This window comes from Pseudomonas sp. TSRC2-2, assembly GCF_049897785.1.
GTDB lineage: Bacteria > Pseudomonadota > Gammaproteobacteria > Pseudomonadales > Pseudomonadaceae > Aquipseudomonas.
In genome coordinates this window covers 115,344-173,014 of sequence record NZ_JAFCWZ010000014.1, presented here as the reverse complement: position 1 = coordinate 173,014, position 57,671 = coordinate 115,344, and the positions used below count along the sequence as shown (strand labels likewise).

29 protein-coding genes and 1 tRNA gene (2 of these 30 cut by a window edge) are annotated in these 57,671 nt (G+C 62.2%); 12 read left to right on the top strand and 18 right to left on the bottom strand.

Annotated features, from left to right (window positions below):
• On the bottom strand, nt 1–1,442 hold the 5' portion of the coding sequence (gene uvrB, locus ACP7D9_RS25705; protein ID WP_101160040.1) for an excinuclease ABC subunit UvrB. It extends 574 nt beyond the left edge of the window; the window shows 1,442 of its 2,016 coding nt (coding positions 1–1,442); its start codon is at nt 1,440–1,442; its stop codon lies off the left edge, out of view.
• 337 nt (nt 1,443–1,779) lie between these two features.
• Here uvrB and ACP7D9_RS25700 point away from each other — a divergent pair, with 337 nt between their 5' ends.
• Nucleotides 1,780–2,976: an amino acid aminotransferase gene (locus tag ACP7D9_RS25700; protein ID WP_101160043.1), complete on the top strand. Its 1,197-nt coding sequence runs from the start codon at nt 1,780–1,782 to the stop codon at nt 2,974–2,976.
• A gap of 228 nt (nt 2,977–3,204) precedes the next feature.
• On the top strand, nt 3,205–3,405 hold the full coding sequence (locus ACP7D9_RS25695; protein ID WP_016773917.1) for a hypothetical protein: 201 nt from the start codon (nt 3,205–3,207) through the stop codon (nt 3,403–3,405).
• Here ACP7D9_RS25695 and ACP7D9_RS25690 read toward each other — a convergent pair.
• Nucleotides 3,402–3,632, bottom strand: a complete 231-nt coding sequence (locus ACP7D9_RS25690) for a hypothetical protein (protein WP_101160047.1) — start codon at nt 3,630–3,632, stop codon at nt 3,402–3,404. The genes ACP7D9_RS25695 and ACP7D9_RS25690 overlap by 4 nt on opposite strands.
• Nucleotides 3,633–3,851: 219 nt before the next feature.
• Between ACP7D9_RS25690 and ACP7D9_RS25685 the strand changes: the two genes are divergently transcribed.
• Nucleotides 3,852–3,927: transfer RNA gene (locus tag ACP7D9_RS25685), tRNA-Asn, on the top strand.
• 114 nt (nt 3,928–4,041) lie between these two features.
• On the opposite strand, the gene ACP7D9_RS25680 is transcribed toward ACP7D9_RS25685, so the two are convergent.
• The 9 genes from ACP7D9_RS25680 to mgtA form a co-directional block, all read right to left on the bottom strand.
• Nucleotides 4,042–5,565: a nucleobase:cation symporter-2 family protein gene (locus tag ACP7D9_RS25680; RefSeq protein WP_101160050.1), complete on the bottom strand. Its 1,524-nt coding sequence runs from the start codon at nt 5,563–5,565 to the stop codon at nt 4,042–4,044.
• A 274-nt stretch (nt 5,566–5,839) separates the two neighbouring features.
• Entirely contained in the window at nt 5,840–6,673 is an 834-nt protein-coding gene (locus tag ACP7D9_RS25675) for an arylamine N-acetyltransferase family protein (RefSeq protein WP_426159991.1), read from the bottom strand.
• Nucleotides 6,674–6,774: 101 nt separating this feature from the next.
• Complete coding sequence (gene xth, locus ACP7D9_RS25670; RefSeq protein ID WP_101160055.1) at nt 6,775–7,569, bottom strand: exodeoxyribonuclease III; 795 nt, start codon at nt 7,567–7,569, stop codon at nt 6,775–6,777.
• Nucleotides 7,570–7,652: 83 nt separating this feature from the next.
• Nucleotides 7,653–9,095 (bottom strand): mechanosensitive ion channel domain-containing protein, encoded by a 1,443-nt coding sequence (locus ACP7D9_RS25665; RefSeq protein WP_426159990.1) that lies wholly within the window; start codon nt 9,093–9,095, stop codon nt 7,653–7,655.
• A 242-nt stretch (nt 9,096–9,337) separates the two neighbouring features.
• On the bottom strand, nt 9,338–10,204 hold the full coding sequence (locus tag ACP7D9_RS25660; RefSeq protein WP_426159989.1) for a pirin family protein: 867 nt from the start codon (nt 10,202–10,204) through the stop codon (nt 9,338–9,340).
• Between the two features lie 143 nt (nt 10,205–10,347).
• Entirely contained in the window at nt 10,348–13,545 is a 3,198-nt protein-coding gene (locus tag ACP7D9_RS25655) for a transporter substrate-binding domain-containing protein (protein ID WP_426159988.1), read from the bottom strand.
• An 11-nt stretch (nt 13,546–13,556) separates the two neighbouring features.
• The gene (locus ACP7D9_RS25650) at nt 13,557–14,189 is read right to left on the bottom strand and encodes a response regulator transcription factor (protein ID WP_101160067.1); all 633 of its coding nucleotides are present in this window, start codon (nt 14,187–14,189) and stop codon (nt 13,557–13,559) included.
• A gap of 128 nt (nt 14,190–14,317) precedes the next feature.
• On the bottom strand, nt 14,318–14,752 hold the full coding sequence (locus ACP7D9_RS25645) for a chemotaxis protein CheY (protein ID WP_426159987.1): 435 nt from the start codon (nt 14,750–14,752) through the stop codon (nt 14,318–14,320).
• A 186-nt stretch (nt 14,753–14,938) separates the two neighbouring features.
• The gene (gene mgtA / locus ACP7D9_RS25640; protein ID WP_426159986.1) at nt 14,939–17,638 is read right to left on the bottom strand and encodes a magnesium-translocating P-type ATPase; all 2,700 of its coding nucleotides are present in this window, start codon (nt 17,636–17,638) and stop codon (nt 14,939–14,941) included.
• Here mgtA and ACP7D9_RS25635 point away from each other — a divergent pair.
• Nucleotides 17,637–17,765: a hypothetical protein gene (locus ACP7D9_RS25635; RefSeq protein ID WP_426159985.1), complete on the top strand. Its 129-nt coding sequence runs from the start codon at nt 17,637–17,639 to the stop codon at nt 17,763–17,765. The genes mgtA and ACP7D9_RS25635 overlap by 2 nt on opposite strands.
• A 510-nt stretch (nt 17,766–18,275) precedes the next feature.
• Here the strand turns inward: ACP7D9_RS25635 and ACP7D9_RS25630 are convergent.
• Entirely contained in the window at nt 18,276–19,613 is a 1,338-nt protein-coding gene (locus tag ACP7D9_RS25630; RefSeq protein WP_426159984.1) for a lysine N(6)-hydroxylase/L-ornithine N(5)-oxygenase family protein, read from the bottom strand.
• A 129-nt stretch (nt 19,614–19,742) separates the two neighbouring features.
• A complete protein-coding gene (locus ACP7D9_RS25625) occupies nt 19,743–20,225 on the bottom strand; it encodes a sigma-70 family RNA polymerase sigma factor (RefSeq protein WP_426159983.1) in 483 nt (160 codons plus the stop codon).
• A gap of 280 nt (nt 20,226–20,505) precedes the next feature.
• Between ACP7D9_RS25625 and ACP7D9_RS25620 the strand changes: the two genes are divergently transcribed.
• The 3 genes from ACP7D9_RS25620 to ACP7D9_RS25610 are packed head-to-tail and all read left to right on the top strand — an operon-like array spanning nt 20,506 to nt 25,042.
• A complete protein-coding gene (locus ACP7D9_RS25620) occupies nt 20,506–21,669 on the top strand; it encodes an efflux RND transporter periplasmic adaptor subunit (RefSeq protein ID WP_426159982.1) in 1,164 nt (387 codons plus the stop codon).
• Nucleotides 21,670–23,640, top strand: a complete 1,971-nt coding sequence (locus tag ACP7D9_RS25615) for a MacB family efflux pump subunit (RefSeq protein WP_101160084.1) — start codon at nt 21,670–21,672, stop codon at nt 23,638–23,640.
• A 7-nt stretch (nt 23,641–23,647) separates the two neighbouring features.
• Nucleotides 23,648–25,042, top strand: coding sequence for an efflux transporter outer membrane subunit (locus tag ACP7D9_RS25610; protein ID WP_426159981.1), 1,395 nt, complete (start codon nt 23,648–23,650; stop codon nt 25,040–25,042).
• Nucleotides 25,043–25,239: 197 nt separating this feature from the next.
• On the opposite strand, the gene ACP7D9_RS25605 is transcribed toward ACP7D9_RS25610, so the two are convergent.
• Nucleotides 25,240–26,865 (bottom strand): PvdJ/PvdD/PvdP-like protein, encoded by a 1,626-nt coding sequence (locus ACP7D9_RS25605; RefSeq protein ID WP_426159980.1) that lies wholly within the window; start codon nt 26,863–26,865, stop codon nt 25,240–25,242.
• A gap of 207 nt (nt 26,866–27,072) precedes the next feature.
• Here ACP7D9_RS25605 and pvdM point away from each other — a divergent pair, with 207 nt between their 5' ends.
• The 5 genes from pvdM to ACP7D9_RS25580 all read left to right on the top strand — a co-directional run bounded on the left by pvdM (nt 27,073) and on the right by ACP7D9_RS25580 (nt 35,002).
• The gene (gene pvdM, locus ACP7D9_RS25600; RefSeq protein WP_426159979.1) at nt 27,073–28,437 is read left to right on the top strand and encodes a pyoverdine-tailoring dipeptidase-like protein PvdM; all 1,365 of its coding nucleotides are present in this window, start codon (nt 27,073–27,075) and stop codon (nt 28,435–28,437) included.
• Nucleotides 28,434–29,720 (top strand): aminotransferase class V-fold PLP-dependent enzyme, encoded by a 1,287-nt coding sequence (locus tag ACP7D9_RS25595; RefSeq protein ID WP_426159978.1) that lies wholly within the window; start codon nt 28,434–28,436, stop codon nt 29,718–29,720. The genes pvdM and ACP7D9_RS25595 overlap by 4 nt, the downstream gene beginning before the upstream one ends.
• A gap of 36 nt (nt 29,721–29,756) precedes the next feature.
• Nucleotides 29,757–30,644: a formylglycine-generating enzyme family protein gene (locus ACP7D9_RS25590; RefSeq protein ID WP_426159977.1), complete on the top strand. Its 888-nt coding sequence runs from the start codon at nt 29,757–29,759 to the stop codon at nt 30,642–30,644.
• 109 nt (nt 30,645–30,753) lie between these two features.
• The gene (locus ACP7D9_RS25585) at nt 30,754–32,403 is read left to right on the top strand and encodes a cyclic peptide export ABC transporter (RefSeq protein ID WP_426159976.1); all 1,650 of its coding nucleotides are present in this window, start codon (nt 30,754–30,756) and stop codon (nt 32,401–32,403) included.
• Between the two features lie 115 nt (nt 32,404–32,518).
• Nucleotides 32,519–35,002, top strand: coding sequence for a TonB-dependent siderophore receptor (locus ACP7D9_RS25580; RefSeq protein WP_426159975.1), 2,484 nt, complete (start codon nt 32,519–32,521; stop codon nt 35,000–35,002).
• A 776-nt stretch (nt 35,003–35,778) separates the two neighbouring features.
• Here the strand turns inward: ACP7D9_RS25580 and ACP7D9_RS25575 are convergent.
• From ACP7D9_RS25575 to ACP7D9_RS25560, 4 genes are all read right to left on the bottom strand, one after another.
• Entirely contained in the window at nt 35,779–36,741 is a 963-nt protein-coding gene (locus ACP7D9_RS25575) for an alpha/beta hydrolase (RefSeq protein ID WP_426159974.1), read from the bottom strand.
• A gap of 69 nt (nt 36,742–36,810) precedes the next feature.
• Complete coding sequence (locus ACP7D9_RS25570) at nt 36,811–49,125, bottom strand: non-ribosomal peptide synthase/polyketide synthase (RefSeq protein WP_426159973.1); 12,315 nt, start codon at nt 49,123–49,125, stop codon at nt 36,811–36,813.
• Nucleotides 49,126–49,138: 13 nt separating this feature from the next.
• Entirely contained in the window at nt 49,139–56,962 is a 7,824-nt protein-coding gene (locus ACP7D9_RS25565) for an amino acid adenylation domain-containing protein (RefSeq protein ID WP_426159972.1), read from the bottom strand.
• Nucleotides 56,959–57,671, bottom strand: partial view of an amino acid adenylation domain-containing protein gene (locus ACP7D9_RS25560; RefSeq protein WP_426159971.1) — the final stretch only. It continues 2,689 nt past the right edge of the window; the window shows 713 of its 3,402 coding nt (coding positions 2,690–3,402); its start codon lies off the right edge, out of view; the stop codon is at nt 56,959–56,961. Before ACP7D9_RS25560 ends, ACP7D9_RS25565 begins: the two co-directional genes overlap by 4 nt.

Sequence of the window (57,671 nt, the reverse complement as noted above, 5' to 3'; positions counted from 1 at the left end):
ACGGTGTCGATGTCCGAGTGCAGGTAACGCACGCGCACGCCGTGGTCGGCGAGGTAGTCGGTCAAGTCTTCGGCCATGCGCTTGGTCAGCGTGGTGACCAGCACGCGCTCCTCGATCGCCACACGCTTGGTGATTTCCGAGAGCAAGTCGTCGACCTGGGTCAGCGCCGGCCGCACTTCAACCTGCGGGTCTACCAGGCCGGTCGGCCGCACGACTTGCTCGACCACGCGGCCGGCGTGTTCGGCCTCGTAATTGCCCGGCGTCGCCGAGACGAAAATGGTCTGCGGGCTGACCCCTTCCCACTCGTCGAAACGCATCGGCCTGTTATCCAGCGCCGAAGGCAGACGGAAGCCGTATTCGACCAGCGTCTCTTTACGCGAGCGGTCGCCTTTATACATCGCGCCGACCTGCGGCACGCTGACGTGGGATTCGTCGATGACCAGCAAGGCGTCGGCCGGCAAGTAATCATAAAGCGTTGGCGGCGCCGCGCCGGCCGGGCGCCCGGACAGGTAGCGCGAATAGTTTTCGATGCCGTTGCAGTACCCCAGTTCGAGAATCATCTCCAGATCGAAACGGGTGCGCTGCTCCAAACGCTGGGCTTCTACCAGTTTGTTGTTGCTGCGCAGGTATTCGAGACGCTCCTGCAGTTCGACCTTGATGCCTTCGATGGCGTCGAGCAGGGTTTCGCGCGGTGTCACGTAGTGACTCTTCGGGTAGAAAGTGAAGCGTGGCATCTTGCGGATGACTTCGCCGGTCAGCGGATCGAAAGCGGAAATGCTCTCGACCTCGTCATCGAACAGCTCAATGCGGATCGCTTCCAGATCCGATTCCGCCGGAAAGATGTCGATCACGTCGCCCCGTACGCGAAACGTCGCCCGGGCGAAATCCATGTCGTTGCGGGTGTATTGCAAGTCCGCCAGGCGCCGCAGCAGCGCGCGCTGATCAAGCTTGTCGCCGCGATCAACGTGCAAGACCATTTTCAGATAGGTTTCCGGACTGCCCAGGCCATAGATGCACGACACCGTGGTGACGATAATGGCGTCCTTGCGCTCCAGCAACGCCTTGGTCGCGGACAGGCGCATCTGCTCGATGTGGTCGTTGATCGACGCGTCCTTTTCGATAAAGGTGTCGGACGACGGCACATACGCTTCGGGCTGGTAATAGTCGTAGTAGGAAACGAAGTATTCCACCGCGTTGTTCGGGAAGAACGCCTTGAACTCCCCGTAAAGCTGCGCGGCCAGGGTCTTGTTCGGCGCCAGGACCAGCGTTGGCCGCTGTACCTGGGAGATGACGTTGGCGATGCTGAAGGTCTTGCCCGAGCCGGTCACACCGAGCAGCGTCTGGTGCGCCAGCCCGGCTTCAATGCCTTCAACCAACTGGCGAATGGCTGTCGGCTGATCGCCGGCGGGCTCGAAGCGGGTGACTAGCTGGAATTCCGACATACACACCTCTGGAATCGCGGCGTTCCGAGACAGACGGAGCACCACGAGGACGACCGCAAACGACCGATGTCGCGCAAGAAAAAATCTGGATTGTGCTTAATGTGGTGGCGATTGCCTGGGCTTTCAAGGCAAACGTCCTACATCCGGTAAAGACTCTGACAAACTCAATCGACTAACGGTCAAGAAATAATCGGAAAAACTTACCGCAAAAGCCGATTCGCCTGTCGCCATTGCGCGGTGATGGCCTCTATACTAGCTCCCCGTTTGTGCACCGCTCTAGTGCATTCGGCTGGAGCGCTACACGTCCCTCCACTCTCCATTCAGAGCCGCCGTAATAATGAGCCTGTTCTCCGCTGTCGAAATGGCACCCCGCGATCCAATCCTGGGCCTCAACGAAGCATTCAACGCCGATACCCGGACCACCAAGGTCAACCTGGGCGTGGGCGTGTATTGCAACGAAGAGGGGCGAATTCCACTGCTGCGCGCGGTGATCGAAGCCGAGACGATTCGGGTCGCTCAACACGCTTCGCGCGGTTACCTGCCGATCGACGGCATCGCTGCCTACGACCAGGCCGTGCAAAAACTGCTGTTCGGCCACGACTCGCCGCTGATCAGCGCCGGTCGCGTCATCACCACTCAAGCCGTCGGCGGGACCGGCGCACTGAAAATCGGTGCCGACTTCCTCAAGCAACTGCTGCCGAACGCCGTCGTGGCGATCAGCGACCCGAGCTGGGAAAACCACCGCGCGCTGTTCGAAACCGCCGGTTTCCCGGTGCAGAACTACCGTTACTACGACGCCGCCACGCACGACGTGAACCGTGCCGGCATGCTCGACGACCTCAACGCCCTGCCGAACGGCTCGATCGTTGTCCTGCACGCTTGCTGCCACAACCCGACCGGCGTCGACCTGACCCCGGCGGACTGGAACAAGGTGCTGGAAGTGGTCAAGGCCAAAGGGCACGTGCCGTTCCTCGACATGGCTTACCAGGGTTTCGGCGACGGCATCGATGAAGACGCCGCTGCCGTGCGTCTGTTCGCCGAGTCCGGCCTGACCTTCTTCGTTTCCAGCTCGTTCTCCAAGTCGTTCTCGCTGTACGGCGAGCGCGTTGGCGCATTGTCGATCATCAGCGAATCGAAAGAAGAAAGCGCGCGTGTGCTGTCGCAGGTCAAACGCGTCATTCGCACCAACTACTCCAACCCACCGACCCACGGCGCCAGCATCGTTGCTGCGGTGCTGAACAGCCCGGAACTGCGTGCACAGTGGGAAGCCGAGTTGGCGGAGATGCGTCTGCGTATTCGCGGCATGCGCGAGCAGATGGTTGCCCTCCTGGCAGAAAAAGCCCCGGGCCGCGATTTCAGCTTCGTCGGTCGTCAGCGCGGCATGTTCTCCTACTCTGGCCTGACCACCGAACAGGTGCATCGCTTGCGTAACGAGTTCGGCATCTACGCTTTGGACACCGGCCGCATCTGCGTGGCTGCGCTGAACCAGAGCAACATCAAGGCGGTGACGGACGCGATCGTTCAGGTCATCTGATTTCGCCGCCTGATGAAAAAACGGGAAGCCTTTGGGCTTCCCGTTTTTATTTGTCCCGGAAAACGCCTTGCAACCTCTAGACTGCACACAATCCAGAGTGTAGGAGCTGACGAGTGCAACGAGGCTGCGATTTTTTGATCTTGTTTCTAAGATCAAGATCAAAAGATCGCAGCGTTCCGCAGCTCCTACCGGTTTTGTGTACACCCCAAATTTTTGAAGAGAACCCACATGAAAAACGACAACCTGCGCGCCGACCGTGACGACCTGGATGATTTCATCCCGCGCGCTCCGGCCAAGCGTGAAAAGAGCCTGGTGTTGCAAGTCGCCACCGGGGTATTCCTCGGTGGCCTGGCCCTGTGGCTGGTGCAACTGGCAGCGACGGCAGCCTATGCCAAGCTGATGCTCGGCACGATCACCTTCGGCAGTTAAGCCAATTCGGCCGAGCGCTGAGTGGCGGCATCGTCGTAAATCACATACAGCGATTCGGCGACCTGGCTCTTGATCGCTTTGCTGCTTTCCAGACCGAGGACGAATCCTTCAGCCTTGCCGCCCGCCCGGTTCAACGCTTCGGCGGTACTGGCGCCGGCGATTGCATCGAAGAGTTTTTCGGCGTGCGGGCCGATCCCTTTGGGCAGGCTGATTTGTGTGGTGCTCATGCGAGCACCTGGGTGTTGCGAGTGATTTGAGTCATGGCGCGTACCTTTGCGGCGAATGGCCGGCAGCGCGTGTGACCACTTCCGGGCTGCCATGGTAGACCTCTGGGGTCATTCTGGTAACCGCCAATCGCTGACAAAATGCCGTCCGTCCCGACGATTCGCAAAAGTTGCCAAGTGGCGCTTGACTTCTCTTTTTGAATCAGTAACATACGCACCAATTCCGCAATAGCTCAGTTGGTAGAGCAAGTGACTGTTAATCACTGGGTCCCTGGTTCGAGTCCAGGTTGTGGAGCCAAATAGCAAAGCCCCTGAATCGAAAGGTTCAGGGGCTTTTTTGTGGGCGCTCGAAAAATACAGAAAAGGCCGATCTGCACGGGCAGGTCGGCCTTTTCTGTTTCAGACGCAGCGGTCAGACATGTTCGCTGCTCTTCACCTGCACCTTCGGCGCGCCCTGCCCGAGGTCGTGGTCATCCGGCTCGATCACCGGTACCTCCTTGCCATCGCAGTCATGCAGCTTGCCGTCGCTGAAGTAATCGCCCTCACGCAGCGCGGCCAGATCGCGATAACGCAGAGTGCGCTCTTCCGCTGCGGCGAACACTGACTGCTGATCCGAGTTGCCGGCCGTGAAGTGGTTGAAAGCCAGGTTGAGCAGGATCGCCATGATTGCCGATGAACTGATACCCGAATGGAAAATCGTTGCGAACCAGCTCGGGAATTGATCGTAGAAGTTCGGCGCGGCGATCGGGATCATGCCGAAACCGATCGAGGTGGCAACGATGATCAGGTTGACGTTGTTGCGGTAATCCACCTTCGACAACGTGCGAATGCCGCTCGCCGCCACCGTGCCGAACAGCACAATACCGGCGCCGCCCAGAACCGAAGTCGGCACAGCGGCGATCACACGCCCCATGAACGGCAGCAGCCCCAGAACCACCAGGAACAGGCCGCCGGTGGCAACCACGAAACGGCTCTTGATGCCGGTCACCGCCACCAGTCCGACGTTCTGCGCGAAAGCACTTTGCGTGAACGAACCGAAGATCGGCGCAAACATGCTCGACAGCATGTCGGCACGCAGGCCATTGCCCAGGCGCTTGGAGTCGACCTTGGTGTCGATGATCTCGCCAACCGCCAGAATATCCGCCGAGGTTTCCACCAGCGTCACCATGACCACGATGCACATCGACAGGATTGCAGCGAAGTGGAAGGTTGGCATGCCGAAGTGAAACGGTGTGGGGAAGCCGAACATCGGACCGGTGGTGACGCTGGAGAAATCAGCCATGCCGAGGAATACCGCCAGCACGGTGCCGATCACCATGGCCAACAGGATCGACAGGCGCGAAATGGTCGCACTGCCAACCTTGCTCAGCAGCAACACCAGCACCAGCGTGACCGCCGCCAGACCGATGTTTTGCATGCTGCCGAAATCCGGCGCGTGGCTGTTGCCGCCCATTGCCCAGCGTGCGGCAACAGGCATCAGCGTCAGGCCGATGGTGGTGATCACAATACCGGTGACCAGCGGCGGGAAGAACTTGGTGATGCGTGAGAACACCGGCGTGATCAGCAAACCGATCAACGAGGCGGCAATCACCGCACCCAGCACCGATTGGAAACCGCCCTCCCCGCCGCTGCTGACGATCGCGACCATGGTCGCCACGCCGGAGAACGATACGCCCTGGACCAGCGGCAACTGACAGCCAAAAAACGGCAGACCCAGGGTTTGCAGCAGTGTCGCCAGCCCCCCCGCAAACAATGAAGCAGCAATCAACAGACCAATGTCCGCCGGCGACAAACCGGCCGCCTGGCCAATGATCAGTGGCACCGCAACGATACCGCCGTACATGGTCAGAACATGTTGCAGGCCGTAAGCCATATTCGCGCCGACCCCGAGGTTTTCGTCCTCGGGCCGTTGGTGTGAAACATGGGGCGTTTTCATGGTGGGGGGTTCCCTGGTTTTTGTTATGCGCACACTGTATTCAATACTCAGGACAAATGTCCATAGAGTTGTATACAACTTGTCAGTCACATAATGGTTAGGTAGCCATCCAACCTTCTAGCCGGCACTTCTTGCCCCAACAGATCCGGCAACACATTCCCGCTGCGTGCGCGCCAGTGCCCACCAGGCTGAAGCGTTTACGGCGACCGACGGTGCAGTCGCGTTCTTTTTGCCAGCGGGAGATCCGTCGCGTGCTGGAGCCTGACGTAAAGCCTTAGACCGATAATGGCGCTATTACCGGGGCCAGCGCTTGTCGTACACGCGGTAAATCAGGCACCTCAAGGTCAAACTCACGCCGCAGCAATTCAACCAGCTCGTCGACGTCCGCCACCTCGCGCCGCTCACTGTCGGCGCCCATGTGATGAATGGCAAAACTGCCGTTGTTCAGGGTCTTGCGCCAACCATTGCCGGTGCGTGCAACCATCAAACGATGCGCAAAAGGTGACTCGGGATGGGTCGAGACGTACCAGTTGCCGACGGTGTAATCGATGTCTTCCTGGCGCTGCAAATCGAACAGGTACATCGGCCGCCACTCGCCCGCGACTTTCGCGCGCAGCAGGTAGCCACCCATTTGTTTGTCGATGCGGTAGGGTTCGTGCGGGGTTGGTTGCTCATCTTCACTGTCGAGCAACAGCGGCGCGGTGGGCACCATGCCGCCGAAGCCGACGTCGGTGATGTAACGCGCTTGGTCGATGGTCACCAGACTCAAACGATGGGTTCGCGCCGTCCAGCTGCCTTCGGGTTGATTCATCACCACGCGCCCGCTGATCGCCCGCGCGTCGAACCCCAATTCCAGCAACAGCGCGAAGAACAAGTAATTGAGTTCGTAGCAATAGCCGCCGCGACCACTGCGCAGGAGTTTTTCTTCGATGGACGCAAGGTCGATCAACACCGGCTCAGCACTGACCGTCGCGAGATTCTCGAACACAAACTCGGCGGTATGGCGCAGTTGCAACTGACGCAAGGTTTCCAGCGTCGGTGGCGGCGGCGCATCGAAACCCAGCCGTTGCAGGTACAGATTGGTATTGGTCAGCTGTGGCGCGCTCATTGCTCGATCCTTATGCATAGGGCCGCAGAACACTGCGAGGATGTTGCCCTGTATACGGGATCGGGCACGGCGTTCGACAATTGATTTCGCCAATCGCCCGCTCAGCGTTTTTTCCGCGAGCCGATACGAATCCACGTTGGCGCATGGTCACTGGCGTGCGGCTCGTTGCGCACCCAGGCGTCGACCCCGGCGTCGTGCAGGTACGGACTCAGTGCCGGGTTGAGCAGCAGATGGTCGATGCGCAGGCCGGAGTTGGTTTGCCAATGATTGCGGAAGTAATCCCAGAAGGTATAGATGCGCTCTTCGGGATACACGTGGCGCAGGGAATCAGTCCAGCCCTGATCCAGCAAACGCTGGTAGCACTCGCGGCTTTCGGGTTGCAACAAGGCATCCTTGAGCCAGGAACGGGTGTTGTAGATGTCCATGTCGGTAGGCACGACATTGAAGTCACCGGCCAGCACCACCGGGTGATCGCTGCTCTGCAGATCTTTGGCATAGCTGATCAGGCGTTCGAACCAGGCCAGTTTGTAATCGAATTTGGGGCCCGGTTGCGGGTTACCGTTGGGCAGATACAGGCAACCGACCAGCACGCCGTGCACCGCCGCTTCGATATAGCGGCTGTGCGTGTCATCGGCATCACCCGGCAAACCGCGTCGACTCTCCAGCGGCTGCGCATCGCGCGCCAGAATCGCCACGCCATTCCATGATGCCTGGCCCTGCCAGATCGCGCCGTAACCGGCGGCTTCCAGTTCAGCGGCGGGAAATGCGCTGTCCACTGATTTGAGCTCTTGCAGGCACGCGATGTCCGGTTGTTCGCGCTTGAGCCATTCCAGCAGATTCGGCAATCGCGCGCGCATGCCGTTGACGTTGAAGGTGGCGATTCGCAGGTTTTTCATCGTCCGCAACTCCTGCCCGGTGGGATTAGAAATTGTGACCCTGGGAGCGCCGCGCAGGTTGCATCGAATGCCGATGGCGTGGCTCAGACGCGATGACGCAGCCACTGCAGGAAGCCTTTTTTCGGCGCAACGACTGGCGTGTCCTCAGTCAACGACTGCGCCTTGTGCAAGCGGAAATCGAGCAACGCCTGCATCGCATCGTGAATGTCATGACGCGCATCCAGGCAGGGTTTCAGGTACGACTTCTCAATGCGATACAGGGCGCAGAACGTCTTCGCCGAAAAATCCGCCGGCAGCGCAGTATCGGAAAGTATTCCGGCCTCGCCGATCACCTCTCCCGGCCCCATTCGCCCGGACTCCAGTGGTGTACCGTGGCGTTTGAGCGTCACCGAGACCACACCGGATTCAATGATGAACAAATGATCGCTGACTTCACCGCCCGCCAGAATCGTGTCCCCGGCACGGAAGGTTTGCAGGGTCATGTTCTGGCTGAAGGTGTCTTTTTCTTCCTCGCGTAGCGTCGAGAAAATCGGTGAGCTTTCCAGCAGTGCCCGTGGCCGCGATAACTGCGGCGCGGCGATGGTTTCGTTGCTCGACAGCAGATTGACCCCGCAGGCCTGCAAATGTCGGTAGGCCAGATCAAACAACTGATTGCGCACCACGCGCTTCTCGCCCATCGAGGCGACGAACCCGCTGATCTCGTATTCCGCACCGCCGCTGGCAGAACTCTTCAACGACACGCTCGGCGCGGGTGTGTCGAGCAATTGCCGACACCCTTGCATCGCCCGCTCCAGTGCTTCGATCACCGAGCTGGGCCGGGCATGGGGGCTGACGGGCACGCTGATCGACACGCCAAACATGTTGCTTGGCCGACTGAAGTTGATGATTTTGGCCTTGGCCGCCAGCGAGTTGGGAATCACCGCCATGCTGCCCTGACTGGTCTGCAGACGCGTGGCGCGCCAGTCGATGTCGGTGACGCGACCCTCGGTGCCGTCGATCGAAATCCAGTCATCGAGCTGATAGGGCTTGGTGGTGTTGAGGACGATGCCGGAAAACACATCGCTTAAGGTGCTCTGCAGGGCCAGGCCGACAATGATCGCCAACGCGCCGGAAGTCGCCAGCACGCCTTTGACCGGCAAATCCAGAACGTAGGCCAGCGCCGCAATGATCGCGATGAGGAAAATCACCGCGCCGAGCAAGTCCTGCAACAGGCGACCGGTGTGGCCGACCCGTTGCATCATCACCGCGCCGATCAACACCGTCAGCGTGCGCGCGCCGAACAGCCACCAACCGATCTGCAACCCGGTCGCCGCCAGATGCAGCGGCACATTGTCGGCCCAGGGCGCCGGCTCCAGCGGGTTGAGGCCTTCGTTGAACAGAACGATGCTGAACAGGGCGAAGATCAGCACCCGCACCAGCAACTTCCATTCACTGCCGCGGGAGCTGATCAGCCGCCACAGGCCCAGATCGAGCAGAATCAGGATCAATGCGCAAAACAACGGGTGTTCGGTCAGCAGAGACAGCATCAAACAACTCCGACAAAGGCCAATCGCGAGAAGATCGCACAGATTGGCACAGTGTAGGAGCAATTGATTTGAGCGGATGAACCGCTGCTTGAAAACACTGCGAAACCCTGTAGGGGCTGCCGAAGGCTGCGATCTTGAGGCTATGGGACGCGGAGCGTCCCCGGCTGCATTCCCACGCAGAGCGTGGGAACGATCAGATCAAAAGATCGCAGCCTTCGGCAGCTCCTACAGGGTGTTTTGCGTTAAAGGTGCATCCGGCCAAAGCGGCCGGACTGGAAGTCGGCGAAGGCCTGGTGGATTTCCTCCTCGGTGTTCATCACAAACGGGCCATGGCCGACGATCGGTTCGTCGATCGGCTCGCCGCTGAGCAGTAACACCACCGCGTCTTCGCTCGCTTGCAGTGTGAGGCGATCACCGTCGCGTTCGAACAGCGCCAACTGCCCTACTCCCACCGACTCCGCGCCGTTAACCTGTACCGAACCTTTCAACACTACTAATGCGGTGTTGCGTCCTTCGTGCAGATCAAGCGTCAGCAGCTTGTCGGCGTTGAGGCGCAGATCCCAGACGTCGATGGGCGTGAACGTCCGCGACGGTCCGGTGTGCCCATCGAATTCACCGGCGATCAGACGCAGGCTGCCGGCGCCATCCTTGAGCGCGACGTTCGGAATGTCACGGTCGAGAATCGTCTGGTACCCCGGCGCGGCCATTTTGTCCTTGGCCGGCAAGTTGACCCACAGCTGGACCATTTCCAGCTTGCCGCCGGTTTTTGCGAAGTTTTCCGAGTGAAATTCCTCATGGAGGATGCCGGACGCTGCCGTCATCCATTGCACGTCGCCCGGGCCGATGGTGCCGCCGCTGCCGGTGGAGTCACGGTGTTGCACTTCGCCGTCGTAGACGATGGTGACGGTTTCGAAACCACGGTGCGGGTGCTGGCCGACGCCACGCTGTTCAGTGGTCGGAATGAATTCGGCGGGACCTGCGTGATCGAGCAGCAGGAACGGGCTGATGTGCTTGCCCAGGTTGTCGTAGGAAAACAGGGTGCGCACCGGGAAACCATCGCCGACCCAATGGCCGCGCGGGCTGGTGTAGATGCCGATGATGTTTTTCATGGGGTCTCTCCAATGGGTGATTGCATTGGATTAAGCCTAAAGGCATATCGAATATTCGACTAGATGGTCAAAATCGGCTTGAGTGTTCCATGTACAGAACAGTGCTGGCAATGCGTGCTTCACGAGCAGGTGACGGCATTTGTTCAGAGACTTCGGGCGAGGCCGTGCATGACTTTGCGCAACTCGTCGATGGCACCGTCGACCACCGCGTTTTCACTGTCCCGGCACGCCGTTTCCAGAGCTGCACACGCGGCCACAATTCGCGCCGCGCCGACCATTTGCGCACCGCCCCTGATGCGATGGGTCAACTCGCGCAAGCCTTCGCGGTCGCCCGCCTGCAAATGATCCAGAGTGTGCAGATCGTCGCGCAGGCTGTTGCCGACTTGCTTGCGCAAGCGTTCGATCAACGAGTGATCGGCCCCGACCATCTGTTCCAGAGCACTCAGATCAAGTTCAACGCCCGGCGATTCATCTTCGTAAGGCTCGCAGCCGCGAGCGCCATTCAAGGCTTCAGCCAGATCATGCAAGCGAATCGGTTTGAACAGACAGCCGTCCATGCCGGCATCCAGACAGCGCAAGCGCTCCTCGACCTGCGCATTGGCAGTAAAACCCAGGATCAGACAGGGTCTGCGGCCGCTGGCGGCTTCTTCGTTGCGAATCGCCTGCGCCAATTCATAGCCGTTGCGTCGCGGCATGTTGCAGTCGGTGATCACCACATCGAAGGCCTGCGTGCGCCAGCGTTTAAGCCCCTGCTCACCATCGCCAGCGTCTACCGTGCGATGTCCCAGCTCGCTCAGTTGCCAGCCCATCAGCAAGCGGTTGACCGGATAATCGTCCACCACCAACACGTCCAATACACGGGCGGCGGGCGTCACGTCGGGCGATACCGGTGTGGCCGTCATCGCGCTCAGCAGGGGCAACCGCAGGTTGATTTCCACTCGCGTGCCTTGTCCCAGGTCACTGTCGAGGCGCAGCGTGCCGCCCATCATTGCGCAGAGGTTGCGGCTGATCACCAGGCCAAGGCCGGACCCGCTGCGCGCTGCTTGTGAACTATTGCTCGCTTGAACGAACGGATTGAACAGCCGCTCTTGATCCTCTGCGCTGATGCCAATGCCGCTGTCTTCGATCAACACCTGCACATTCACTTGCTCGTGCGATATCGCAACCATCCGCAGCCGTAAGCTCACCTCTCCCGCTTCCGTGAATTTGATCGCATTGCTCAACAGGTTTGACAGCACCTGCTTGAAACGCGTCGGATCGATGAGCACATCCGCATTGGCGCGCGGATCAAGTGCGATGCGCCACAACAAACGCTTCTGCTGCGCCAGCCCTTCAAATACTCGGCATACCGATGACACCGTGTCGCGTAGATTGGCTCGTTCGGGTGCGAGGGACAAATGCCCGGACTCGATGCGCGCGATATCCAGGATGTCGCCAATCAACGCCAACAATTGCTGGCCGGCATTCGATGCCAATTGAATTGCCAGTCGGTCGGTGACGCCTTCTTCTGCGCGCTCGAGGGCCAGCTCGAGCGCGCCGATCAAAGCGTTCATCGGCGTGCGGATCTCATGGCTCATGGTTGCCAGAAAAGTGCTCTTGGCCCGATTGGCTTCGTCCGCCGCGTCCTTGGCCTGCTGCAGTTGCAACAGCCATTGCTGACGCTGATGAATCTGCCGGCGCTGCCAACCGATCCAGAGCATTGCCAGCACGAGCAAGGCAACTGCGCCGGCGAAACCAAGCATTATCTCCTGACGGTGGCGCAGCCAGTAGCTGTCTTCGACCACCAGATCGTGGCTCCAGCGCTCGGCAAGTTCATCCGTTTGCTGCGGCGCAATGCTCAGCAACGCCTTGTTCAGGATCGAGTGCAGCAATGCCGATTGCGGCGCCGTGGCCAAAGCGATGCGCGCCGGCTGATCGCCAACGGTGCCGGTGATTCGCAGACGGTCGCGATACTGCCGGGCTATGAGAAAACGCGCCACCAGCAACGAGCTCACCGTCACGTCGACCTGTCCTTTGGCAATCAGCGCCATGCCTTCGGCGGGGCTTTTGACCTCGACCAGATGCAGACCGGGCACGCGATGCAGCAGGTAATCACGCAATGGGTGGCCGCGGTAGATGGCCAGGCGTTTGCCCGCCAGTTCGTCGAGCGACAGCGGAGCTTGCCCGTTCGCCGCGCTGACCAGCACGAACGGATTGCTCAGATAGGCGCGGGTGAATCGCAGTTGCGCTTCACGCTCGGTACTCGGCGTCACCGCTGGCAGAACATCAAGCTCACCGGCCTGCAGTTGCTCGAATTGATCGTTCAGCGAGGTGCCGCGCACGATCTCGAAATTGAGGCCGCTGCGCTGCGCAATCAGGCTCAGCAATTGCGCTGACAGCCCATTGAAGCGTCCGTCGGCATCGAAAAAAGTTAACGGTGCGAAATCTTCAACGGCGCCCACCCGCACCACTGGATGCTGGTCCAGCCATCGCTGCTCCGCGGCGCTGAGTTGCACTCGAGACTGTTCGGCCATCTCGGCGCGGCCGACACTCCAGCGCTGTTCGATCAGATGACGACGCTCCATGGGCAGGGCCGACAATGCCTTGTCGACGATGCGTTTGAGCATCACGTCGCTGCGCAACAACGCAAAAGCGAAGGCGTTGGCGTCAAGCCCCGACGGCCCGGCCAGTTGCAGGTCGTTGCGATAGTTGGTGTTGATCAGATAACAGGCGCTGATGAAGTCGCCCAGGTACACATCGTCGGCACCGAAGGCGACCGCGCCGAGTGCATCCATTGCCGACGCATAAACTTGAACGTGGGCGGCGGGGTAAAACGCCTGAATATGGGCCAGCGGCAGGTAATCTGCGACCACAGCGATGCGTTTGGCCGCCAGGTTGGCGGGCAGTTTCTCATGGTGGCGCGTGACGAGCATCGGCTGATCTTCAGCGTATGGCCGCGACAGAATGAACGCCGGATCCGCCGCTTCGAAACTGTTCGATGTACCCAGCAGATCGACATCGGCGCGCTTGAGCGCCGCCATCAATGCGGGCCTATCGGCGAAACGCCGCACTTCAATCCGGATGCCGAGCAGTTGCGCGAGCAGATCGGCGTAATCGGCCGTCAGCCCCTCCAGCTCATGCTGATTGCGGGTGATCTCGAAGGGTGGGTAATCAGGGCCGGAGATGCCCATGCGCAAGACAGAGTGCTCTCGCAGCCACTGGCGTTCCCGATCATCGAGGCGGACCTGAATACTCCCCGGTTCGAGGCGCGCCAGCACCTCAAGCGTCTGCGGCTGATCATTCGCCCAGACCGAGGCAACAAGCCCCAGCCACAGCGATAAAATCCGCAGGCCGTGCGTCATGTCTTGGGCACTCAAATCAAGTGATTGCGCTTGGCGAATTCACGCAGAAGCACCAGTGAACCCAGGCAAAGTTTCGCCATCATGCGGGTCTTGTAGGTGCTGACGGTCTTGTGACTCAGGTGCATCTCCTGGGCGATGGCCTTGTTCGGCTTGCCCAGCGCCAACTGCACGAAAATGCATAATTCACGATCGGAAAGCTGAGCAATCAGCTCCTTTTCAGTGCGTTGCATGGCGTTGTACAGACCGCTGTTATTGGGCAACGCGGAGAAATAAGTGTGGCCGGACATCAGCGCCTTGATGGCTTCGTGCAGCAGCGTCAGTTGATTGCTCTTGGTTACGTAGCCCCTCGCGCCGGCACGCAGGCAACGCTCCTGGTAATGCGTAGGCTCATGCATGCTGAACACCAGAACCCGGCAGCGCGCCGTCGGCGCCTTGATCTGGATTCGTGTCAGTACTTCCAACCCGTCCATGGACCCCAGCCCCAGATCGAGCACGACCAGGTGCGGATCATGCGCGCAGATCAACGGCACGACTTCGTTGCCATTGGACGCTTCATGAATCTGGCTGAAGCCTTGAGCCTGCAGGACGATTCGAATAGCCGCGCGCACTACTGGATGATCATCGACGATCAGCGCTGACTTCATTTTCGCTCCCGCACAATCGTGAAAGACACCGCAACAGCCGGTGCCGAAATCGGTGGCTGCGCTGGCGCTGCCACCTGGATGAGCAAGAGAATCACTTGTCAGCTCTGACAGTTGGGCGCACCGGTCTTTTATGCATTGGCATGGCGCAACGACCAATGCGAGTCAGGCATTGCCTGGCAGTCGCCAGAGGCCTCGACCCTGGCCATCACTTGCCCGATGAGTTGTGAATTGGGCAATGGCACCGGGCTGATCTGCACGTTTTCCTGGGCAAACCCCGCATTTGCCTGCCACGGCGCGGACGGTTCGTTGTAGATCAGAGCGTGGCGAACCTGTGGGTTATCGAGCAGAAAACCCAGCAGATCCAGGGAGCCCGCCGCCAGTTCGGCATTGATCACCAGCATATCGAACGGCTCGCAGCCGTAGTCGACCAGTGTCAACAATTCGTCGAGATTCTGCACCGGGGCCACGCGGTAATAGGCGAGCGCGTTGAACAGGCGCTCGATTTTCATGCGATGAAAATGCTGCGGGTCGGCGATCAGGATGCGCAACGCTTTGTTGCTCATGGTCATTCTCCCGGTAAGGTTTTGGGGGAGGCAAGACTACGCAAGCGCCGTGGATAGCTCTGTAGGACTTTTCCTAAATATCAGGTGATTTATCCGGGCATCCCCACATCCCACCGCGCTGACGCACCCCTATCCCCTGCGGGAGCGAGCAGTCTCGCTACCACAGGTGAATGCGCTCCAGGGCCGTTATTGCCAGCCAAACCGGCGAATGTAGAAGCCTTTCACCGCCTGGGTCAGGGCCATGTACGCCAACAGAATCAGCGGCAAAAACACAAAATACAGCGACGGCAGCGCCTGCAGTTTGAAGTAATGCGCCAGCGGCCCCATCGGCAGGAAGATGCCGACCGCCATGATGATCGCGGTCATCACCATCAGCGGCATGGCTGCGCGGCTTTGCAGGAACGGAATCTTCGGCGTGCGGATCATGTGCACGATCAGGGTCTGGGTCAGCAACCCGACGACAAACCAGCCGGACTGGAACAGCGTCTGGTGATCCGGGGTGTTGGCGTCGAACACGTACCACATCAAGGCGAACGTCGTGATGTCGAAAATCGAACTGATCGGGCCAAAGAACAACATGAAGCGCCCGACGTCACCCGGCTGCCAGCGCTGCGGTTGTTTCAACATCTCCTCGTCGACGTTATCGAACGGAATGGCAATCTGCGAAATGTCGTAGAGCAGGTTCTGCATCAGCAGGTGCATCGGCAACATCGGCAGGAACGGGATGAACGCACTGGCCACCAGCACCGAGAACACGTTGCCGAAGTTGGAGCTGGCGGTCATCTTGATGTACTTGAGCATGTTGGCGAACGTGCGGCGCCCCTCGAGCACGCCCTCCTCCAGCACCATCAGGCTTTTTTCGAGGAGGATGATGTCGGCCGCCTCCTTGGCAATGTCCACCGCGCTGTCGACGGAAATCCCGATATCGGCGGTGCGCAGCGCGGGCGCGTCGTTGATGCCATCGCCCATGAACCCGACCACATGGCCGTTGCCCTTGAGAATGCGCACGATGCGTTCCTTGTGCGACGGCGTCAGTCTGGCGAAGACGTTGGTCATCTCGACCGCAACGGCCAGTTCGGCATCGCTCATGCGCTCAATGTCCTTGCCCATCAGCAAGCCTTGCTGGGCGAGGCCGACTTCGCGGCAGATCTTCGCCGTGACCCGCTCGTTGTCACCGGTCAGTACCTTTACTGCCACGCCATGCTCGGCCAAGGCCTTGAGCGCTGGCGCGGTGCTTTCCTTCGGTGGATCGAGGAAAGCCACGTAACCGATCAGCGTCAGCTCCTGCTCATCCGCCAGGCTATAAACATCGCGTCCTTCGGGCATTGCGCGCGCGGCGACCGCCACCACACGCAGACCTTCGGCATTGAAAGCACCGGTTACCCGGCGAATCCGCGCCAGCAGTTCGTCGCTCAGCGCTTCATCGACATCGCCATGGCGCACACGGCTGCACACCGCCAGCACCTCTTCCACCGCGCCTTTGCAAATCAGCCGATGTGGCTGACCGCGGCCCTCCACCACCACCGACATGCGCCGGCGATTGAAGTCGAACGGGATCTCATCGACCTTGCGGAACGCACTGCCAACCTTCAGTTCGCGATGGATTTCAACGTGCTCGAGCACGGCAACATCCAGCAGGTTTTTCAGGCCGGTCTGGTAATAGCTGTTGAGGTAGGCGAGTTCCAGCACATCATCACAATCCTCACCCCAGACATCGACATTACGCGCCAGAAAGATTTTGTCCTGAGTCAGGGTGCCGGTCTTGTCGGTGCACAACACGTCCATGGCGCCGAAGTTCTGAATCGCGTCGAGGCGTTTGACGATGACCTTTTTACGCGACAGAAACACTGCGCCTTTGGCCAGAGTCGAGGTGACGATCATCGGCAGCATTTCCGGGGTCAGGCCGACGGCAATCGACAGTGCGAACAGCAGCGCTTCGGTCCAGTCGCCCTTGGTGAAACCGTTGATGAACAGCACCAGCGGCGCCATGACGAACATGAACCGGATCAGCAGCCAGCTGACCTTGTTGACGCCCTGCTGGAACGAGGTCACCGCACGGTCAGTCGCACCGACCCGTTTCGCCAGCGCACCGAAATAGGTGCTGTTGCCGGTTGTGAGAATCACCGCCACCGCTGTACCGGACACTACGTTGGTACCCATGAACAGAATGTTGTCCATTTCCAGCGGGTTACGTGTGCCGCGATCAGCCTGATGGATGAATTTCTCCACGGGCATCGATTCACCGGTCATTGCTGCCTGACTGACGAACAGATCCTTGGCGCTGAGCACGCGGCAATCGGCGGGAATCATGTCGCCAGCCGAAAGCACGATCAGATCGCCCGGTGCCAGCTGTTTGATCGGCAGTTCCCGGCGCGGCGCATTCCGGCGCAGCACGGTGGCGGTGTTGCTGACCATGGCCTTGAGCGCATCGGCGGCCTGAGTGGATTTGCTCTCCTGCCAGAAGCGCAGCAGCGTCGACAGCACCACCATGGAGAAAATCACCACGGCAGCCTTGAGGTCCTCGGTCAGCCAGGAGATCACCGCAAGCAAGGTCAGCAGCAGGTTGAACGGGTTTTTGTAGCAGTGCCACAGATGGTTCCACCACGGCAACGGCTGCTCGTGTTCCACTTCGTTGAGGCCGTGTTGCGCGCGCAGTGCATCAGCCTCAACCTCGGTCAGCCCCTCGCCGTGGGTGCCCAGTGACAACAGCAACGCAGCGCTGTCTTCATGGGCGGCAGCGACCAGCGTACTGGCCAGCGTCGGCGGCACTTCACGGCTGACTGTGGTGTCGTTGATCGAGTCCAGCAGCGCCAGACGACGCAAGTGCCGGCCGATATGGCGGCTGCGCAGAAAGCCTGCGAAAAATTCCTTGAGCGTGAGTTTCATGGCTGTGTCCCCTGTGGTCCGCCAGGAAACCGTCGAGCAGGTACCGCCGCGCCTTGGCACCGGAAAAACCGGCGCGGCAAGGCGTGGCGCGCCGGTCGGGCACGACAGGCGTGTCGATAAGCTCTGATGACGACTGAGGTCGCCAGCACGCTTGGTTCAGTGTCGTTGAGAAGGACGTCGAGGCACGACCCGGAACTGGCCATGCACGGGATGCCGCTGCTCGCTGTTACGGCGAGACAACGGCAGAGAGAAAGGCTGCGCGTTATCTTGCCGAGAATCTGCCGGACATCGAGACCGGCCGACAACTGTCACTCGAACAAGTACCCACTGTGGGTCTCCGCAATTGATGAAAACGCGCGCAGCTTACGCCCGCAGCGAAATGGCTGGAAGCGCTGCTTGAGGGGATGTGAGGGATGTTCAGGCAGGGTTCAGGATTCCCTCTGCGATCGTTCCCGCGCTCTGCGTGGGAATGCAGCCCGGGATGCTCCGCGTCCCTTCCAAATGCCGAACGCGGAGCGTCCGTTGAGGCATTCCCACGCAGAGCGTGGGAATGATCTAAAACATTTTGCTCTGCCTTCACAGAACCATCGTGGGAGCGGGCTTGCCCGCGAAGGCGGTGTGTCAGGCGCCGCAGAACTCAGCTGGCTGTGGCCAACAACAAATCCGCCACCGAGCGGCTATGCCCGCGCTGCTTGCCATGCTCATACAGCGAGCCGGCGATTTCGTCGGCACGAATCGGCAGCACCGACAGCAGCGTGTCGCTCAGGCCATGGCTGGCCTGGCAGAAGCCCTGCATATAAATGCCGGCCTTGCAGCGTTCATCAGTGATCAGTTTGTAATTGCGATCGACTTCGAACTCACCGAGGTATTCCTCCAGCGGCGCGAGCAGTTTGCGGTGCATCTGCCGCTCGTAACCGGTAGCGAGCACCACGGCGTCATAGATTCGCACCGTGACTTCACCGGTGGCGTTGTTGCGCACTGCCAGCTCGATACCGTTTGCCGTGGCCGTGGCACTTTCGACGGTGGTCAGGGTGCGGAAGGCATGACGGGCAATTCCGGAAACCTTCTGCCGATAGAAGATGCCGTAGATGCGTTCGATCAGGTCGATGTCGACCACCGAATAGTTGGTGTTGTGGTACTCGTTGACCAACCGCTCGCGCTCGACGCTGTTCTGCTGGAACACCAGGTCGGTGAACTCCGGCGAAAACACTTCGTTGACGAACGGGCTGTCGTCCGCAGGCTTCAACGCCGAGCCGCGCAGGTTCATGTCGACCTGCACCGACGGGAATGAATCGTTGAGATCGATAAAAGCTTCCGCCGCGCTCTGCCCGCCACCGATGATCGCAATGCTCATCGGCTGATTGTTCACGCACGGCTGCCTGGCCATTTGCGACAGGTATTGCGAATGGTGAAACACCCGATGATCGCCCTTCAGTGCTTTGAACGCCTCGGGAATGCGCGGTGTGCCGCCAGCGCTGACCACCACCGAACGCGTGGTACGCACGAACTGCTGGCCGTCGCTGCCCCGGGAAATAACGCGCAATGCTTCAACCTGCTGGTTGTGCAGGACCGGTTCGATGAACTGCACTTCCTCACCGTAACGGCTCTGCCCGGTGAACTGCCCGGCCACCCAGCGCAGGTAGTCGTTGTACTCCATGCGGCACGGATAAAAAGTGCCGAGGTTGATGAAGTCGACCAGACGCCCGTGGTGCTTGAGGTAATTGACGAACGAGTACGGGCTGGTCGGATTGCGCAGGGTCACCAGGTCCTTGAGGAAGGAAATCTGCAATTCGCTCTGCGTCGACAACGTGTTGCCGTGCCAGCTGTAAGTGGCCTGCTTGTCGAGAAACAGCACATCCAGTTCGCCCTGGGTCGCGCCGCGTTCTTGCAAAGCGATGGCCAGCGCCAGGTTCGAAGGGCCGAAACCGACGCCGATCAGGTCGTGAACGATGGGCGATGCAATTGCCTGTGTCATTTCCAGTGTCCTCTGGATGAACCCCTCAACGCGGGGAAAAAGCCTGGGTGGCCTGACCGGCCTGAATGGTCAGCAGGTCGTCTGTTGAGTAGGAACGAGGACGATGAAAGGAAATTTAACCGGCGCGGATCACTGGCCATCCCATTGCTGGATGCGCAAGCGGCAATGTTTCATGGCGTTGACGATGTGTTTTTCCACCATCGCCCGGGAGATGCCGAGGGTCTGGGCGATTTCCGGATGGGACAGGCCTTCGATCTTGCGCAGCAGAAAACTGTCGCGGCATAGCGCAGGCAACTCGGCCAATGCGCGCTGGAGCATTTCCAGGCGCTGGCCGTGATCAAGGGTGCCGTGGGGTGACGGGGTGAAATAGCGCTCCTCGTTATCGAGCACGTCCAGCGATTCGACCTGACGCAGCGCATTGCGGCGGTGGTCGTCAATGACCAGGTTCAACGCGGTGCGATAGAGGAAGGCGCGGGGTTGTTCGATCGGGACTTCGCTGGAGCGCTCCAGCACGCGTACGTAGGCGTCATGCACCACATCCTCGGCGACCTGACGGTTGCCCAGTCTGGCGTTGAGGAAACACACCAGCTCACGATAGTAGTTCTCCAACATGACTCCCGACCGCATCGATGCCGTTTCTGTCCTTGAGCGCACTGATCAGACCTGCGAATGACGCAGTAGCAAGATAGTGGCAACTTGAGGTGCGTAATTTATAGTAATTCTCATATAGATTTAAAGAGCTGATTCCATATACCGGACAAATAGTGGTGGCCCGGCGTGCAACAGCTCGATGTGTGTGCGGCTAAATTCCGTGGCGCATGCCTCGTTTACAGGACAGCCCCTGTGTCTGTCGTGCCTTGCGACGGGCCGCAACCACTGGCCGGAACCCTGCATGAATCGTCCCCGCCCCGCCCGTCGCGCGCTGTTCGCCGCCCTCTGTCTGATTCCCGTGATCGCTGTTGCTGCCTGGCAAGTGTTGCCACCGGGTCGCGACGCCGTTGCCACTGTGCAGGTCAGCCGGGGCGATATCGAAAACAGCGTGACGGCGCTCGGCACCTTGCAGCCGCGCCGCTACGTGGATGTCGGCGCACAGGCTTCGGGGCAGATTCAGAAGATTCACGTCGAGGCTGGCGATACGGTCAAGGAAGGCCAGTTGCTGGTGGAAATCGACCCGTCGACACAGAAAGCCAAGCTCGATGCCGGGCGCTTTTCCATCGAAAACCTCAAGGCGCAGCTGCAGGAGCAGCGCGCGCAGCACGATCTGGCGCAGCAGAAATACCAGCGCCAACAGAAACTCGCCGCCGGTGGCGCCACGCGCGAAGAGGATGTGCAGACCGCCCGCGCCGAGGTTCGCGCAACCCAGGCGCGCATCGACATGTTCCAGGCGCAGATCCGCCAGGCTCAGGCCAGCCTGCGCAGTGACGAGGCGGAACTCGGTTACACGCGCATCTATGCGCCAATGAGCGGGACCGTGGTCGCCGTCGGTGCGCGCGAAGGCCAGACCCTCAACGCGCAACAACAGACCCCGCTGATCCTGCGCATTGCCCGGCTGTCGCCGATGACGGTGTGGGCCGAGGTTTCAGAGGCCGACATCGGCCACGTCAAACCCGGCATGACTGCCTACTTCACCACCCTCAGCGGCGGCACCCGGCGCTGGAGCAGCACCGTGCGGCAGATTTTGCCGGTGCCGCCGCGCCCGCTTGAGCAAAATCAGGGCGGCAGTCCCACCGGTGGTCGCAGCGGCAGCGAACGGGTGGTGTTGTACACCGTGCTGCTTGATGTCGATAACGCCGATCACAGCCTGATGACCGACATGACCGCGCAGGTGTTCTTCGTCGCCGAGCAGGCGCAAGGCACCCTGACCGTGCCGACTGCTGCCCTGCAACCGGGCTCGCGTCCGCAGTGGCAGCGGGCGCAGATCGTCGCCGCCAACGGTGATATTCAGGCGCGGGACGTACGCACCGGTATCAGCGACCGCCTGCGCACCCAGGTGCTGGAAGGTCTGGCCGAGGGCGAGCATATTCTCAGCGCCCCGGCCAGCGGTCACGGAGGCTGAATGCACACGCCCCTGATCGACCTGCGGCAGATCCGCAAAGCCTACGGCGGTGATGACAGCCCGCTGGTGGAAGTGCTGCGCGGGATCGATCTGTCGATCCACGCCGGCGAGTTCGTCGCCATCGTCGGCGCCTCCGGTTCGGGCAAATCGACGCTGATGAACATTCTTGGTTGCCTGGACCGCCCCACCAGCGGCGAGTATCTGTTCGCCGGGGAAAATGTCGCGCAGCTGGACAGCGATGAATTGGCCTGGCTGCGCCGCGAAGCGTTCGGTTTTGTCTTTCAGGGCTACCACCTGATCCCCTCCGGCTCAGCCCAGGAAAATGTCGAGATGCCGGCCATCTACGCCGGCACCCCGGCCGCCGAGCGGCATGCCCGCGCCTTGGCGCTGCTGCAACGTCTTGGGCTCGGCACTCGCACCGGCAACCGTCCGCATCAACTTTCCGGCGGTCAGCAACAGCGGGTGTCGATTGCCCGCGCGCTGATGAACGGCGGCCACATCATCCTCGCCGACGAACCCACCGGCGCCCTCGACAGCCACAGCGGCGCCGAGGTCATGACCCTGCTTGACGAACTCGCCGATCAGGGCCACGTGGTGATCCTCATCACCCACGACCGGGAAGTGGCGCAGCGAGCCAAACGCATCATCGAAATCCGCGACGGCCTGATTATCAGTGACAGCGCCGAGCAGGCGTGCGCGCCGCCTGTGGTCAATCCCGGCGCGTTGCAAGCGGTTGATCTGCGCCAGCGCCTGAACAACGGCAGCAGCCAGACCGGCGCCTGGAAAGGTGAATTGATCGACGCCGTGCAAGCGGCGTGGCGAGTGATGTGGATCAACCGCTTCCGCACGGCGCTGACGCTGCTGGGCATCATCATTGGCGTGGCGTCAGTGGTGGTCATGCTCGCCGTCGGCGAAGGCAGCAAGCGTCAGGTCATGGCGCAAATGGGCGCGTTCGGTTCCAACATCATCTACCTCAGCGGCTCGGCGCCGAATCCACGCACACCGGAGGGCATCATCACCCTCGACGACGTCGCAGAGCTGTCTGCCCTGCCCCAGGTGGAGCGGATCATGCCGGTCAATGGCTCGACCGCCGGTGTGCGGTTTGGCAACGCCGACCACAGCAGTTACGTCGGCGGCAACGACACCAACTTCCCCGTGATCTTCAATTGGCCGGTGACCCAGGGCAGCTACTTCACCCAGGCCGACGAGGACAGCGCCGCCGCTGTCGCGGTAATCGGCACCAAGGTTCGCGACAAATTGCTCAAGGATGTCGCCGACCCGATCGGTCAATACATCCTCATCGAAAACGTGCCGTTCCAGATCCTTGGCGTGCTCGCCGAAAAAGGCGCCAGCTCCGGCGACTCCGACAGCGACAACCGCATCGCCGTGCCCTATTCGGCGGCAAGCATGCGCCTGTTCGGCAGTCGCAACCCGCAATACGTGGTGATCGCGGCCAAGGATGCGCGCAAGGTCAAGGACGCCGAACAGGCCATCGAACAGGCAATGCTGCGTCGGCACCACGGCAAGAAGGATTTCGAGCTGACCAACAATGCCGCGATGATCCAGGCCGAAGCGCGCACGCAAGGCACGCTGTCGCTGATGCTGGGGGCGATTGCGGCGATTTCCCTGCTGGTCGGCGGTATCGGCGTGATGAACATCATGCTCATGACCGTGCGTGAGCGCACCCGCGAGATCGGTATTCGCATGGCCACCGGCGCACGGCAGCGCGACATCCTGCGCCAGTTTCTCACTGAAGCGCTGATGCTGTCGGTGGTCGGCGGTATCGCCGGAATCGGCCTGGCGCTGCTGGTTGGCGGCGTGTTGTTGCTCAGCGGCGTCGCGATCGCCTTTCAAGCGCTGGCAGTGGTCGGCGCGTTTGCCTGTGCGCTGGTCACCGGCGTCATTTTCGGCTTCATGCCGGCCCGCAAAGCTGCCCGGCTCGACCCGGTCACGGCCCTTACCAGTGAATGATCGATCTATGAAAGTGCGACTGACATTTCTCGCCGCCAGCCTGTTGCTGGCGGCCTGCAGCAGCCCGACGCCGCGCCTCGACAGCGGCGTGCAGGCGCCGCGCGCGTGGCAGTCAGCCGACAGCCACGGCGCGCTGCACAGCAATCGGCAATGGTGGACGCAATTCGGCAGCCCCGAGCTGGAGCGGCTGGTGGAACAGGCGCGGCTGGGCAGCTACGACCTCGCCGCCGCCGTAGCGCGGGTCAGGCAGGCGCAGGCCAGCGCCACCATCGCCGGCGCCCCGCTGCTGCCCGAACTCAAGGCCGGGCTGAACGCCAACCGGCAGAAATTGATCCACGGCAAGGGCTATAGCCAACTGGATGTCAGCCCGGAAAATCGCTCGCTGGACTATTACGATGCCGAACTCAGCGCCAGTTACGAAATCGATTTCTGGGGCGGCAAGCGTGCCGCGCGTGACAGTGCGGTGCTCGGCGTGCAGGCCAGCGAGTTCGACCGCGCCACCGTCGAGCTGACCTTGCTCAGCGGCGTCGCCAACAGTTACACCCAAGCCCTGGCCTTGAGAGAACAGGCGCGCATTGCCGAACTCAATCTGGCCAATGCGCAGAATGTGCTGCACCTGGTGCAGACCCGTTTCGCCGCCGGCAGCGCCACCGCGCTGGAACTGGCCCAGCAGAAAAGCCTGGTAGCCGAACAACAGCGTCGCCTGCCACTGGTGCAACAACAGGCGCGTGAAGCGCTGATCAGCCTCGCCGCGCTGCTCGGCCAACCGGTGCAAGCGTTACCACTGCCCGCGCAATCCTTCGCCCAATTGCACTGGCCGGACATCGCCAGTGGCGTGCCGAGCGACTTGCTCAGCCGTCGTCCGGACATCGCCAGTGCCGAGGCCAAACTGGCGGCGGCCCAGGCTGATGTCACCGTTGCCCGCGCGGCGATGCTGCCGAAGATCACCCTGACCGCCAGCCTCGGCAGCGGCGCCGACCTCGCCGCCGACCTGCTGCGCACGACGTTCTACAACCTGTCGTCGGGGCTGACCGCGCCTATTTTCAACAATGGTCGCCTCAGCGCCGAACGCGACAAGGCCAAGGCTCGTCAGGACGAACTGCTGGAGACCTATCGCGGCGCGATTATCAACGGCTTCGCCGACGTCGAAAAAGCCCTCAGCAGCATTCGCGGCCTCGACGAACAACGGCAATGGCAAAGCGAAGAACTGCACCAGGCACAAACCGCCTTCGACATCGCCCAGAGCCGCTACCAGGCCGGCGCCGAAGACCTGCTCACCGTGCTGCAAACCCAGCGCACCCTGTATGCGGCGCAAGACCTGAACGTGCAACTGCGCCTGTCGCGGTTGCAGGCGAGCATTGCCTTGTACAAAGCCTTGGGCGGTGGCTGGGAGGCGATCTGACGGAGATGCGTCGACTGGACTGGCGTCTTCGCGAGCAAGCCCGCTCCCACAATGGAACTGCGCACAGATCACAATTTACGGCACAACAAAGCCCCCCCTGTAGGAGCTGCCGAAGGCTGCGATCTTTTGATCTTGCTTTTCTGTAGGAGTGAGCCTGCAAGGGATTGCGACCAAGTCAGAGTGTGTGTTGAAGCGATCTAAAGCTGCCGGCCCTTGACCTTCAGATGCCGCGCATACCACGGGCGCTGTGGCACCTTGCGCAACAGCTCGGTCATGTTGTCTTCGTCGCCGAAGGTGATGCGTAGCGCCAGTTTCATGGTTTCCGGGTCCATCTCCACTGAACGTCCGACTTGCAGGCCGGGCACGGTGCTGCAGCCGTGGGTGTCGGGGCCGAGCCAGGGGTCGGCGACTTCCACCCAGCGCCCCGGTGCAAACCATGGCACGCCGTTGACGTGCAGACGTGTCACTTCGCCGGGGTGAAAACGCTCGTGGGCGCGGAACCAGTCTTCCAGGCGATCATCGATCCAGCCGTGAAAGCGCCAGAACACCGGGTTCACGTGGGAGGAAAACGGGTCGCCGAGAAAGTCGTTTTCCGGCGCATACCAGCGCGCGGCGAAGTCTGCCTGATCGCGCGCCATCGGCACCGGAATGTCGTTGGACGGGTCACGCGCCACCGAAGCCCAACGCATGTGCAGCCAGTCGTGCAGGCCCAGTTCGACCTCGGAGCCGAACTGGCCCAGCGTCAATTTGGACAAGTACCGCGGATCGCGATACTGCGATTCCCAGACCAGGAAATTGCTCTGGAAAGTCTCCGCCGCTTTGATGTCGCTGACCCATTTGGTGTACTCGTCATCACCCTCGGCCAACCAGGTCGGCGGCAGGGAATTGCCGTCGTGATTATCGAAGTAACGCGCGAATCCCTGTCGGTCCCGCTCCAGCTCAGGCTGCGGCTGCGGGAACGCCGGCCAGGAAGGCAAATCCTGCATCGAGCGGGCGATGCCGAGCATGTGCCGGTGCATAAAGAAAAAATCCACGCCCGAGCCATTGCGATCCTTGCTTGGCCCACGGGCATCGCGCTCCTTGTCACGTGGCCCGGGCTGCCAGCCGATGCCGCGCAGCGCCTCGCGTTTCTTCTCCGACAGCTTGTGCCACTTGTCACGCGTGGCGTGCCAGAGCTGGTGGAACAGGCGATGTTCGGGCGCCACCAGCCAGGCCAACAGTTGCGGGTTCAGACCCGTGCGTTCGCGGGCTTCGGGAAAACGCCGTTTGATGGCAATGAACTGATTGTCCAGCTCGGGCAACGCCAACGGCCGATCCAGACGCAGCACCCGCCCGGTGAACGTCGCGCTGCCGGCATTGCCGAACGCCGCCCAGACTTCATCCAGTTTGACTTTGAATTCATACACCGGCGGCGCGAGTGGCGCATCGGTGCGCAGCAGGCGCCAATACATCTCGGCGCCGTTGCCCGGCGCCAGATCGCCGATCACTTGATAACGCGCAGGCCCCTCGGCACGCAGATTGGTCCCGGTGTCGAGATAACCGCGCAAGCCGCGCCCACGATGGGCGATGTCGAGAAACAGCTCCAGGCCATGCGGTGGCAGACCATCGAGCCCGGCCGCCGCACCGGTAAAGCGAATGTCCCAGACCCCGCGCAAATTGTCCGCCAATTGTTGCCCGGCGGTGTCCGCCAGATCGACCGTGGCCTCGCCCGGGGTGATCGGAAACTCCTCGCGAGTCAGTTCACGATGTGCATAAAAAGCGGCAGGCAGCGCGGCGCCCGTGAGTGCCATGCCCGCCATGAACCAGCGTCGAGAGATCGTCATTGCCCTACCTGTGTCAGCCATGAAGCAGGCTGTATCCAAGCTAGAACGTTTGCTCGCCAGGGAAATTTACGCTGCCGGCAAAACATCCCCTTGCCGCTGCCGGGCATTTGTAACGCGCGCCTAAATTAGCCCTGCGGCCACTCGTTCTTCCCAGATAGCAAAGGCCCCTGCGCCTGTACCTTGACGGCGAACCTGAATGAGATGGCAATGACAAAACCGCGTTGGAAAAAGGCTCTATTCATCGGCCTGCCACTGGCCCTGGCGATCAGTGCCGGCGCAGGATTTCTGGCCTGGGATTACCTGAACAACCCCGGCTACCCGGTGAAGGTGATGAAACAGGCGAGCGAGTTGCAGGATCGCCTGCTGTCGTTCGACAGCCACATCACCGTGCCGCTGAGTTTCGGCAGTCACGACCACGAAGCCGACAAGGATGGCTCGGGCCAGTTCGACCTGGTCAAGGCCAATCGCGGGCGCTTGTCCGGCGCGGCGCTGACGGTGTTCGGCTGGCCGGAGATGTGGAACGGCCCGAACGCTCCGCATCGTCCGACCGAGGGTTTTGTCGAAGAGGCGCGCAACCAGCAGGAAGTGCGCTACAAGATCATTTCCGGAATCGTCCGCGACTTTCCCAATCAGGCCGGCATCGCCTATACGCCGGATGATTTGCGCCGGCTGCACGGCGAAGGCAAGTTTGCGATTTTCATCAGCATGCTCAACGCCTACCCGCTGGGCGACGACCTGAGCAAACTCGACCTGTGGGCCGGGCGCGGCATGCGCATGTTCGGTTTCAGTTACATCGGCAACAACAGCTGGGCCGACTCGTCGCGGGCGCTGCCGTTTTTCAATGACTCGCCCGATGCCCTCGATGGTCTCTCGGATATCGGCAAACAAGCGGTGCAGCGCTTGAACGATCTGGGCGTGATCATCGACGTGTCGCAGATGTCGACCAAAGCCCTCAAGCAAGTCGCCGAACTGAGCCGCACACCGCTGGTGGCCTCGCATTCGGCGCCCCGGGCGGCGGTGGATATCCCGCGCAACCTCAGCGACAAAGAACTGCAACTGATCAAGAACAGTGGCGGCGTGGTGCAAGTGGTCGCTTTCTCGCAGTACCTCAAACCCCTGACTCAGGGCACGCAGGACAAACTCAATGCATTGCGTGCGCGCTTCGATCTGCCGCCACTGCCTGATCTGGCCATGGCGCTGATGCCCGGCGATCCGATCATCACCGCCTGGTCGGAACAGAAGCTCGGCCAGTACGCCAGCGGCCTCTACGCGATCCTCGAAGAAGAACCGAAAGCCACGCTCAAGGACTTTGGCGACGCCATCGACTACACGGTGCGCAAAATCGGCATCGACCACGTCGGCATTGCTTCGGATTTCAACGATGGCGGCGGCATCAAAGGCTGGGAAAACGTCGGTGAAATCCGCAACGTCACCGCCGAACTGTTGCAGCGCGGCTACTCCGAGGCAGACATTGCCAAGCTCTGGGGCGGCAACTTCATGCGCGTCTGGGATCAGGTGCAAAAAGCCGCGAAACCGGCGCTGGCGTCGCGCCAGGAGGTGGCGCGGCCATGACCGATCGTCGCACTTTTCTCAAGCAGGCGGGCCTGCTCGCCGCTGCCCTGCCCCTGGGTGCCAGCCTGAATGTGCCAACGGCAACCGCTGCCGTACCGACTGCGTCGCGGGACAAATGGGCGCAGTTGCGCCAGTTGTTCGATCAGGATCCCCAGGCCATCCACTTCGCCAACTTCCTCGTTACCTCGCACCCCAAACCGGTGCGCGAAGCCATCGAGCGCCATCGCGCGGCGCTGGATCTGAATCCGGGTCTGGCGATGGATTGGGATCTGGGCGTCACCGAGAAACGCGAAGAAAACGTGCGCCACTGGGCTGGCCAGTATCTGCAAGCCAAACCGGCGCAAATCGCCCTCACCGGCAGCACCACCGAAGGGCTGGCGATGATCTACGGCAGTGTGCAGGTGCGCGCGGATCAGGAAATTCTCACCACGGTTCACGAGCATTATTCGACGCGCAACATCCTCGATTTTCGCAGCCGTCGCGACGGCACGCGCGTGCGCAAACTCAAGCTGTTCGAAACCCCGCAGCGCATTTCTCTGGATCAGGTACTCGACACGATCAATCGCAACATCCGCCCCGAGACCCGCGTTCTGGGCATGACCTGGGTGCATTCGGGCAGCGGCGTGAAGCTGCCGATCAGCGAGATCTCGCGGCTGGTCGATGAGCACAACCGCCAGCGCGACGACCAGGATCGGCTGATCTACGTGGTTGATGGCGTGCACGGTTTCGGCGTCGACGACCTGAGTTTCCCGCAGATGAACTGCGATTTTTTCATCGCCGGCACCCACAAGTGGATGTTCGGCCCACGCGGCACCGGCATCGTCTGCAGCCGCACGGAAGAACTGAAATACGTCAGCCCCAGCGTGCCGACCTTCTCCGAGGCCACAGCCTTCTCGACCATCATGACCCCGGGCGGCTACCACGCCTTCGAACATCGCTGGGCGCTGGACGAAGCCTTCAAGTTGCACCTGCAACTGGGCAAGGCCGAGGTGCAGACGCGCATTCATCAGCTCAACAGTTACCTCAAGCAACGCTTGCAGGAGCACCGCAACATCGAACTGGTGACCCCGCTCGATGCGCAGTTTTCCGCCGGCTTCACTTTCTTCCGGATCAAGGGCCAGGACAGCGACGAAGCTGCCGCTTATCTGATGCAAAACCGGGTGATCTGCGACGCGGTCAGCCGCGATGTCGGGCCGGTGATCCGGACCGCGCCGGGTTTGCTCAACAGCGAAGCCGAAGTGGACCGCTTCATGAACATCCTCGGCAAAAAACTGCGCGCCTGACCCTCGACTGCCGTTTTCCTTTCAAAGAGACGACCCATGAAAAAGCCTCACGCGTCACTCACCTTCAAAGCCCTGCCCGCACTGGCGCTGAGCGCCCTCTGCGCCGCACTGTTGCCCGGCACCGTGCTGGCAGCTCCAGCGCCCGCTGCGGGCAAAGTGTTCAAGGATTGCAAGGACTGCCCGGAAATGGTCGTGCTGCCGACCGGCAGCTACACCATGGGCACGCCGGATGATGAAGTCGGCCGGCAGCCCGACGAAGGCCCGCTGCACACAGTCACCTTCAGCAAACCGTTGGCTATCAGCCGCTCGCAGGTGCTGGTGGGCGAATGGGACGCCTATGTGCGCGAGACCGGCAACAAGCCTTACGACTTCGATGACCGTCCCGGCCGCCGCTGCACCGCCGGCAAGCCGGAATTCAAACAGACGCCCCGCGACCCGGCGGTGTGCATGAACGTCGCCGAAGCCCAGGGCTACATCGACTGGCTGTCGAAAAAGACCGGCCACGCCTATCGCCTGCAAAGCGAATCGATCCGCGAATACGCCGCTCGTGGCGGCAGCACCGGGCCTTTCCCGTTCCCGTTCGATGAGGGCAAGGATTACCAGATTGCCAAACACGCCAACACTTATGGCGCGGCTGACGGCTACAACTTCACCTCGCCAGCCGGCACCTTCCCGGCCAATGCGTTTGGTGTGTTCGACGCCCACGGCAACGTCTACGAGTGGACCGCCGACTGCTATCACCCGGACTACTCCGGCGTCCCCGCCGACGGTCGCCCATGGACTCAGGAAAACTGCGAACGCCAGGTCATGCGCGGCAACGACTGGGGCGAGGCGCCGATTTTCTCGCGTTCGGGCAACCGCAATAGCAGCTGGCCGACCAGCAAAGGCGACTGGCTGGGCTTTCGCGTAGTGCGCGACCTCTGATCCCGCCCTCGACGAGCGCAGCCGCGCCTGCGCTCGTTTAAAGAAACTCCGCGACCATTCGTTTTCCTTAAGTACCGGCACTCCCTCCGCATCGAAGCAGGAATCCTCCATGACCAAGCCTACGCGTGGGGCGATCAACGAATTGTTCGCCCTGCTCAAGCCCTTCCGCCTGATCGTTTCGGCGTCCATCGTGCTCGGCATGCTCGGCGGCCTGAGCGTCACCGTGCTGCTGGCGACCATCAACAACGCCCTGCATTCCGATGACGGCCTGACCCGCACCGTGGTGATGATCTTTGCCGGCCTCTGTGCTCTGGCCCTGCTGACCACGATCCTGTCGGACATCGGCACCAATTACGTCGGCCAGCACATCATTGCCAAATTGCGCAAAGAGCTGGGAGAGAAAGTCCTGTCGGCGCCGATCGACCAGATCGAACGCTACCGCAGCCATCGCCTGATTCCGGTGCTGACCCACGATGTCGACACCATCAGCGACTTCGCCTTCGCCTTCGCGCCGCTGGCAATTTCCATGACCGTGACCCTCGGCTGCCTCGGCTATCTGGCAATGCTGTCATGGCCGATGTTCCTGATGATGCTGGTAGCCATCGCCATCGGCACCACCATCCAGGCGATTGCACGGGCCAAGGGCATGCGCGGCTTTTACGCCGCCCGCGACTCTGAAGACGAATTGCAAAAGCACTACAACGCGATCGCCGAAGGTGCCAAGGAACTGCGTATCCACCGCCCGCGCCGTCAGCGCATGTTCGTCGCCGGCATTCAGAAAACCGCCGAGAAAATCTGCGACACACAGATAAAATCGATCAACACGTTCGTCATCGCCAAGTCGTTTGGTTCGATGCTGTTTTTCGTGGTCATTGGCATGGCCCTGGCCCTGCAATCGCTGTGGCCGAGTGCCGACAAAGCGGTGATGAGCGGTTTCGTTCTGGTGCTGCTGTACATGAAGGGGCCGCTGGAACACCTGATCAGCACCTTGCCAATCATCAGCCGTGCGCAGATTGCCTTCCGCCGCATCGCCGAACTCAGCGAACAGTTCTCCTCGCCGGAACCGCACCTGCTGCTGCAGGACCAGGGCAGCAAGCCGGCCGCCGTCAACAGCCTGGAACTGCGCAACGTGCGCTACGCCTTCCCGGCCGTGGAAGGCAGCGAACCCTTCCGTCTCGGGCCGGTGAACCTGCGCATCGAACAGGGCGACATCGTGTTCATCGTCGGTGAGAACGGCTGCGGCAAAACCACGCTGATCAAATTGCTCCTGGGCCTGTACGCGCCGACCGAGGGCGAAATCTGCGTCAACGACAAGCCGATCACTGCGGTCAACCGCGACGATTACCGCCAGAACTTCACCACGATCTTCGCCGACTACTACCTGTTCGATGACCTGATTCAGGGCGACCGTGAGGTGCCGCAGGACGCTACGCGCTACCTCGAACGTCTGGAGATCGCGCACAAGGTCAGCGTTCGCGACGGCGCGTTCAGCACCACCGACCTGTCCACCGGCCAGCGCAAACGCCTGGCACTGGTCAATGCCTGGCTCGAAGAGCGGCCGGTGCTGGTGTTCGATGAATGGGCGGCGGATCAGGACCCGACCTTCCGGCGGATCTTCTATACCGAGCTGCTGCCCGACCTCAAGCGTCTGGGCAAAACCATCATCGTGATTTCACACGACGACCGTTACTTCGACGTCGCCGATCAGCTCGTGCGCATGGAGGCCGGCAAGGTCAGAAGCGAACTGCAACCCGCTTGATCGAGGCAGCCGTGGCCAGGCCGGAGAAAAAACTTTTCCGGTTTGCCGCGGCTTCCTCGTCTTAATGAGATGAATAAGAACCATTAACAACTATACCTGCCAAGGTCTTAACCTCATGTCCGCATCCCGTTTCATGCTTCGCCCTCTGACTCGAGCCCTGCTGATGCACGGCGCGACCCGCACTCGCCTGGCCGGTAGCGGCCTGGGTCTGGCACTGACCCTCGCGGCAGCGCCGTATGTCCAGGCCCAGGAATGGACGTTGAACATACCGGCCCAACCGCTGGCCCAGGCCCTGCAGACCCTTGGTCAGCAGACCAGCCTGCAAATCGTCTACAGCCCGGAGAGCCTGCAAGGCCTGCGCTCCAGCGCCCTCAACGGCCGCTATCAGGACGACGAGTCGCTCAAGGCGATGCTCAGCGGCACCGGCATCCGCTATCAGCGTGACGGCAACACCGTCACCGTGCTCGGCCCGGCCGCTGGCGGCAGCGCGATGGAACTGGCGCCGACCAACGTCAACGCCAACCGCCTCGGCGCTACCACCGAAGGCAGCAACTCCTATACCACCGGCGGCGTGACCATCGGCAAGGGCGTGCACTCGCTCAAAGACACACCGCAGTCGGTCACGGTGATGACCCGCAAGATGCTCGATGACCAGAACCTCAACACCATCGAACAGGTAATGGAGAAGACCCCGGGCATCACCGTCTACGACTCGCCCATGGGCGGCAAGTATTTTTACTCGCGCGGTTTCCGCATGACCGGCCAGTACCAGTACGACGGCGTGCCGCTGGATATCGGCAGCAGCTACGTGCAGGCGGACAGCTTCAACAGCGACATGGCCATCTACGACCGCGTGGAAATCCTTCGCGGCGCGGCCGGCATGATGAAAGGCGCGGGCGGCACCGCCGGCGGCGTCAACTTCGTGCGCAAGCGCGGCCAGGACACCCCGCACACGCAGCTGTCGCTGTCGGCCGGGACCTGGGACAACTACCGCGGCCAGGTCGACACCGGCGGCCCGCTGAACGACGCCGGCACTGTCCGTGGCCGCGCCGTGGTGACCCAGCAGACCCGTCAGTATTTCTACGACGTGGCTGAACGCCGCGACCAGATTTACTACGGTGCCCTGGACTTCGACCTCAGCCCTGACACCACCCTCGGTCTGGGCATGGCCTATGAAGATGTCGACGCCACCCCGTGCTGGGGCGGCCTGCCGCGCTACGCCGACGGCTCCGACCTGCACCTGAAACGCTCGACCTGCCTGAACACCGCGTGGAACAACCAACGCAGCAAACGCGCCACCTACTTCGCCGACGTCAAACACCAGTTCAACGATGACTGGTCGCTGAAAGTCGCCGGTGTCTACTCGCGCAACACTCAGGACATGGAATACGCCTTCCCGAGCGGCGCGGTGCCACTGGGCGCCACGGCCACCAACACGCTGATGCTCGGCAGTACCTATGACTACGATCAGCGCGACTACGGTTTCGATGCCTACGTCGATGGCAAATTCGACGCCTTCGGCCAGCAGCACGAACTCACCGTCGGCGCCAATGCCAGCCGTTCGCACAAGGACGACTTCTACGCGGTGGCGGCATTGCCACAGCGTCAGAACGTGTTCAACCCGAACCACCACATCCCGCAGCCGGATGAAAGCTACTACCTGGCCAACGCCTCCCGTGGCGGCCCGGTGGACATGCACATCAAGCAATACGGCGCTTACTCGATCGCCCGCCTGAAACTCGCCGACCCGATGACCCTGGTACTCGGCAGCCGCGTCAGTTGGTACAAGTCCGACACCGACTCGGTGCAGTACTTCCGCGGCGAAGGCACCGAGGTCAACACCCAGTCCACCGAAACCGGCCAGGTCACGCCGTTCGCCGGCCTGCTCTACGACCTCAACGACAATCTGACCGCCTACGCCAGCTACACCGACATTTTCACCCCGCAAGGTTCGTACAAGACCATCGACGGCAGCACGCTCAAGCCGCTGATTGGCCAGAGTTACGAGCTGGGGATCAAGGGTGAGTGGTACGACGGTCGCTTGAACACCACGTTCAACCTGTTCCGCACCATTCAGAAAGACGCGGCCCAGGATGATCTGCGGTGCGCAGACAGTTCCTGCCAGATCAACTCCGGCAAGGTCCGCGCCCAGGGCTTTGAGGCTGAAGTCAGCGGTGAAGTGATCGACCGCCTGCAATTGCTGGCCGGTTATACCTACACCCAGACCAAAGTGCTGGAAGACGCCGATGCTACTCAGGATGGCGCGGTCTACAACTCTTACGTGCCGCGTCACCTGTTGCGCGTCTGGGGTGATTACGCCCTGAGCGGGCCGCTGGACCGTGTGACCATTGGTGCGGGTGTCAATGCGCAGACAGGCACCTACCGGGTTTCGCCTTTTGGCGGAGACAATGTCGACGGCGCGGGTTATGCGGTGTGGAACGGTCGCATTGGTTATCGGATTGACGACACCTGGTCGGTGGCGTTGAACGGCAATAACCTGTTCGACAAGCGTTATTACGCGACCATTGGTACCGAGGGGTTCGGTAACTTCTACGGGGATCCGCGCAATTTTGTGATGTCGGTGAAGGCTGATTTCTGATTTTTTGATTTGAGCTGTGAGAGAGCCCCGCATTGTGAGATGCGGGGCTTTTTGGTTTTGTTTTTTGGGATTGGGAACATATCCGTTGTTGCGGGTGCTGCCGCTGGCGGTTTCGCTCTTACAGCGAGTCACCTTTTTCAAACGCCGGAGTGCCGGCCCAGCAAAAAGGTAACCCAAAAGGCTTTGCCCCGGCGTACGGCCCACTCGCTGGGGCTCGGGGTACCTTCGTTACGGGACCGATCCTGTAACGAAGCCTGCCGAAGGGGAAATAGATCAAGGGCCGGGTCAAAAGCCAAAGCAAAAGCCAGATCAAAAGATCGCAGCCTTCGGCAGCTCCTACAGTTGGATCGCGTGAATTCGATAGGAATTGGTTGCCTCGCAGATCGCCTTCGCGAGCAGGCTCGCTCCCGCAAAAGCAAAAGCAAGGCAGCGCAGCTGCCCGCGGCGAAGCCGCACCACTCAACAATGAGCGTTAGCTCGAGTGCTTTTGATCTATGGGCGACGTCGGAAGGCTGAGTGGAGGGATTGATCCGGGGGTGGGAGCGCAGCGACCGTTCGACGAAGTCGAACACAGCGAGTGTAGGTGCAGCGAAGCAAACCGTAGCCGCTGCGCCCGGATCAGTCCCGGAGCGAAGGGACCCGAGCCTGCGAGGGCCGAACGTAGGAGCTAGCGTTTTTTGCTTACTTTTTTTCTGGGCCGGCATTCCGGGCGCTTGTAAAAAAGTAAGTCGCCGTAAGGGCGAAACCGCCAGCAGCAACACCAAAAAAACGGATATTCACCCAATCCAAAAACCCCGCGCAAGCGCCCCACCAACCCGCAAATAAACCTCCAGAACCCCAGGCACCACCGCCCCCAACCGCAACAAATCATGAGTCAACCCGGCACAAACCTCGACCTCGACCGCCACCCCCTGCCCACGCAGCCTGTCGACATAAGCCTGCCCCTCATCCAGCAACGGATCAAACCCGGCCAATACCACAATAGCCGGCGCAACCCCGCGCAAATCCTCCGCCAGCAACGGCGAAAAACGCCAATCCAGAAAATCCTCCGGCCCACGCGCATAGTGTTGATAAAACCACTCCAGCGTCTCGTTCTCGAGCAAATACCCCTCGCCAAACAACAGCCGCGAATCATGCACCCGCGAAGCATCGGTCACCGGATAACACAACAACTGCACCTTGGGCGCGATAGCCACCGTGTGCGGTTGCCGCACAGCCTGAATCGCCAGCACCGTCGCCAGCGTAGCGCCTGCGCTATCACCGCCAAACGCGACCCGCGAACAATCCAGGCCGAGGCTCGCAGCCTGTTCGGCCAGCCACGACAAAGCGTCTTCGCCATCCTCCAGCGCCGTCGGGAAGCGATGTTCCGGCGCCAGCCGATAACCGACCGAGAGCACCGCACACGGCGTGCGCTGGCAAAACTCGCGGCAGACGTCGTCGTGGGAATCCAGACTGCCAACCACAAATCCGCCACCGTGGAAATACACCAGCACCGGCAGCGGCGATTCAACGCCGTTGGGTCGATACAAACGCAACGCCAGCGCCGCGCCGTCCCGGGCCATTGTTTCGATTTCCGTGACTTCAAGGTCCTGCGGCGCCGGCCAGCGCAATTGCGCGGTGGTCTGTTCGAATGTAGCGCGGGCTTCGCTCGGGCTCAGTTGGTGCATGGCCGGCAGGCCGGCGTCCTGGCTGTCTTGCGCCAGGTCGAGGAAAGCTTCCAGATCAGGGTGTAACGACATCGATAAAAATCCTTGTATCCGCAATAGGACGGGCGCGCCTGGGCAGCGCCCGCGCAAAAGACCGGGCGATCAGCCCGCCCGTGCCATGCAATGCTCGATCAACGCTTCAAGCTCACGCTGGTAATCGCTCATCAGCGCATCCATGGTGCCGGCGCGGTAACGCTGGCTGCTGTAGATGCAGCGCAAGGCCAATTGCCCGTCATAGACCTGGCCGACAATTTCCAGCCAGTTGCCCAGGTTCGCCTTGAGGCTGTAGTTGTCGCCGGTCTCTTCCAGTGCCGGCACCAGCAACGCCTGTGCATCGAAGCTCTGGTCGAACTGCCCGAGGTAGTTGAACGTCACCCGTGCCTGCGGCAATGCAGCCAGTTGCGCCGAGATGTCCGGCCCGGCCAGATGACGCAGCACGCCGTAGCCGATGCCCTTCTGCGGTACGCCCGCCAGTTGCGCCTGCACATCGATGATCGATTGGCCGATGTCGTCGCTGTCCGGGCGCAAACGCACCGGGAACATGCTGGTGAACCAGCCGAGGCTGCGGCTCAGGTCGATCGACTCGAAAAGGTCTTCGCGACCGTGACCTTCGAGCAGGATCAGCGCCGACGGCTGCTCGCTCCAGCGACACAGCGCGCGGCTGAGCGCTGACAACAGCAGGTCGTTGATCTGCGTGCCGTACACCGCCGGGGCCTGTTTGAGCAGTTGTTCGGTGTGCTCGCGGGACAGCTTGAGCCGTGCCTGCGCCTGTTGCCGCACGAGGTTTTTGCCGCGCGGGTTATCGCACGGCAGATCAACGCCCGGTTGATCCAGTTGCTCCAGCCAATAGCTCAATTCCTGCTCGGCAATCACCGGCGCCTGCACCTGCAATGCCTCGGCAAACGAACGATAACTGCTGGTACGAATCGGCAGTTGCGGCACCAGCCCCTGCACGCACGCCTCATAAGCGACTTTCAGGTCGTCGAGCAGAATCCGCCACGACACGGTGTCGACCACCAGGTGATGAATCACCACCAGCAACCGCGCCTGACCATCCGGCAACGCCACATGCATGACCCGCCAGACCGGCCCGTCATCGAGTTTGAGGCTGCGCTGCGCGAGGTTGGCCAAGACTTCGACCTCTTCGCTGCTTTGCGCTTCACGGCGCCACAGCACAGCCTCGTCGGAGGCGCTGGTGCTGTAGCGCTGCAACCAGCGCCCGCCGTCGTTGGAAAAACGCAGGCGCAGCGAATCGTGATGCTGTTCGATCAAGCCCAGCGCCTGTTCCAGTGCATCGAGATCCAGCGGCTGACGTGCGCTGAGCAGCAACGACTGGTTGTAGTGATGCGCCTCGGCCATGCCTTCGGCGAAGAACCATTGCTGGATCGGCAGCAAATTGAACGCGCCTTCTGCGGCAACCTGAGTCAAATCCGGCAACGCTTGCCCAGCGCCCTCCTTCGCTACTTGCTGCTCGACGATGCCGGCGATGGTTTGATAGCGCATCAGATCGCGCAGCTTCAGCTCCATCTGCAGCGTCGGGTGATTTCTCACCCGCGAGATCACTTGCAGGCTGAGGATCGAGTCGCCGCCCAGTTCAAAGAAGTTATCGCTGATACCGACCTGCTCGACCTGCAACACCTGCGCCCAGATTTCCGCCAACAGGCTTTCCTGCTCGCTGCGCGGGGCAACATATTCGTCGCTTTTGAATTGCGGCTCCGGCAGGGCCTTGCGATCAAGTTTGCCGTTGGGCGTGACCGGGAACGCGCTGAGGCAGACGATCTGCGCCGGCACCATGTATTCGGGGAGCGAAGCGCGCAGCCCGGCCTTGAGTTCATCACCGATATCATCGCCAGTGGCGGTGACCACGTAACCGATCAGTTGCTTGCCGGACGCATTGTCGCGGGCAATCACCAGCGCATCGCTGACCGTCGGCAACTGACGCAGGCTGGCCTCGACTTCGCCCAGCTCGATGCGGAAGCCGCGCACCTTGACCTGATGGTCGATGCGCCCGACGTAATCCACTACGCCGTCCGCGCGACGACGCACCAGATCGCCGCTGCGGTACAGGCGCTCGCCAGGGGCAAACGGGTTGGGCACGAAGCGCTCGCCGGTCAGATCGGGGCGCCCGTAGTAACCGCGAGCGACACCGAAACCGCCGATGTACAACTCACCGGCAAAACCCGGCGGCAGCGGATTCAGATCGTCGTCCAGCACGTACAGCGAACGCGCACCGACCGCGCGGCCGATCGGCGCGTACGCCGCTTCGCACTGCTGGCTGACGGCGACTTTCCAGAGCATCGGCGTGACCACGGTTTCGGTCGGGCCGTAGCCGTTGGTGAAGTAGTGCGGACGCAACGCGGCTTTGACCTGTTCGAAGGTCTGCTCCGGCACCGCATCGCCACCGAAGCAGTAGATGCGCACCGGCGGCGGCGCAATGCCGCTGGCTGCCGCGTACTCGGCCAGTTGCTTGAGATAGGCCGGCGGGAAGCAGGCAATGGTCACACCGTAATCATGCAGGGCCTGATAAGTCTGCTCCGGCGTCCACAGGCATCCGTCGCGAATCACCAGCCGACCGCCGCTGTACAAGGTACTCAGCCAGCGTTCGTGGGCACCATCGAAGGCGAACGACATAAAGTGCAATTCACAACTGCTCGCGTCCATTTCGTACAGCTCGGCGATGGCCTGGCAGTGCATGCTCAGCGGGCCTTGGGTGACGGCCACGCCCTTCGGCCGCCCGGTGGAACCAGAGGTGTAAACCAGATAGGCCAGGCTCTGCTCGTGAACATCGCAGATCGGGGCGGCATCGCTGTAACGGCTGCGATCGAGCTGATCGATTTCCAGGCGCAGCACGCCATGCGGCGCCGGTATCGTCGCGCGCAGGCTGGTTTGCGTCAGCAGCAGGGCCATGCGCGAATCTTCGATCATGTAGGCCAGACGCTCCGGCGGATAATCGATATCCAGCGGCACGTATGCGGCACCGCTCTTGAGCACGGCGAGCAAGCTCACCAGCATTTCCAGCGAACGCGGCAACGCCACGCCGATCACCACTTCCGGCCCGGCACCGTGGGCGATCAGGCACTGCGCGAGTCGATTGGCCTGTCGCTCAAGCTCTGCGTAGCTCAGGCTCTCGCCCGCGCATTGCACTGCGATCGCGTCGGGTTGCTGTTGCGCATGATGGCTGATCAGCTGCGGCAACAGCGGCGGCGCGTGGCGGTGCGCCGGCTCGGCGCTCCAGGCCTGCGCCGCGTGCCATTGTTCGGCGGATAGACGCTGCAGATTGCCCAGCCGCTCATACGGCGCGGCCATCATCGCCGCGAGGGTGTTTTCCAGAGTCAGGCGAATGCCTTCTACCGCTTCGGCGCTGAAGTGGCTGCGCAGGTACAGGTACTCGATCGACAACTCATCGCCGAGCATCACCGCAAGGTCCATCGGCACGTTGGTCACGCCGTGGCCGATGGATTTGCCGAAGGTCAGCCCGGTGTCGGTTTCTTCCTGCAGGCGCTCGTCGATCGGGAAGTTTTCGAACACCACGATGCTGTCGAACAGCGCCTGACCACCGAGGTTCGACCAGCGCTGTACATCGGCCAGCGGTGCCTGGGAGTAATCGCGGATGTCGAGGTTGTAGGCCTGCACCTCACCCAGCCAGTCGGCCAGACGCTGATCGGCCTGCGGGGTCTGAATGATCGGCAGGGTGTTGATGAACAGGCCGAGCATGTTGCCGACATTCGGCAGGCTTTCCGGACGCCCCGACACGGTGGCGCCGAAGGTCACCGTCTGCTGGCCGGTGTAGCGCTGCAATAGCAGCAACCATGCGCCCTGGATCAGCGTGTTGGGGGTGATGCGCAAGTCGCGGCAGAACTCCAGCAGGCGCGCGGTTTGCGCCTTGTCCCAGTTCGAATAGAGCGCATCGTGACCCGTAACCTCGGCGCTGTGGCGCGGGTGCATCGCCTGGCTCAGCGCAGTCGGTTCGTTGACCACCGCCAGACGCGCCTTCCAGAACAGCTCTTGCGCATCCTGATCCTGCGCCTGCAACCAAGCGATGAAATCGCGATAGCGGCCGTTTTCGCCAGTCACCTGGCCTGTGGAGTAGTACTGCAAGACCTCGCCGAACAGCCGCGAGCTGCTCCAGCCGTCCATCAGAATGTGATGGCTGGTCCAGATCATCTGGTACTGCTCGTCGCGCAGATGCAGCAGGGTCACCCGCTGCAATCGCGCTTCGGCCAGGTCGAAGCCCAGCGCGCGGTCGGCGCTGGCGAATTCGGCAATCGCCGCCTCGCTGCAGTCCTGGCCACGCCAATCGAGCACCTGCATCTGCAACGGCGCATGGCGATGCACCACCTGCAGCGGCTTGGCCAGCCCATCCTGCCAATGGAAACTGGTGCGCAGGATCGCCTGACGCACAATGATGAATTCCCAGGCCTGGCGGAAGCGCTCAACGTCGAGGCCCTTGATCGGCAGGCTGACCTGTTGCACATAAAGGCTGCTGCCGTTATCCGACAGCGTATGGAAAAGCATGCCTTCCTGCATCGGCGACAGCGGGTAGACGTCTTCAATCAGCTGCGCGGGTACCGGCAAGGCGTCGAGCTGCGCCTGATCCAGCTGCGCCAACGGGTAGTCGGCAGCGCTGGCAGATTGCGCGTCTTCAAGCGAAACCACTGCGGCGAGTTTCTGCACCGTCTGCTGCTGGAACAGGTCTTTGGGCGTGAAGCAAATGCCTTGCTGACGCGCGCGGCTGACCAACTGGATCGAGATGATCGAATCACCGCCAAGGGCGAAGAAATTGTCGGTCACGCCGACCTGCTCGATCTTCAGAATGTCCTGCCAGACCTCGGCCAGCTGCTGCTCCAGCGGCGTCGACGGCGCGACGTAATCGCGTTGCGCCTGGCTGGCATCCGGTGCCGGCAAAGCCTTGCGATCAAGTTTGCCATTGGGTGTCAGCGGCAATTGTTCGAGGAACAGCCAGTGCGCCGGCACCATGTAGTCCGGCAGATGCGCCTTGAGCCCGGCTTGCAGCGCAGTGCTCAGTTCATCCAGTTGCGCAAGGCTCTGATCGGCCTCGGCCGGCACCACGTAAGCCACCAGTTGCTGGCCACCAACACCGTCCACCGCCAACACCACGCCTTCGCGCACGCTGGCCTGGGCCAGCAGACGCGCTTCGATTTCGCCCAGTTCGATACGCAAGCCGCGCACCTTGACCTGATGGTCGATGCGGCCGACGTATTCGATACGGCCGTCATCGGTGAAACGCGTCAGGTCGCCAGTGCGGTACATGCGCTCGCCGTTGCTCGCCAACGGGTTGGGCACGAAACGCTCGGCCGTCAGGCCCGGGCGCAACAGATAGCCACGCGTGATGCCCTCACCGGCCAGATACAGCTCAGCCGCGACGTTAAGCGGCGCAGCCTGCAACTGCTCATCGAGCAGGTACGCGGTGGTGTTGCGCAACGGCCGGCCGATATTGGCCCGGCCACCGAGTTCGCGGCGGGTCCAGGTCGAATACGTGGTGTCTTCGGAAGGCCCGTACAGGTCGTAAACGTGGGCAACCGAAGTCTCCCGGTACAAGGTGTCGACCAGCGCCTGCTTGAGCGGCTCGCCGGCCAGATTGATGATGCGTACGCCCGGCGGGATCTGGCCGATGCGTTGCAACGCAGCAATTGCCGACGGCACGGTGTTGATCAGGCGCACCTGAGCACGCTCGGGCAGGTCCGGCAGCTCAAGGGCATTGCGCGCCATGACGATGGATCCGCCACGCGCCAGGGTGACGAAGATCTCCCACACCGACAGGTCGAAGCACACCGACGTCGAGGCCAGCACGCCTTGCAGATCGTCCTCGCGGTAGACCTCGGCGGACCAGTGAATCAGCGCCTGCACGTTGCGGTGGGCAATGGCCACGCCTTTCGGTTTGCCGGTGGAACCGGAGGTGTAGATCACGTAGGCCAGATTGGCCGAGTCGGCCCGCGCCGGCAGGTTGTCCGGGGCCTGCGCGGCAAACGCCTCGCCACCGGCCTCGACCAGCACCACTTGGGCTTCAGTGGACGGCAGTTGCGCCAGCAACGCTTGCTGGGTCAGCAGGACTTTCGCCTGGCTGTCATCGAGCATGTAGGCCACGCGGTCGGCCGGGTAGTCCGGGTCCAGCGGCACGTAGGTGCCACCGGCCTTGAGCACTGCCATCAGGGCGATCACCAATTCCGCCGAACGCGGCATCGCGACGCCGACGCGCACTTCGGCGGTGACACCCAGCGTCAACAAATGCCGCGCCAGCTGATTCGCCCGCCGGTTCAGTTCGCCATAGCTCATAGCCACGCCGGCATGACTCAGCGCCAGTGCCTGCGGATGCGCCGCGACCCGTGCTTCAAAGCTCTGCGAGATCAACCGCTCGGCCGGATAAGCCGCGTGATTGTCGTTCCACTGCGCCAGCGTCTGACGCTCGGCCAGCGGCAGCAGGCCGATCTCGCCGAGGGCCCGCTGCGGCGCCTCGATAAATTGCTCGAGCACTTCGCGCAAATGCGCCGCCAGGCCGAGCACGCTGCGTTCGGCAAAGTGCTCGGTGAGGTAGTTGAAATCGAGGTTGAGCACCTCGCTGGCGCCAGCGATCAGGGTCAGGCCGTAGTTGGTCTGCTCGCGATGCTCCAGGCCGGAAAAGCGCAGCCCGCCCGGATTGGCCTCCAGCGCTTCGGACACCGGGTAGTTCTCGAACACCAGCAAGGTGTCGAACAACGCTTCGCCACTCAACGCCGCCAAACGCTGAATGTCCTGCAGCGGCGTCTGTTCGTAGTCGCGCAACAACAGGTTTTTGTCCTGCACGCTACGCACCCAGTCACCGGCGCTGAGGCTGGCCTGCGGGCTGGCGATCACCGGCAAAGTGTTGATGAACAGCCCCAGTTGCTCCTCGATGCCCGGCAAATCCACCGGACGCCCGGATACCGTCGCGCCAAACGCCACCGTGGCTTGTCCGGTGTAGCGCTGCAACACCAGCAGCCATGCCGCTTGCACCAGACTGTTGAGGGTCACCTGTTGCTGACGGGAGAATGCGTTCAGACGCTGGGTGAATGCTTCATCGAAATGCAGACGATGCATCTGTTTGCCCGGCCCCGGCACGGTGCGTCCGTGGCAGGCCGACGCCAGTCGGGTCGGCTCGTCGAGTTCGGCCAGTTGCCCGCGCCAGAAGTCCTGCGCGGCCGCCTTGTCCTGGCCCTGCAGCCAGAGCAGAAAATCCCGATAGCGGCCCTGCGCGCTCGGCACCGGCTGGCCGGCGTAATCCTGCAGCACTTCGCCGAACATCCGCGAGTTGCTCCAGCCATCCATGAGGATGTGGTGGCAGGTGAAAATCAACCGATGGCGGTCGTCGGCAGTGCGCAGCAGGCACAGGCGCAACAGCGGCGGATTGTGCAGATCGAAGCCACGTTCGCGGTCGGCCTGCGCGCGTGCTTCGAGCACCGCCGGCAGATCAGCGACATCGCGCACATCGATTTCCGGCATTTCCAGAGTCAGTTGGCGGTTGATCACTTGCAACGGTGCATCGAGGCCATCACGCCCCCAAATGAAACCGGCGCGCAGCACTTCATGGCGATCGACCACGCGCTGCCAGGCTTGCTGGAACCGCGCAACGTCAAGGCCGTCGATGTCCAGCAGCATCTGATAGACGTAGGCGCTGGCGTCCGCGTCGTACAGGCTGTGGAACAGAATGCCTTGCTGCATCGGCGCCAGCGGATAAATATCCTCGATGCGCTGGGCGGCGATCGGCAGGCTGTCCAGATGCACCTGGGACAAACCGGCCAGCGGCACGTCGGACGGCGTCAAGCCGCCCGCATGGCTGAGGCAGTGGTCGATCAATTCACTCAGTGCCACTTCGTAGGCACGGGCCAGCGCGGCGATGGTCGCCTCGTCGAAGACATCGCTGCTGTAAGTCCAGGTCAGGCTCAACTGGCCCTGATAAACCCGGCCATCGATGGTCAGCCAGTTAGCCATCGGCGCGTTTGCGTCCTGACCGGCGCCCTTGTCCTCGGTGGCCGGCCGCCACAGGGCGTCTTCATCGAAGTTGTTGTCGAACTGGCCGAGGTAGTTGAACGTCACTTGCGGTTGCGCCAGTTCATACAGCGCCGCTTGTGCGTCGGGCGTACCAAGATAACGCAGCAAACCGTAGCCGATGCCCTTGTTGGGGATCGCGCGCAGTTGTTCCTTGATGCCTTTGATCGAAGTTTCCAGACTTGCATGTGGCGTCAGGCGCACCGGGAACATGCTGGTGAACCAGCCCACGGTGCGGCTCAAATCGATGTCATCGAAGAGGTCTTCGCGGCCATGACCTTCCAGTTGCACCAGCGCACTGTCGCTGGCGGTCCACTCACACAACACCCGCGCCAGTGCGGTCAGCAGCAGGTCGTTGACCTGCGTGCGATAGATCGCCGGGGCCTGTTGCAGTAATTGGCGGGTACGCTCGGCATCCAGCCGCGTGTCGACGCTGCGTTCGAAGCGGTTGTTCAACTGGCCCTGCGGATTATCCAGCGGCAAACCTGGCGGCGCGTCGCGCAACTGCTCGCGCCAATAGACCAACTCGCTTTCCAGCGCAGCACTGCGCGCGTGTTCTTGCAGGCGCGAGCCCCAGTCCTTGAACGCACTGGTTTTGGCCGGCAGATGCACGCTCTGCCCGCTGCTGATCTGCTGATAGGCGCTTTGCAGATCTTCCAGCAGGATGCGCCACGACACGCCGTCGACCACCAGGTGATGAATCACCAGCAACAGCCGCTGACTGGCGTCCGGCAATTCGACCAGCGCCGCGCGGATCAGCGGGCCGTTTTGCAGGTCGAGGCTGCGTTGCAGGTCCAGGCACAGCGCTGGCAATGCGGCGCTGTCGTCCAGCGTGAAAGTGCGCAATAACGCTGGTGGCTGATCCGCCGCACCGTGGCTTTGCTGCCAGCCCCGCTCGGTTTGGCGATAACGCAGACGCAAGGCGTCATGCTGTTTTTGCACCTGCGCCAGGGCCTGTTGCAGCGCGGCGGCTTGCAGGGTTTTCGCCGGGGTTAGCAGAATCGACTGGTTCCAGTGATGCCGCGCGGGGATGTCGCTGTGGAAAAAATACTGCTGGATCGGCGTCAGCGGCGCGTCGCCAAGCACCTCGCCCTGCTGCGTTTGCACGGCGTCGCTTTGTTGCGCGACGGTGGCCAGACGCTGCACGGTCTGGTGCTGAAAAATGTCCTTGGGCGTAAAGCGAATGCCGGCCTGCCGCGCCCGGCTGACCACTTGAATCGAGATGATCGAGTCGCCGCCCAGCTCGAAAAAGTTGTCGTGCAGGCCGACACGTTCGACCTTGAGCACGTCTTGCCAGATCTCGGCCAGACGCTGTTCCAGTTCACTGCGCGGTGCTGCGTAAGCCTCTTGCACCTGGGCAACATCCGGCGGCGGCAGTTGCTTGCGATCGAGTTTGCCGTTGGCGGTCAGCGGCAGTCGTTCGAGGAACGCCCAACTGACCGGAACCATGTAATCGGGCAGGGTTTCGCGCAGGTGCGCCTTGACCGAATCGCGCAGCGCGCCCTGCTCGTCCGCGTTCAATGTCTCGACCGGCACGACCCAGCTCGCCAGTTGCTGTCCACTGAGGCCGTCCACCGCCAGCACCACCGCTTCGCGCACCTGTGGATGCTTGAGCAGTTGCGCTTCGATTTCACCGAGCTCGATGCGGAAACCACGGATCTTCACTTGGTGGTCGATACGGCCGATGTACTCGATCACCCCGTCGCCGCGCAGGCGTGCGAGGTCGCCGGTACGGTACAGACGCTCGCCTGCCTTGCGGTTGAACGGGTCGGGCACGAAGCGGGTGGCGCTCATCCCGGCCTGATTCAGATAACCACGGGCCAGACCGGCACCGGCGATGTACAACTCACCGATGCAGCCTTGCGGCACCAGGTTGAGCGAACTGTCAAGCAAGTACCACGACAGGTCGACAATCGGCGCGCCGATCGGGCTGCTGTGGTGGCTGTGCAGATCGGCCAGCGACAACGGTCGGTAAGTCACGTGCACGGTGGTTTCGGTGATGCCGTACATGTTGATCAGCGTCGGCGCGCGGTCGCCAAACCGCTCAAACCACGGCCGCAGATTCTGTACTTCCAAAGCCTCGCCGCCGAACACCACGTAACGCAGGGCGTTGCTGCGGCTCGATTCGCAGGCGACCTGCATCAGCGGCTTGAATGCCGACGGCGTCTGGTTCAACACCGTGACATTTTCATCACACAGCAGTGTGTAGAAATCCTCCGGCGAACGGCTGACATCGTGTGGCACCACCACCAGTTTGCCGCCATACAACAGCGCGCCGAAAATCTCCCACACCGAAAAGTCGAACGCGTAGGAATGGAACAGCGTCCAGCTGTCCTGCGGGCCGAAATCGAACCAGTGCTCGGTGGCGCTGAACAGGCGCATCACGTTGCCGTGCGCCAGCAACGCGCCCTTGGGTTTGCCGGTAGAGCCGGAGGTGTAGATGACGTAGGCCAGATTGTCCGGTGTGGTCAGGCAAGGCGGGTTGCCGGCGATGCCGTGTTCCGGCGCGTGATCCAGATCGAGGCACAGCAGCCCCGGCGGCAGCGGCAATTGCCCGAGCAAATGGCCTTGGGTCAGCAGCAACTGGATGCCGCTGTCGTCGATCATGAAGCTCAGGCGGTCATCCGGGTAGCTTGGGTCCAGCGGCACATAGGCACCGCCGGCCTTCAGCACCGCGACAATGGCGACGATCATGTCCAGCGAACGCTCGACCGCAACGCCGACGCGCACGTCCGGGCCGACGCCCTGCTCGATCAGCGTATGCGCCCACTGGTTGGCGCGGTGATTGAGTTCGGCGTAAGTCAGGCATTGCCCGGCAAAGCTCACCGCCACCGTATCGGCATGCCGCTCGGCCTGGGCCTCGATGGCTTGCTGGATACACGGCATCAGCGGTTGTTCGATCAGCGGCGGATTCCATTGCGCCAACAGCTGTTGCTGCTGGCCGGCGTCGAGCATCGGCAACTGGCCGATGCGCTGGCTTGCCTCGGCAACGATCGCTTGCAACAGCGCAATCCAGTGTTGCGCCAGGCGCTCGATGGTCGCTGCGTCGAACAGGTCAGTAGCGTACTTGAGCACGGCTTCGATGCCGTGGGCCTGTTCGGTGGTGTTGAGGGTCAGGTCGAACTGCGCGGTGTGGCTCTGCCATTCCAGCGGTTCGATGTTCAGGCCGTTCAGGCGTGTCGCGACGCTCGCGCGGCGCTCGGCCTGGTGGTTGAACATGACCTGGAACAGCGGGCTGTGGCTGAGGCTGCGGCCCGGTTCCAGCGCTTCGACCAGTTGCTCAAACGGCAAGTCCTGATGCGCCTGCGCCTCCTGCGCCGTCTGTTTGACCTGACGCAGCAGCTCGACAAACGGCAGCTCCGCGTCGATGTCCGCCTTGAGCACCTGGGTGTTGACGAAGAAACCGATCAGGCGCTCGATTTCTACCCGGCCACGGTTGGCCACCGGCACGCCGACACGGATATCGCTCTGCCCGCTGTAGCGATGCAGCAAAGCCTGAAACGAGGCCAGCAGCAACACGAACAGGGTGACGTTTTCCTGCCGGGCAAAATCCTTGAGGGCACTGCTCAGCGCCGGGTCGAGAATCAGGTTATGGCTGGCGCCGGCGAAGCTCTGCTCGACTGCGCGTGGGCGATCCAGCGGCAGTTCCAGCACCGGTTGTTCGCCGCCGAGTTTTGCCTGCCAGTAGGCCAGTTGCCGCTCCTGCTCACCAGCCTCCATCCAGTGGCGCTGCCACAAGGCGTAATCGGCGTATTGAATCGGCAGCGCCGGCAGACCGGCGTCGTGACCGAGGTTGAAACCGGCGTAGAGCTGCACCAGCTCCTCGATCATCACTTGCAGCGACCAGCCATCGGAAACGATGTGGTGCAGGGTCAGCACCAGCACATGCTCATCAGGGTTGACCTGCAGCAACGCGGCACGCAGCAGCGGGCCGTGCTGCAGATCGAAAGTCTTTTGGCTCTGGGTCTGGACGAAAGCCTGGATCGAGTGCTCCGGGTCATTCGCCAGATCAGCGCTCAGGTGATGAGCCTCCAACGCAAAAGGTCCTGCGGGCAGAACCACTTGCAAGGGTTGCGCGCTGTCTTGAGAGAACACCGTGCGCAAGGTTTCGTGGCGCTCGATCAGCGCCGCGATGCTGCGTTCCAGCGCCGGCACATCGAGCGGGCCCTGCAAGCGCAGGGCCGTCGGAATGTTGTAGGCCGCGCTGTGCGGAGCCCACTGCCAGAGAAACCACTGGCGCTGCTGAGCGTAGGACAGCAGCAACGGCTCTTCAGCCGTGCGCTTGAAAACCGGGGCAATGTCAAAGAGGTTGACGCCTTTCTGCTTGAGCAGAACCGCCAGAGCCTTTCTTTGCTTAGCCGAAAGTTGTCCTACCGACTCGATTAACTCTTGCACGCGTTTTTCCCTCTCAAGAAATCAGTTTTTCCAGATCATCGAGGGATAGACGTTTGAGGGCCTCCAGTGATTTAGCCAATTCATCCTGAACGGGCGACATTTCGACACGCAGCGCTTCAATCCGCGCGCAGAAATCCTTGAGCGTGTCGGTTTCGAACAACGCCTTGAGCGGCACCTTGTCGCCCAGACGTTCCTGCACCCGGCTCACCACCAGCGTCGCCAGCAACGAATGGCCGCCGAGCTGGAAGAAATTGTCCGCCAGCCCTACCCGCTCGACTTCCAGCACCTCCTGCCAGATCGTCGCGACCTCCCGCTGCAGGTCGCTTTGCGGCGCCTGGTATTGCTCCTGCGCCGGGCTCTCGCCCAAGGCCATCAGCGCCTTGCGATCGAGCTTGCCGTTGGGCGTCAGCGCGATCGCGTCGATCAGGTGCAGGTGCCCCGGCACCATGTGCGCCGGCAAGCGACTGGCCAGCGCGTTGCGCACCCGCTCAGTCAGCGTCGACCGCTCGCTGTCCGGCGCGGCAACGAGGTAGGCATGCAGGTGTTTGCCAGCGGCGCCGTTCTGCGCCAGTACCACCGCCTCGCGAATATCGTCGAGTTCCAGCAGGCGCGCTTCGATCTCGCTGAGTTCGATGCGGAAACCGCGAATCTTCACCTGATGGTCGGCGCGACCGATGTATTCGATGTTGCCGTCATCGCCTTGGCGGACCAGATCGCCGGTGCGGTACAGGCGCTCGCCATTGCTTGCGTAAGGATTGGGCACAAAGCGTTCGGCAGTCAGCGCGGCGCGGCGCAGATAGCCGCGCGTCACCCCGGCGCCGGCCAGATACAGCTCGGCCGCCACGCCCTCGGGCAACACCTGCAACTGACTGTCGAGCAGGTACGCCACGGTGTTATCCAGCGGCCGGCCAATGTTCGCCCGGCCCTGCGGCGTGCGCAGGGTGAAGGTCGAATAAGTGGTGTCCTCCGAAGGCCCGTAGAGGTCGTAGACCTGCTGCACCTGAGTGCTGGCATAGAGGCTGTCGACCAGACTCTGCTTGAGCGGCTCGCCGGCCAGATTGATGGTGCCGACCGAAGCCGGAATCTGCCCGGCCCGTTGCAACGCGGCAATCGCCGACGGCACGGTGTTGATCAGCGTGACCTGATCGCGCGCCGGCAACTCGGCCAGCGCCAGAGCGTTGTCCGCCAATACCAGACAGCCACCGCAGGCCAGCGTGACGAAGATTTCCCACACCGACAGATCGAAGCAGATTGAGGTCGAAGCCAGCACGCCGCGCAATTGCTCTTCGCGATAGACATCCGCCGACCATTGAATCAGCGCTGACAGATTGCCGTGGCTGATCGCTACGCCTTTCGGTTTGCCGGTGGAGCCGGAGGTGTAGATCACGTACGCCAGATTGTCTGCCGCGAGGTTTACCAGCGGCGCAGTGGCCGGGCATTCACGGGCGACACTGTCATCGACCAGCAGCACCTGCGCACTCAAGGTTTCGGGCAGCATCGCCAACGCCGCCGGTTCAGTGAGCAGCACCGCCGCGCGGCTGTCATCGAGCATGTGCAGCAAGCGCTCCTGCGGGTAGTCCGGGTCCAGCGGCACGTAGGCGCCACCGGCCTTGAGGATCGCCAGCAAGCCGACCAGCATCTGCGGCGTGCGGCGCATGCACAGGCCAACGCGCACCTCCGGCCCGACGCCCATGCCTTGCAGCTTGTGCGCCAGACGATTGGCCCGGGTATCGAGGCTTTGGTAATCGATGGATTGCTCAGCGAACAGTACGGCGTTCGCCTGCGGCTGACGCTGCACCTGCGCAGCAATGTGTGCCAATACCGTGCGTTGATCCGGCGCGGTCGCCGGCGCCTTGCCCCACTTGATCGCTTGTTGCCGTTGTGGCTCGGCGAGCAGTTGCAGCGCGCCCAGCGGCTGCGTGGCGTCGGCGAGGAACTGCTCGAGCAGGCCTTGCAGTTGCCCACTCAGCGCGCTGATCGCTTGAGCGTCGAAACTGGCCTGATCGTAACTCACGCCAAGTCTCAGCTCGCGGCCAGTGACCGCCACCAGCGTCAGCGGATAGTTGGTCTGCTCCTGACGGCGGATCGCCGAGAACGTCAGACCCGTCTGCGGGCCCTGCGCGAGCGCTTCGGCCATCGGATAGTTCTCGAACACCAGAATGCTGTCGAACAACGCCCCGGCGCCCGTACCGGCCCAGCGCTGAATGTCATACAGCGGCGTGTGTTCGTGCTCGCGCAAGGCCAGGTTGAGAGCCTGCACCTGCTGCAGCCATTGGCTGACAATGACTTCGGCCGACGGCGCTGCCACGACCGGCAAGGTGTTGATGAACAGGCCGATCTGCTGCTCGACGCCCGGCAAGTCGGTCGGCCGCCCGGCGACCGTCGCGCCGAATGCCACGTGATCCTGTCCGGTGTAGCGCTGCAACAGCAGCAGCCACGCCGCTTGCACCAGCGTGTTGAGCGTGACTTTCTGCTCGCGGGCGAAGCGGTTGAGATTGGCCGTCAGCTGTTCGCTGAACACCTGCTCGTGATCGGCATAGCCGCTGCCCGCGTGTCTGACCGGCATGGCGCTGGCCAGTCGCGTCGGCTGTTCAAGGTCCGCCAGCGCCGTGCGCCAGAACTGTCGACTGGCCTGCTGATCACGCTGCCCGAGCCATTCGATGTAATCGCGATAACGCCCCTGCCCTGCGCTCGGCACGATGCCGGCGTAACGCTGGAGCACTTCGCCGAACAACTGCGAGGTGCTCCAGCCGTCCATGAGGATGTGATGGCAGGTGTAGATCAGGTGATGAGTGGACTCATCGGTGCGCACCAGCGTCACGCGCAACAGCGGCGCCTCGAGCAGATCGAAACCGTTGTGCAGATCCTCCGCCGCCAGTTGCCCGAGTGCGGCGTCGAGCCCATCGCGACCGCGCCAGTCCTGCACCTGCCAAGGCATCTGCACACGGCTGCGCACCACCTGTACCGGCGCGACGGCATCCTGCGGCCAGACGAACGCGGTACGCAAAATATCGTGAGCGTCGAGGGTCTGCTGCCAGGCCTGGCGGAAGCGCTCGGCGTCGAGCTGCTCGACATCGACGCGCAGCTGATTGGTGTAGGCCGGGCTGTCCGGCTCGTTGCGGCTGTGGAAAAGAATGCCTTGCTGCATCGGCGACAGCGGGTACAGATCGACGATGTCACGCGGCGCCATCGGCAGCGCCGACAGCTGCGCCTGAGTCAGGTTGGCGAGGTTGAAATCCGAAGGCGTCACGCCACCGACGCCGTTCTCGCAGCAATGTTCGATCAAGCGTTCCAGCTCGCGGCGATAAGCCTCGGCCAGCGCCTCGATGGTCTCGGCGCGGTACATGCCGATGCCGAAGGACCAGGTCAGTTCCAGCTCACCGCCGAGAACCTGTCCGTCAACGCTCAGCCAATTGCCCAGCGGCGCTTGCCCGTCCTGATTGGCACCGGTGCTGTCGGTGCTTGGCAGGAACAACGCGCCTTGCTCGGCGCTGAACGCGCCGTCGAACTGGCCGAGATAATTGAAGGTCACCCGTGGTTGCGCCAGCGTCTGCAACTCGGTGCAACCCGTGAGGTAACGCAGCACGCCATAACCGATGCCTTTGCCCGGCACCGCCCGCAGTTGCTCCTTGATCGCGCACAGCGATGCAGCGGGATTGGCCTGCGGGGTCAGACGCACCGGGAACAGGCTGCTGAACCAGCCGACCGTGCGGCTCAGGTCGACGTCGTCGAACAGGTCTTCACGACCGTGGCCTTCGAGCTGGATCAACACCGAAGGCTGCTCACTCCAGTCGCACAGCACCCGCGCCAGCGCGGTCAGCAACAGATCGTTGATCTGCGTGCGATACGCCGCCGGGGCGACTTTCAACAGTTTGTCGGTGAGTGCCGGGCTCAGGCGCGTACTGGCGCGAGCAGCCTGGGCGCGGGTCTGGCTGTCCTCGGCAAAATCCCGTGGCAGTGCCGCGTCAGCCGCCGCCAGGGTCTGGCGCCAATAATCGCGTTCCCCGGCCAGCGCTTCACTCTGCGCATAACGATGCAACTGCTCGGCCCAGTTGTGCAGCGAACTGCTCTGGCCTGGCAACACCGGCGCCGTCCCCGCCGCCCATGCGTGGTAAGCCTGCTGCAAGTCTTCCAGCAGAATGCGCCACGACACGCCGTCGACCACCAGGTGATGGATGACCAGCAACAAACGCTGCTCGGCATTTGGCAGATTGACCAGCACTGCGCGCAGCAGATGCCCGCGTTGCAGATCCAGGCTGCGCTGCGCCGCGTCGGCCAGCGCGGGCAAGGCATCGAGACTGTCCAGCTCGCGCACCCAGAGCAGTTCGGCATCAGGCTGGGCCTGCGGCAGTGCCTGCCAGCTATCCCCCGACTGCACGAAGCTCAGCGCCAATGCCTCGTGCTGTTCGACCAGTGCCGCCAGCGCCGTGCGCAGATGCGCGGCGTCCAGCGCCAGGGTCGGTTGCAGCATCACCGACTGGTTCCAGTGCTGGCGCTGGGCAATCGGCGTCTCGAAGAACCGCACCTGAATCGGCAGCAACGGCAACGGCCCGCGTGCCGCCGGTGCGGCGATGGCAGCCGGTTTGGCGTCGATCAGTTTGGCCACAGCAGCCAGTTGGCCGATGGTCTGTTTTTCGAACAGCTGCTTGGGGCTCAGCTTGATCCCCTGGCGCTTGGCCCGGGCGATGATCTGCAAGCTGAGGATCGAGTCGCCGCCCAATTCAAAGAAGTTATCGCTGCTGCCGACCCTTTCGAGCTTGAGCACCTCTGCCCAGATCGCCGCCAGTTTTTCCTCGATCTCACCGACCGGCGCGACGAACTGCTGGCTGACCACGCCGGGCACTGGCAGCGCACGCTTGTCGAGCTTGCCGTTGGCGGTCAGCGGAAGCTTTTCCAGCAACAGCAACTGCGCCGGCACCATGTAATCCGGCAGACGCGCCTGCAACTGTTCGCGCAAATCCTGCGCCTGCACCTTCGTGCCCACTGCCGGCACGCACCACGCCAGCAGTTGCAGGCGCGCCGGATCGTCATCCACTGGCAGCGCGAGCACGGCGGCTTCGCTGACGCCGTCGAGGCCGAGCAACACCCGCGCAACTTCCGCAGGCTCGACGCGGTAGCCGCGCACTTTGACCTGATCGTCGGCACGACCGATGAATTCCAGCGCCTGCTCGCGATTGCGCCGAACCCGGTCGCCGCTGCGGTAGACCCGCGCGCCCGCTGCGCCGAACGGGTCGGGCAGGAAGCGCTCGGCGGTGAGCCCCGGCTGGTTCAGATAGCCAAGGGCAACGCTGTCGCCACCGATGTACAGCTCACCGGCAACCTGATCGACCACCGGGTTGAGCACATCGTCGAGCACATAGACGTGAGCACCGGCCAGTGCCGTGCCGACCGGAACGCTGCGTGCTTGCGCGGCAAGCGCTTCGACCTCATGGGTCAGCACACCCACAGTAGTTTCGCTCGGCCCGTAGTGGTTGATCAGGCGGCAGCCCGGCTTCAGTTGCTGCACGCGCTCGACCAGCGCCGGCGAACAGGCTTCGCCGCCGACGATCAGTGCGTGTCCCGGCAGCACGTCGGCAGGCTTGGCCGCCTGCAGCAGCGCGGCAAGATGCCCGGGGACGATTTTCAGCACGCCGACGCGATGGCGGGCCATGTATTGGGCAAAGCGGTCCGGGTCGAAACCGAGTTCTTCCGGCAGCACATGCAGCAGTCGGCCCGAGCACAACGCGCCGAACAGCACGGTGAAGCCAAGGTCGGCGGCGATGGTCGAGACCAGCGCCATGCTCGCCTCGGGCGCCGGCGCCAGACGTTCGAGTACGCCGCGCACGTAACTGCCCAGCGCGCCGTGGCTGACCAGCACGCCCTTGGGCTGCCCGGTGGAACCGGAGGTGTGAATCAGGTAGGCCGGTGAGTGCGCAAACAACGTCAGCTCAGGTGCGGACGCCGGCAGCGATTGCCATTGCGCCGGCGCAAACTCCAGCCCCTGACAGCCCTCGACCGCCCGTTCGCTGAGCCGCGCATCGCCTGCAGCACCGATCAGCACGCGGGCCTGCGCAGCGCCGAGCATCTGCTCCAGTCGTGCGCTCGGCGCCTTGACGTCGAGCGGCATGTACACCGCGCCAGCCTTGAGAATCGCCAGCAGGCAAGTCAGCCAGTCCAGCGAACGTTCCAGCAGCACCGCCACCGGGTCGCCGACATTGACGCCCTGCGCTCGCAAATAATGGGCGAGACGATTGGCCTCCTGATCCAGCGTCTGGAAAGTGATTGTCTGCTGTAGATCACGAGCGGCCAGCGTTTCTGGCTGCCGCGCCACTTCCCGCGCCCAGTGTTGCAACACCGTCAACGCCGGTTCGCGCTGGATTGAAAGCGCAGCGGGCCGTGGCGTGGCGACCGTGTGCAGTGGCGCCTGCGGGTCCTTGAGCAAATACGCAAACAGGTCGAGCAACATCGGCACGAAACCGGCGACGGTGTCTGCCTGATAGAGATCGCTGGCGTAGGTCATCTGGCCGTGGATCAGCGCGCCGTCGTCAGTGATGTCCAGGGCCAGATCGAAGTGCGTGCCGTCCTTGGCCAGCGGGTATTCGCTGACGGTCAGGCCGGGCAAGGCCATGGAGCGCTGTTTCTGCATGCCGACGTTCTGGTTGAACTTGGCCTGAAACAACGGGTTGTGGCCTAGCGTGCGTTCGGCGACCAACTCATCGACCAACTGCTCGAACGGTAACTCCTGATGGGCCTGTGCGCCGAACGCTGCTTCACGCACCTGCGCCAGCAAATCGGCGAAACTGCCGCGCTCATCGACCTGGCAACGCAGCACTTGGGTGTTGACGAAGAAACCGATCAGCCCCTCGACTTCGGCGCGGCCACGGTTGGCATTCGGCACGCCGACACGAATGTCGCGCTCGCCGGCCAGACGCGAGAGGAACAGCGAGAACCCGGCCAGCACCAGCATGAACAGGCTGATGCCCTGGCTACGGGCGAAGGCGTTGAGCTGATGCGACAGGTCGGTGCCGAAATCGAAGCTCAGGGTCTGCCCGGCGAAGCTCTGGGTCAGTGGTCGGGCAAAATCCGGCGCCACTTCCAGCAGCGGATGCTCGTCGCCCAACTGCTGACGCCAGTAGTCGAGCTGGCGCTCACCCTCGCCGGCCTCCAGCCAGCGTCGCTGCCAGATCGCATAGTCGGCGTACTGCAATGGCAGCGCCGGCAATTGCGGTTCGCGCTGCAGGCTGAACGCCTGATAGCACTGCACGAACTCCCTGACCATGACGTCCATCGACCAGCCGTCGGAGACGATGTGGTGCATGCTCACCACCAGCACGAACTCATCGTCAGCCAAAGCAAACAGGCTGGCGCGCAGCAACGGGCCGTGGCGCAGATCGAACGGTTGCGCGGTGACGTTTTGTACTTGTTGCGCGAGCACTTGCTCACGCTCTTGCGCGGCGGTGCCGGTCAGGTCGAAGCGTTCCAGCGCAATACTTTGCTGCTCGAGAATCAGCTGATGCGCTTGATCGCCGTCAGTGTGAAACACCGTGCGCAACACTTCATGGCGCGCCAGCAGATGATCGAACGAGCGGCTCAGGGCCGACTCATCCAGCCGGCCTTTGAGACGCAAGCCAGCGGCCATGTTGTACGCGGCGCTGTGCGGTTCGAGCTGCCATAGAAACAGCAGGCGCTGTTGGGCGAACGACAAAGGGATCTGCGCGCAGTCGTGGCGGCTGACCGGCAGCGGCAACAGGCTGAAATCCTTGCCCTCCTCGCGCAATTTGGCGAGAAACAGCCGACGCTGTTCCAGCGGCAGGCCGACGAACCTTTTTGCAATACGTTCCGCCATCGTGCCGCTCATACTTCTTCTCCTTGCAAAGCATTCATGAACTGATCCATGTCGGACCAGTCGTCGTCGCCGCTCGCCTCGGCCAGTTGCGCGAGTACCTCGGCGAGATCCGCCAGCAGCGGTTTCTCGAACAGACTGCGCAGCGGCAGCACCACGCCCAACTGCTCCTTGACCCGCGCGATCACCTGCGCGGCCAACAACGAATGGCCGCCCAGTTCGAAAAAGTGATCGTCCAGGCCCACACGCGGCACCTGCAGCACCTCAGCCCAGACCTGCGCCAGACACTGCTCGGCCGGCGATTGCGGGGCGCGGTAATCGCCCTGCAACTGCGCCGGATCCGGCGCTGGCAAGGCTTTGCGGTCGAGCTTGCCACTCGCCGTCAGCGGCAGGTTCGCCAGCAACAGCAGATGCCCCGGCACCATGTAGTCCGGCAGGCTGGCTTGCAGCGCAGCGCGGGTCTGCTGACGGAACGCCGTTTGCGTCGCCGCGCTGGCAAGCACCGCAGGCTCCGTCACCACGTAGGCGACCAGTTGCGCACCGCCGGCGAACGGCACCGCCAGCACCACCGCTTCGCGAACGCCCGGACACTGCTGCAGGCGCGCTTCGATCTCGCCCAGTTCAATGCGGAAGCCGCGAATCTTCACTTGGTGATCGACCCGGCCGACATACTCCAGCGCGCCATCGCCGCGCAGCCGCGCACGGTCGCCGGTGCGGTACAGGC

Coding starts and splice junctions, on each gene's coding strand:
- ACP7D9_RS25575 (WP_426159974.1), bottom strand. CDS start 36,741: ATGTCGTTACACCCTGATCTGGAAGCTTTCCTCGACCTGGCGCAAGAC.
- ACP7D9_RS25615 (WP_101160084.1), top strand. CDS start 21,670: ATGCACACGCCCCTGATCGACCTGCGGCAGATCCGCAAAGCCTACGGC.
- ACP7D9_RS25585 (WP_426159976.1), top strand. CDS start 30,754: ATGACCAAGCCTACGCGTGGGGCGATCAACGAATTGTTCGCCCTGCTC.
- ACP7D9_RS25565 (WP_426159972.1), bottom strand. CDS start 56,962: ATGAGCGGCACGATGGCGGAACGTATTGCAAAAAGGTTCGTCGGCCTG.
- ACP7D9_RS25625 (WP_426159983.1), bottom strand. CDS start 20,225: ATGTTGGAGAACTACTATCGTGAGCTGGTGTGTTTCCTCAACGCCAGA.
- mgtA (WP_426159986.1), bottom strand. CDS start 17,638: ATGAAACTCACGCTCAAGGAATTTTTCGCAGGCTTTCTGCGCAGCCGC.
- ACP7D9_RS25620 (WP_426159982.1), top strand. CDS start 20,506: ATGAATCGTCCCCGCCCCGCCCGTCGCGCGCTGTTCGCCGCCCTCTGT.
- ACP7D9_RS25655 (WP_426159988.1), bottom strand. CDS start 13,545: ATGACGCACGGCCTGCGGATTTTATCGCTGTGGCTGGGGCTTGTTGCC.
- ACP7D9_RS25665 (WP_426159990.1), bottom strand. CDS start 9,095: ATGCTGTCTCTGCTGACCGAACACCCGTTGTTTTGCGCATTGATCCTG.
- ACP7D9_RS25590 (WP_426159977.1), top strand. CDS start 29,757: ATGAAAAAGCCTCACGCGTCACTCACCTTCAAAGCCCTGCCCGCACTG.
- ACP7D9_RS25605 (WP_426159980.1), bottom strand. CDS start 26,865: ATGACGATCTCTCGACGCTGGTTCATGGCGGGCATGGCACTCACGGGC.
- ACP7D9_RS25610 (WP_426159981.1), top strand. CDS start 23,648: ATGAAAGTGCGACTGACATTTCTCGCCGCCAGCCTGTTGCTGGCGGCC.
- ACP7D9_RS25650 (WP_101160067.1), bottom strand. CDS start 14,189: ATGAAGTCAGCGCTGATCGTCGATGATCATCCAGTAGTGCGCGCGGCT.
- pvdM (WP_426159979.1), top strand. CDS start 27,073: ATGACAAAACCGCGTTGGAAAAAGGCTCTATTCATCGGCCTGCCACTG.
- ACP7D9_RS25690 (WP_101160047.1), bottom strand. CDS start 3,632: ATGAGCACCACACAAATCAGCCTGCCCAAAGGGATCGGCCCGCACGCC.
- ACP7D9_RS25635 (WP_426159985.1), top strand. CDS start 17,637: ATGGCTGTGTCCCCTGTGGTCCGCCAGGAAACCGTCGAGCAGGTACCG.
- ACP7D9_RS25595 (WP_426159978.1), top strand. CDS start 28,434: ATGACCGATCGTCGCACTTTTCTCAAGCAGGCGGGCCTGCTCGCCGCT.
- ACP7D9_RS25675 (WP_426159991.1), bottom strand. CDS start 6,673: ATGAGCGCGCCACAGCTGACCAATACCAATCTGTACCTGCAACGGCTG.
- ACP7D9_RS25700 (WP_101160043.1), top strand. CDS start 1,780: ATGAGCCTGTTCTCCGCTGTCGAAATGGCACCCCGCGATCCAATCCTG.
- ACP7D9_RS25645 (WP_426159987.1), bottom strand. CDS start 14,752: ATGAGCAACAAAGCGTTGCGCATCCTGATCGCCGACCCGCAGCATTTT.
- xth (WP_101160055.1), bottom strand. CDS start 7,569: ATGAAAAACCTGCGAATCGCCACCTTCAACGTCAACGGCATGCGCGCG.
- ACP7D9_RS25680 (WP_101160050.1), bottom strand. CDS start 5,565: ATGAAAACGCCCCATGTTTCACACCAACGGCCCGAGGACGAAAACCTC.
- ACP7D9_RS25630 (WP_426159984.1), bottom strand. CDS start 19,613: ATGACACAGGCAATTGCATCGCCCATCGTTCACGACCTGATCGGCGTC.
- ACP7D9_RS25660 (WP_426159989.1), bottom strand. CDS start 10,204: ATGAAAAACATCATCGGCATCTACACCAGCCCGCGCGGCCATTGGGTC.
- ACP7D9_RS25695 (WP_016773917.1), top strand. CDS start 3,205: ATGAAAAACGACAACCTGCGCGCCGACCGTGACGACCTGGATGATTTC.
- ACP7D9_RS25580 (WP_426159975.1), top strand. CDS start 32,519: ATGTCCGCATCCCGTTTCATGCTTCGCCCTCTGACTCGAGCCCTGCTG.